The 54,789-nt window shown below is 63.7% G+C and carries 57 protein-coding genes and 1 pseudogene (1 of these 58 only partly in view); 38 read left to right on the top strand and 20 right to left on the bottom strand.

The genetic code is table 11. The annotated features are described in order from the left end of the window. Both AC1DYC_RS25905 and pyrE read left to right on the top strand, forming a co-directional pair. A protein-coding gene (locus AC1DYC_RS25905; protein WP_477402274.1) for a RelA/SpoT family protein crosses the window boundary here: on the top strand, positions 1–197 show its 3' end. The gene continues 2,035 nt to the left of window position 1, outside the view; the window shows 197 of its 2,232 coding nt (coding positions 2,036–2,232); the start codon falls outside the window, past its left edge; the stop codon is at positions 195–197. A gap of 25 nt (positions 198–222) precedes the next feature. Continuing rightward, positions 223–801 (top strand): orotate phosphoribosyltransferase, encoded by a 579-nt coding sequence (pyrE, locus tag AC1DYC_RS25900; RefSeq protein WP_477410599.1) that lies wholly within the window; start codon positions 223–225, stop codon positions 799–801. Between the two features lie 47 nt (positions 802–848). Here the strand turns inward: pyrE and AC1DYC_RS25895 are convergent, their stop codons facing one another. Both AC1DYC_RS25895 and AC1DYC_RS25890 read right to left on the bottom strand, forming a co-directional pair. Continuing rightward, a complete protein-coding gene (locus AC1DYC_RS25895) occupies positions 849–1,250 on the bottom strand; it encodes a type II toxin-antitoxin system HicB family antitoxin (RefSeq protein WP_477410598.1) in 402 nt (133 codons plus the stop codon). A 5-nt stretch (positions 1,251–1,255) separates the two neighbouring features. Then, entirely contained in the window at positions 1,256–1,444 is a 189-nt protein-coding gene (locus AC1DYC_RS25890; RefSeq protein ID WP_142867699.1) for a type II toxin-antitoxin system HicA family toxin, read from the bottom strand. A 122-nt stretch (positions 1,445–1,566) separates the two neighbouring features. Between AC1DYC_RS25890 and AC1DYC_RS25885 the strand changes: the two genes are divergently transcribed. From AC1DYC_RS25885 to AC1DYC_RS25845, 9 genes and pseudogenes are all read left to right on the top strand, one after another. Beyond that, complete coding sequence (locus AC1DYC_RS25885; protein WP_477410597.1) at positions 1,567–1,947, top strand: VOC family protein; 381 nt, start codon at positions 1,567–1,569, stop codon at positions 1,945–1,947. A 263-nt stretch (positions 1,948–2,210) separates the two neighbouring features. Beyond that, complete coding sequence (locus tag AC1DYC_RS25880; protein ID WP_477410596.1) at positions 2,211–2,795, top strand: DUF2062 domain-containing protein; 585 nt, start codon at positions 2,211–2,213, stop codon at positions 2,793–2,795. Beyond that, the gene (acpS, locus tag AC1DYC_RS25875; RefSeq protein WP_477410595.1) at positions 2,792–3,205 is read left to right on the top strand and encodes a holo-ACP synthase; all 414 of its coding nucleotides are present in this window, start codon (positions 2,792–2,794) and stop codon (positions 3,203–3,205) included. Before AC1DYC_RS25880 ends, acpS begins: the two co-directional genes overlap by 4 nt. A 95-nt stretch (positions 3,206–3,300) precedes the next feature. Then, positions 3,301–4,050 (top strand): signal peptidase I, encoded by a 750-nt coding sequence (gene lepB, locus AC1DYC_RS25870; protein WP_477308540.1) that lies wholly within the window; start codon positions 3,301–3,303, stop codon positions 4,048–4,050. After that, positions 4,050–4,766 carry a ribonuclease III gene (rnc, locus tag AC1DYC_RS25865; RefSeq protein ID WP_477410594.1) on the top strand — a complete coding sequence of 239 codons (717 nt, stop codon included), beginning with the start codon at positions 4,050–4,052 and terminating at the stop codon, positions 4,764–4,766. The genes lepB and rnc overlap by 1 nt, the downstream gene beginning before the upstream one ends. Further along, complete coding sequence (gene era / locus AC1DYC_RS25860; RefSeq protein WP_477402269.1) at positions 4,763–5,695, top strand: GTPase Era; 933 nt, start codon at positions 4,763–4,765, stop codon at positions 5,693–5,695. The genes rnc and era overlap by 4 nt, the downstream gene beginning before the upstream one ends. A gap of 45 nt (positions 5,696–5,740) precedes the next feature. After that, positions 5,741–6,633, top strand: a pseudogene (locus AC1DYC_RS25855) (aminoglycoside phosphotransferase family protein). 103 nt (positions 6,634–6,736) lie between these two features. After that, positions 6,737–7,513: a DNA repair protein RecO gene (gene recO, locus AC1DYC_RS25850; protein ID WP_477410593.1), complete on the top strand. Its 777-nt coding sequence runs from the start codon at positions 6,737–6,739 to the stop codon at positions 7,511–7,513. 7 nt (positions 7,514–7,520) lie between these two features. After that, positions 7,521–8,039, top strand: coding sequence for a PaaI family thioesterase (locus AC1DYC_RS25845; protein ID WP_477410592.1), 519 nt, complete (start codon positions 7,521–7,523; stop codon positions 8,037–8,039). A 26-nt stretch (positions 8,040–8,065) separates the two neighbouring features. On the opposite strand, the gene AC1DYC_RS25840 is transcribed toward AC1DYC_RS25845, so the two are convergent. Beyond that, entirely contained in the window at positions 8,066–8,530 is a 465-nt protein-coding gene (locus AC1DYC_RS25840; RefSeq protein ID WP_477410591.1) for an NUDIX hydrolase, read from the bottom strand. Between the two features lie 245 nt (positions 8,531–8,775). Here AC1DYC_RS25840 and AC1DYC_RS25835 point away from each other — a divergent pair, with 245 nt between their 5' ends. The 6 genes from AC1DYC_RS25835 (at position 8,776) to AC1DYC_RS25810 (ending at position 16,063) form a co-directional block, all read left to right on the top strand. After that, positions 8,776–11,535 (top strand): DUF2339 domain-containing protein, encoded by a 2,760-nt coding sequence (locus tag AC1DYC_RS25835; protein WP_477410590.1) that lies wholly within the window; start codon positions 8,776–8,778, stop codon positions 11,533–11,535. 155 nt (positions 11,536–11,690) lie between these two features. Further along, complete coding sequence (locus AC1DYC_RS25830; RefSeq protein WP_112560736.1) at positions 11,691–12,209, top strand: RNA polymerase sigma factor; 519 nt, start codon at positions 11,691–11,693, stop codon at positions 12,207–12,209. Continuing rightward, positions 12,206–12,997 carry an anti-sigma factor family protein gene (locus tag AC1DYC_RS25825; RefSeq protein ID WP_477410589.1) on the top strand — a complete coding sequence of 264 codons (792 nt, stop codon included), beginning with the start codon at positions 12,206–12,208 and terminating at the stop codon, positions 12,995–12,997. Before AC1DYC_RS25830 ends, AC1DYC_RS25825 begins: the two co-directional genes overlap by 4 nt. A 206-nt stretch (positions 12,998–13,203) precedes the next feature. After that, complete coding sequence (locus AC1DYC_RS25820) at positions 13,204–14,301, top strand: peptidase C39 family protein (protein ID WP_477410588.1); 1,098 nt, start codon at positions 13,204–13,206, stop codon at positions 14,299–14,301. Positions 14,302–14,306: 5 nt separating this feature from the next. Continuing rightward, the gene (locus tag AC1DYC_RS25815) at positions 14,307–15,770 is read left to right on the top strand and encodes a RimK family protein (protein WP_477285849.1); all 1,464 of its coding nucleotides are present in this window, start codon (positions 14,307–14,309) and stop codon (positions 15,768–15,770) included. A gap of 20 nt (positions 15,771–15,790) precedes the next feature. Next, the gene (locus tag AC1DYC_RS25810; RefSeq protein WP_477410587.1) at positions 15,791–16,063 is read left to right on the top strand and encodes a DUF3303 domain-containing protein; all 273 of its coding nucleotides are present in this window, start codon (positions 15,791–15,793) and stop codon (positions 16,061–16,063) included. Positions 16,064–16,105: 42 nt separating this feature from the next. On the opposite strand, the gene AC1DYC_RS25805 is transcribed toward AC1DYC_RS25810, so the two are convergent. Then, a complete protein-coding gene (locus AC1DYC_RS25805; RefSeq protein ID WP_477410586.1) occupies positions 16,106–17,005 on the bottom strand; it encodes a LysR substrate-binding domain-containing protein in 900 nt (299 codons plus the stop codon). An 85-nt stretch (positions 17,006–17,090) separates the two neighbouring features. Here AC1DYC_RS25805 and AC1DYC_RS25800 point away from each other — a divergent pair, with 85 nt between their 5' ends. After that, positions 17,091–18,008 (top strand): fatty acid desaturase family protein, encoded by a 918-nt coding sequence (locus tag AC1DYC_RS25800; protein WP_477410585.1) that lies wholly within the window; start codon positions 17,091–17,093, stop codon positions 18,006–18,008. A 6-nt stretch (positions 18,009–18,014) separates the two neighbouring features. Here AC1DYC_RS25800 and AC1DYC_RS25795 read toward each other — a convergent pair whose 3' ends face one another. Then, positions 18,015–19,190, bottom strand: coding sequence for an amidohydrolase (locus tag AC1DYC_RS25795; protein WP_477410583.1), 1,176 nt, complete (start codon positions 19,188–19,190; stop codon positions 18,015–18,017). 91 nt (positions 19,191–19,281) lie between these two features. Between AC1DYC_RS25795 and AC1DYC_RS25790 the strand changes: the two genes are divergently transcribed. Beyond that, positions 19,282–20,133 carry an AraC family transcriptional regulator gene (locus AC1DYC_RS25790; protein WP_477410582.1) on the top strand — a complete coding sequence of 284 codons (852 nt, stop codon included), beginning with the start codon at positions 19,282–19,284 and terminating at the stop codon, positions 20,131–20,133. On the opposite strand, the gene AC1DYC_RS25785 is transcribed toward AC1DYC_RS25790, so the two are convergent. The 3 genes from AC1DYC_RS25785 to ygfZ form a co-directional block, all read right to left on the bottom strand. Beyond that, on the bottom strand, positions 20,102–22,240 hold the full coding sequence (locus AC1DYC_RS25785; protein ID WP_477308570.1) for a putative bifunctional diguanylate cyclase/phosphodiesterase: 2,139 nt from the start codon (positions 22,238–22,240) through the stop codon (positions 20,102–20,104). The two genes, AC1DYC_RS25790 and AC1DYC_RS25785, sit on opposite strands and share 32 nt — an antisense overlap. A 66-nt stretch (positions 22,241–22,306) precedes the next feature. Further along, positions 22,307–22,945, bottom strand: a complete 639-nt coding sequence (locus tag AC1DYC_RS25780; RefSeq protein WP_477410581.1) for a YfbR-like 5'-deoxynucleotidase — start codon at positions 22,943–22,945, stop codon at positions 22,307–22,309. After that, the gene (gene ygfZ / locus AC1DYC_RS25775; RefSeq protein ID WP_477410580.1) at positions 22,945–23,799 is read right to left on the bottom strand and encodes a CAF17-like 4Fe-4S cluster assembly/insertion protein YgfZ; all 855 of its coding nucleotides are present in this window, start codon (positions 23,797–23,799) and stop codon (positions 22,945–22,947) included. Before ygfZ ends, AC1DYC_RS25780 begins: the two co-directional genes overlap by 1 nt. 82 nt (positions 23,800–23,881) lie before the next feature. On the opposite strand from ygfZ, the gene AC1DYC_RS25770 reads away from it, so the two are divergent. Continuing rightward, on the top strand, positions 23,882–25,213 hold the full coding sequence (locus tag AC1DYC_RS25770) for a dihydroorotase (RefSeq protein WP_477410579.1): 1,332 nt from the start codon (positions 23,882–23,884) through the stop codon (positions 25,211–25,213). 15 nt (positions 25,214–25,228) lie between these two features. Here the strand turns inward: AC1DYC_RS25770 and AC1DYC_RS25765 are convergent, their stop codons facing one another. From AC1DYC_RS25765 to AC1DYC_RS25750, 4 genes are all read right to left on the bottom strand, one after another. Next, a complete protein-coding gene (locus AC1DYC_RS25765; RefSeq protein ID WP_477410578.1) occupies positions 25,229–26,032 on the bottom strand; it encodes a hypothetical protein in 804 nt (267 codons plus the stop codon). Positions 26,033–26,197: 165 nt separating this feature from the next. Then, positions 26,198–26,455: a hypothetical protein gene (locus AC1DYC_RS25760; RefSeq protein ID WP_023673564.1), complete on the bottom strand. Its 258-nt coding sequence runs from the start codon at positions 26,453–26,455 to the stop codon at positions 26,198–26,200. Between the two features lie 333 nt (positions 26,456–26,788). Beyond that, on the bottom strand, positions 26,789–27,160 hold the full coding sequence (locus AC1DYC_RS25755; RefSeq protein WP_477308582.1) for a TIGR02301 family protein: 372 nt from the start codon (positions 27,158–27,160) through the stop codon (positions 26,789–26,791). A gap of 49 nt (positions 27,161–27,209) precedes the next feature. After that, positions 27,210–27,635, bottom strand: coding sequence for an NUDIX hydrolase (locus AC1DYC_RS25750; RefSeq protein WP_477308584.1), 426 nt, complete (start codon positions 27,633–27,635; stop codon positions 27,210–27,212). Positions 27,636–27,761: 126 nt separating this feature from the next. Here AC1DYC_RS25750 and AC1DYC_RS25745 point away from each other — a divergent pair, with 126 nt between their 5' ends. Next, positions 27,762–28,526 (top strand): SOS response-associated peptidase, encoded by a 765-nt coding sequence (locus tag AC1DYC_RS25745; protein WP_477410577.1) that lies wholly within the window; start codon positions 27,762–27,764, stop codon positions 28,524–28,526. Positions 28,527–28,664: 138 nt separating this feature from the next. Here AC1DYC_RS25745 and AC1DYC_RS25740 read toward each other — a convergent pair whose 3' ends face one another. Further along, positions 28,665–28,820, bottom strand: a complete 156-nt coding sequence (locus AC1DYC_RS25740) for a hypothetical protein (RefSeq protein WP_112560752.1) — start codon at positions 28,818–28,820, stop codon at positions 28,665–28,667. Between the two features lie 392 nt (positions 28,821–29,212). On the opposite strand from AC1DYC_RS25740, the gene cysS reads away from it, so the two are divergent. From cysS to AC1DYC_RS25700, 8 genes are all read left to right on the top strand, one after another. Beyond that, entirely contained in the window at positions 29,213–30,646 is a 1,434-nt protein-coding gene (gene cysS / locus AC1DYC_RS25735) for a cysteine--tRNA ligase (protein WP_477410576.1), read from the top strand. Next, positions 30,643–31,029 carry a VOC family protein gene (locus AC1DYC_RS25730; RefSeq protein WP_477410575.1) on the top strand — a complete coding sequence of 129 codons (387 nt, stop codon included), beginning with the start codon at positions 30,643–30,645 and terminating at the stop codon, positions 31,027–31,029. Before cysS ends, AC1DYC_RS25730 begins: the two co-directional genes overlap by 4 nt. A 22-nt stretch (positions 31,030–31,051) precedes the next feature. Further along, entirely contained in the window at positions 31,052–31,543 is a 492-nt protein-coding gene (locus AC1DYC_RS25725) for a GFA family protein (RefSeq protein WP_477410574.1), read from the top strand. Then, positions 31,540–32,016 carry a GFA family protein gene (locus tag AC1DYC_RS25720; RefSeq protein ID WP_477285889.1) on the top strand — a complete coding sequence of 159 codons (477 nt, stop codon included), beginning with the start codon at positions 31,540–31,542 and terminating at the stop codon, positions 32,014–32,016. Before AC1DYC_RS25725 ends, AC1DYC_RS25720 begins: the two co-directional genes overlap by 4 nt. Before the next feature lie 8 nt (positions 32,017–32,024). Continuing rightward, entirely contained in the window at positions 32,025–32,984 is a 960-nt protein-coding gene (gene pip / locus AC1DYC_RS25715) for a prolyl aminopeptidase (protein WP_477410573.1), read from the top strand. A 46-nt stretch (positions 32,985–33,030) separates the two neighbouring features. Next, positions 33,031–34,647, top strand: a complete 1,617-nt coding sequence (gene cimA, locus AC1DYC_RS25710; protein WP_477410572.1) for a citramalate synthase — start codon at positions 33,031–33,033, stop codon at positions 34,645–34,647. A gap of 313 nt (positions 34,648–34,960) precedes the next feature. Further along, the gene (gene rarD / locus AC1DYC_RS25705; RefSeq protein WP_477410571.1) at positions 34,961–35,890 is read left to right on the top strand and encodes an EamA family transporter RarD; all 930 of its coding nucleotides are present in this window, start codon (positions 34,961–34,963) and stop codon (positions 35,888–35,890) included. A gap of 10 nt (positions 35,891–35,900) precedes the next feature. Further along, complete coding sequence (locus AC1DYC_RS25700) at positions 35,901–36,587, top strand: glutathione S-transferase family protein (protein WP_477410570.1); 687 nt, start codon at positions 35,901–35,903, stop codon at positions 36,585–36,587. A gap of 71 nt (positions 36,588–36,658) precedes the next feature. On the opposite strand, the gene AC1DYC_RS25695 is transcribed toward AC1DYC_RS25700, so the two are convergent. The 3 genes from AC1DYC_RS25695 to AC1DYC_RS25685 form a co-directional block, all read right to left on the bottom strand. After that, positions 36,659–37,657 (bottom strand): transporter, encoded by a 999-nt coding sequence (locus AC1DYC_RS25695; RefSeq protein WP_477410569.1) that lies wholly within the window; start codon positions 37,655–37,657, stop codon positions 36,659–36,661. 130 nt (positions 37,658–37,787) lie between these two features. Next, the gene (locus AC1DYC_RS25690; protein WP_477410568.1) at positions 37,788–38,894 is read right to left on the bottom strand and encodes a GNAT family N-acetyltransferase; all 1,107 of its coding nucleotides are present in this window, start codon (positions 38,892–38,894) and stop codon (positions 37,788–37,790) included. Between the two features lie 40 nt (positions 38,895–38,934). After that, positions 38,935–40,611 carry a c-type cytochrome gene (locus AC1DYC_RS25685; RefSeq protein WP_477410567.1) on the bottom strand — a complete coding sequence of 559 codons (1,677 nt, stop codon included), beginning with the start codon at positions 40,609–40,611 and terminating at the stop codon, positions 38,935–38,937. A gap of 523 nt (positions 40,612–41,134) precedes the next feature. On the opposite strand from AC1DYC_RS25685, the gene AC1DYC_RS25680 reads away from it, so the two are divergent. Then, a complete protein-coding gene (locus AC1DYC_RS25680; RefSeq protein WP_477410566.1) occupies positions 41,135–42,244 on the top strand; it encodes a trypsin-like serine peptidase in 1,110 nt (369 codons plus the stop codon). Positions 42,245–42,248: 4 nt separating this feature from the next. After that, a complete protein-coding gene (locus AC1DYC_RS25675) occupies positions 42,249–44,381 on the top strand; it encodes a trypsin-like serine peptidase (protein WP_477410565.1) in 2,133 nt (710 codons plus the stop codon). Between the two features lie 112 nt (positions 44,382–44,493). On the opposite strand, the gene AC1DYC_RS25670 is transcribed toward AC1DYC_RS25675, so the two are convergent. Further along, positions 44,494–44,784, bottom strand: coding sequence for a muconolactone Delta-isomerase family protein (locus AC1DYC_RS25670; protein WP_112624347.1), 291 nt, complete (start codon positions 44,782–44,784; stop codon positions 44,494–44,496). A gap of 111 nt (positions 44,785–44,895) precedes the next feature. Here AC1DYC_RS25670 and AC1DYC_RS25665 point away from each other — a divergent pair, with 111 nt between their 5' ends. Next, positions 44,896–45,780 carry a LysR substrate-binding domain-containing protein gene (locus AC1DYC_RS25665; protein WP_477410564.1) on the top strand — a complete coding sequence of 295 codons (885 nt, stop codon included), beginning with the start codon at positions 44,896–44,898 and terminating at the stop codon, positions 45,778–45,780. A gap of 94 nt (positions 45,781–45,874) precedes the next feature. On the opposite strand, the gene AC1DYC_RS25660 is transcribed toward AC1DYC_RS25665, so the two are convergent. Beyond that, positions 45,875–46,486 carry an LOG family protein gene (locus tag AC1DYC_RS25660; protein ID WP_477410563.1) on the bottom strand — a complete coding sequence of 204 codons (612 nt, stop codon included), beginning with the start codon at positions 46,484–46,486 and terminating at the stop codon, positions 45,875–45,877. A gap of 125 nt (positions 46,487–46,611) precedes the next feature. On the opposite strand from AC1DYC_RS25660, the gene AC1DYC_RS25655 reads away from it, so the two are divergent. From AC1DYC_RS25655 to AC1DYC_RS25640, 4 genes are all read left to right on the top strand, one after another. Further along, complete coding sequence (locus tag AC1DYC_RS25655; RefSeq protein WP_477410562.1) at positions 46,612–48,249, top strand: LysM peptidoglycan-binding domain-containing protein; 1,638 nt, start codon at positions 46,612–46,614, stop codon at positions 48,247–48,249. 228 nt (positions 48,250–48,477) lie between these two features. Beyond that, on the top strand, positions 48,478–48,813 hold the full coding sequence (locus AC1DYC_RS25650; RefSeq protein ID WP_477410561.1) for an ArsR/SmtB family transcription factor: 336 nt from the start codon (positions 48,478–48,480) through the stop codon (positions 48,811–48,813). A 23-nt stretch (positions 48,814–48,836) separates the two neighbouring features. Then, positions 48,837–50,717, top strand: a complete 1,881-nt coding sequence (locus AC1DYC_RS25645) for an ABCB family ABC transporter ATP-binding protein/permease (protein ID WP_477410560.1) — start codon at positions 48,837–48,839, stop codon at positions 50,715–50,717. 265 nt (positions 50,718–50,982) lie between these two features. Then, positions 50,983–51,330, top strand: a complete 348-nt coding sequence (locus tag AC1DYC_RS25640) for an antibiotic biosynthesis monooxygenase (protein WP_477410559.1) — start codon at positions 50,983–50,985, stop codon at positions 51,328–51,330. Here the strand turns inward: AC1DYC_RS25640 and AC1DYC_RS25635 are convergent. Next, the gene (locus AC1DYC_RS25635) at positions 51,309–52,181 is read right to left on the bottom strand and encodes an SMP-30/gluconolactonase/LRE family protein (protein WP_477410558.1); all 873 of its coding nucleotides are present in this window, start codon (positions 52,179–52,181) and stop codon (positions 51,309–51,311) included. The two genes, AC1DYC_RS25640 and AC1DYC_RS25635, sit on opposite strands and share 22 nt — an antisense overlap. Positions 52,182–52,272: 91 nt before the next feature. Then, a complete protein-coding gene (locus AC1DYC_RS25630; RefSeq protein ID WP_477410557.1) occupies positions 52,273–52,962 on the bottom strand; it encodes a lysozyme inhibitor LprI family protein in 690 nt (229 codons plus the stop codon). Positions 52,963–53,216: 254 nt separating this feature from the next. On the opposite strand from AC1DYC_RS25630, the gene AC1DYC_RS25625 reads away from it, so the two are divergent. Beyond that, positions 53,217–53,915: a phosphatidylserine decarboxylase gene (locus AC1DYC_RS25625; RefSeq protein WP_477410556.1), complete on the top strand. Its 699-nt coding sequence runs from the start codon at positions 53,217–53,219 to the stop codon at positions 53,913–53,915. Positions 53,916–53,918: 3 nt separating this feature from the next. After that, complete coding sequence (locus AC1DYC_RS25620) at positions 53,919–54,734, top strand: CDP-alcohol phosphatidyltransferase family protein (protein WP_477288171.1); 816 nt, start codon at positions 53,919–53,921, stop codon at positions 54,732–54,734. Positions 54,735–54,789: the final 55 nt, after the last annotated feature.

Below are 54,789 nucleotides of genomic sequence, written 5' to 3'. Positions count from 1 at the left end.
GGTCGTTGGCCGACATCGCCCAGGTGGTTGCCTCGAACGATGCCAACATCCATACGCTGTCGATGGTGCGCACCGCGCCTGACTTCACCGAAATGCTGATCGATCTCGAAGTCTGGGATCTGAAGCACCTCAACCGGCTGCTGTCGCAGCTCAAGGACAATTCGAGCGTCAGCGATGCGCGGCGCGTCAACGGCTAACCACTAGTTTGCGGGGCAGGGCAGGATGAACACGGACGAAGTGCTGGGCATTTTTCGCGAGGCGGGAGCCGTCCTCGAGGGGCATTTCATCCTGACGTCGGGCCTGCGCAGTCCGGTCTTCCTGCAGAAGGCGCGCGTGTTCATGCATGCCGACAAGACCGAGCGCCTGTGCAAGGCGCTGGCCGAAAGGATCCGCAAGGCGGTGCCCGGCAAGATAGATTATGTCGTCGGCCCGGCGATCGGCGGTCTCATCCCGGCCTATGAGACCTCGCGCCATCTCGGCGTGCCGGCAATCTGGGTCGAGCGCGAAGGCGGCGAGTTCCGGCTGCGCCGCTTCGAGATCGCGCCGGGATCGCGCGTCGTCATCGTCGAGGACATCGTCACCACCGGCCTTTCGATTCGCGAAACCATCGACTGCCTGCGCGAACTCGGCGCAGAAGTAGTAGCCGCCGCTTGCATCATCGACCGCTCGGCCGGCAAGACCAATGTCGGCGTGCCGCTGATCGCGCTCGCCGAATATGAGGTGCCGGCCTATCCCGCCGATCGGCTGCCGCCGGAACTTGCCGCCATACCTGCGATCAAACCTGGCAGCCGCAACATCTGAGGGAATGCATCTCGCCCAACAGTGCGCTGGGCCTTCCGCAATGAAAGTCAGGCAGCCTCTTGCTGCATTGCCTTCTCCGCCGCCTTGGCGAGAAAACCAGATCGCGTATAGCCGTGAGCCTCAGCAAACGCATCGATCCGTTGAAGAACATCAGCCGGTAGGGTGACGTTTACTCGCACCGCCTTTTTAGCGTCGGTTTTCACCCCAACCAGAATAGCTACGCCATCGCGATTGATCGCTGATGCCATAATCTCAGCCAGAGACGAGGGCTCCGGAATAGCCTCTCCGTCCTCAATGAGCCCTTCGATATGGAAGGCAAGGGCTTCTTCGGCCATGCCTCGGGCGTCGTCCAAGTCTTCACCCGCCGTAACCAGGCCGGGAAAATCAGGAAAGGAGACGCCAAAGTCGCTTTCGGCATCCTTATGGATAAGTCCGATATACTGCTGCATGGTTCTCACCTCAGTTTCAGTCCGGATTGTTTTTCGATGCTGCGCAGGGTGCCGATGGGTATGTCTCGTTTGGGGTGTGGTACGGTGACCCGCCCCGGTTTGTCGTGGTGCTTGAATTGAGCATGACTGCCTTTTCGAGCAACTTCAAACCAACCGTCAGCAACCAACTTTACAATCACATCGGCGCTCTTCATGTGTGTATAAATACACACCCATGCCGCATGATGTCAATGAAAACCGGTCTGGTAGAAGATGAAGGTCGTTCGAAAGTGTGCGGTGGTTTTTGGAGCAACGACATGCATAAGGGAAAAACACCATGATCGCCGGCATCGATCATTTCGTGCTGACGGTCCGCTCGGTGGAGGATAGCTGCGCCTTCTACCAACGCGTGCTTGGCCTGAAACGTCTCGACGAGCCGGCGCGGCCGACGGCGCTGTTGTTCGGGTCGCAGAAGATCAACCTGCATGAAGTCGGCCGCACTTTTGAGCCGAAAGCCAGGACGCCGACGCCCGGGTCCGGCGATTTCTGTCTGGTTGCCGCAAGGCCGCTTGCCGAGATCTGTGCAAGTCTCGAAGCCAATGGCGTGGTGATAGAAGTCGGTCCGGTCGAACGCACCGGCGCCCGCGGCCCGATGATGTCGGTTTATTTCCGCGACCCGGACAGCAATCTGGTCGAAGTCAGCGAATATCGGGAGTAGTTTATCTGCCTCGGCGTCGTCTTCACGGGCGGGCCTTGTCGTCGTCATCGAAACGCTTACCTGACGTTGTCCTCAGTTTTGCCCCAATAGCGCTCTTGTTACGCGTCTGCGGCAGACCATCGCGGCGGCGTTTCGTTGTTCCGCGGCAGGGCAGTCGCTATATCAAAGTCGTTGTTGCCTTTCTGCGCCCTCAAAGCGCAAGATAGACCTATCACGTCCGGCCTGGGATGGTTGGGGCGTTGCTGAACGGGAATTGAAACAGAGTGCTTTTTCGACGCCGCAAGCCGGATGGCCTGTTGGAGCGGGTGCGTACCTATCTGTGGCCGCGCCGCTCGTTTTCTCGTTCGTTGCAGTATTTCTCCAAGCGCATCCTCAGGCTGAAGGCCACCCCGCACGCAGTGGCGGCCGGCGTTGCGGCCGGCGTGTTCGCCTCCTTCTTCCCGCTCGGCTTCCATTTCGCCGTCGCTGCTGTGCTCTGCTGGATAATCGCCGGCAATCTGGTGGCCGCCGCCCTCGGCGCGGTATTCTTCGGCAATCCGCTGACTTTCCCCCTGCTGTGGGGGGCGTCCTGGGAAGTCGGCAAGCTGATCCTGCATGAACGCCTGCCCAAGAACGGACCGCCTGCGCATCTCGGCGAGATGATGCACACGCTGTCGTTTGCAAAACTGTGGCACCCGGTGCTCGAACCGATGCTGATCGGCGCCGTTCCGCTCGGGCTGGTCTTCGGCCTCATCTTCTACGGCATCACCCGCTGGGGCATGACCGTCTTTCGCGAGCAGCGCCGCAAGCGCATGGCCGAACGGGCACACAAGGCCGGGCACGGCGGACGGGAAGTCCCTGCGGAATGATCATCGGCATCGGCAGCGACCTGATCGATATCAGACGCATCGAAAAGTCGCTGGAACGGCATGGCCAGCGTTTCATTCAGCGCATCTACACCGAGGTCGAGCAGGCCCGCTCGGAGGGCCGCGCGGGCCGTGCAGCCTCCTACGCCAAGCGCTTCGCCGCCAAGGAGGCCTGCGCCAAGGCGCTCGGCACCGGCCTGGCGCAAGGCGTGTTCTGGCGCGACATGGGTGTCGTCAACCTGCCCAGCGGCGCGCCGACCATGGCGCTGACCGGCGGGGCGGCCGCGCGATTGGCCAAAATCCTGCCGCAAGGACACAAAGCGGCGATCTACCTCACAATCACCGATGATTTCCCGCTTGCTCAAGCCTTTGTGATCATCGAAGCGTTGCCCGCCGAACAAGCGCCACATTGATTGCATCTGACGACCGGCGATTATATCTAACGCCGGCATGACGTTGCCCAGCGCGCGCCGAGACTCTATACCATCCGAGCACAATCGAGGACGACATGAGCGTGGCTGAAAAATCCGAGAAGAAATCCGGCGGGCTTGGCGAAATCGTCAGCGTCATCATCCAGGCTTTGCTGCTGGCCATGGTCATCCGCACGCTGCTGTTCCAGCCCTTCTCGATCCCGTCGGGATCGATGCGGCCGACCTTGCTCGAAGGCGACTATCTGTTCGTCACCAAATGGTCCTATGGCTTCTCGCGCTATTCGCTGCCGTTCGGCCCCGACATCTTTTCGGGCCGCATCTGGGGCTCCGAACCGAAGCGCGGCGACGTGGTGGTGTTCAAGTTCCCGCCGAATCCGTCGCTCGACTACATCAAGCGCGTCGTCGGCCTTCCCGGTGATCGGATCCAGATGAAGGACGGTCAGCTGTTCATCAACGGCCAGGGTGTGCCGCGCGTGAAGACCGGCCAGATCGACAATCCGGACATCACGGAAAAGGATTATCCGATCGATGTCTACCGCGAAACGCTGCCCAACGGTGTCAGCTACGACACGCTCGACCTGAACCCGAATTCGATCGGCGACAACACCAACGAATTCGTCGTGCCGCCCGGCGACTATTTCATGATGGGCGATAACAGGGACAATTCTTCCGACAGCCGCTTTGACGTCGGCTATGTGCCGGCCGAGAACCTGGTCGGCCGCGCCAGCGTCGTCTTCTTCTCGATCGGCGGCAAGGCGAGCCCGCTCGAGATCTGGAAATGGCCGTCGCTGGTGCGTCTGTCGCGCATGTTCCATTTCGTAAATTGATGGCTTTGAAGCGCCCGACCGGTGAAACTCTGGCCGATCTGGTGAAAGCCAAGACCGGCCATTCCTTCCGGGATGTCCGTTTGCTCGAGACCGCGCTGACCCATTCCAGTGCGGTCAAGGCAAGCAGCAACAACCAGCGCCTCGAATTCCTCGGCGACCGCGTTCTCGGCCTGATCGTTGCCGACCTGCTGTTCGAAAAATTTCCCGAAGCGCCGGAAGGGGAAATCGCCCCTCGCTTCAATGCCCTGGTTGATGCGCGGACATGCTCCGAAATCGGCATTGAAATGCAGCTGGAAGATCTGGTCCGGGCCGACGCCGCCTTGAAGGCGCGCTCGCGCGGCTCGGGCGGAAACTATCTGGCCGATGCCGTCGAAGCGCTGATCGCGGCGGTCTACGTCGATGGCGGCCTCGATGCGGCCAGGCAATTCGTCCTGCGCTACTGGGAGCCGCGCTCGCAAAAGGTGGTGGCAAAGCCGCCCAATCCGAAATCCGACCTGCAGGAATGGATCGCCAAGAGCAGCGACACCAGGCCCGAATACGCGATCGAAAAACGCGAAGGACCCGAGCATCAGCCGGTCTTTACGGTGTCCGTGAAGGTCAGCGGCTTTGCCCCGGCAAGCGGCATGGGCGGCTCTCGCCGCGCCGCCGAAGAAGCGGCGGCATCGGCATTTCTGGTGCGCGAAGGCATCTGGGCCAACCAAGGGAGTGCGGCATGACCGCCAGCGAAGACTTGCCCTCGGCAGCGGAAGCTCCCGTCACTCATTCCGGCTTCGTCGCCTTGATCGGCGCGCCCAATGCCGGCAAGTCGACGCTGGTCAACCAACTCGTCGGCGCCAAAGTGTCGATCGTCACCCACAAGGTGCAGACCACCCGCGCCATCGTGCGCGGCATCGCCACGCATGACAATGCGCAGATCGTCTTCGTCGATACGCCCGGCATCTTCAAGCCGAAGCGCCGGCTCGACACCGCGATGGTGACCACGGCCTGGGGCGGCGCCAAGGACGCCGATATCGTGCTTTTGCTGATCGATGCCGAGCGCGGCATTAGGGGTGACGCCGACGCCATCCTTGAGCGGCTGAAGGATGTCCGCCAGCCGATGGTGCTGATCCTCAACAAGGTCGACCGGGTCAAGCACGAGGCGCTGCTGGCCTTGGCCGCGGCAGCGAACGAAAAAGTGCCGTTCAAGCGCACTTTCATGGTTTCGGCGCTGACCGGCTCCGGCTGCAAGGATCTGCTCGACTACCTCGCGCAAGCGCTGCCGGCCGGCCCGTGGTACTACCCGGAAGACCAGATTTCCGATCTGCCGATGCGCCAGCTGGCGGCTGAGATCACCCGCGAAAAGCTGTATCTGAGGCTGCATCAGGAACTGCCTTACTCCTCCCATATCGAGACCGAGAAATGGGAAGAGAAGCCGGACGGTTCGGTGCGCATCGACCAGACCATCTATGTCGAGCGCGACAGCCAGAAGAAGATCGTGCTCGGCCACAAGGGCGAAACGATCCGCGCCATTGGCCAGTCGGCGCGCATGGAGATCGCCGGCATTTTGGAGCAGAAGGTGCACCTGTTCCTGTTCGTCAAGGTGCGCGAGAACTGGGGCGACGACCCTGAGCGCTACCGCGAGATGGGGCTGGAGTTTCCCCATTGAGTTTCGTCGTCTAGAACTGCCGCCCCCGCAGTTTGAGATGACGATATGAGTGACCCAAAACCGACCATCGATACCAATCTCGTGCGTCGGTTGATCATCACGCAGTTCCCGCAATGGCGGCATCTGCCGGTGAGCCCGGTGGCATCAGGCGGCTGGGACAACCGCACCTTCCATCTCGGCGATGAGATGACCGTGCGCCTGCCAAGTGCGGCACCCTATGCGCTGCAGGTCGAAAAGAGCAGCGCTGGTTGCCGAGGTTTGCGCCGCTTCTGCCGCTGCCCATCCCGGTGCCGCTGGCGATGGGCGAGCCGGCGGAAGGTTATCCCTGGCATTGGTCCGTGTACCGCTGGATCGAAGGTGAAACGGCAAAGACTGCCGAAATCGCCGATATCAGGCAGTTCGCGGTCGATCTCGCCGATTTCCTCATTGCGCTCAGGCGAATCGATTCGGCGGGCGAGCCGGCCGCCGGCCAGCACAATTTCTTCCGCGGTGGACCGCTGAGCGTGTATGACAACCAGACAAGGGAAGCACTGCAGGCGCTGCAGGGGCAGATCGACACACAGGCGGCCACCGCTGTCTGGGACGCGGCCCTCGCCGCCACGTGGCATGGCTCACCCGTCTGGTTCCACGGCGACGTCGCCTGGGGCAACCTTCTGGTCCAAAACGGTCGCCTGAGCGCCGTCATCGACTTCGGCACGTCAGGTGTCGGCGATCCGTCCTGTGACCTGGCGATTACCTGGACGTTCTTCGACGGCGAAGGCCGGGAAGCGTTTCGCGCCGCCATCGACGTCGACGACGCGACCTGGGCGCGCGGTCGCGGCTGGACGCTGTGGAAGGCGCTGATCACCGTTGCCGGGCACGACGCCAACCAGGCCGAGGCGGAACGATCTCGGCGCGTCATCGATGACGTGCTGGCCGATTACAGGAAATTCGCATGACGGTGGTATTTCGACTACGCGTCGGCCGCCTAATGTCAGCACAGATCGCGCGCCGCGAGCCAAAATCTTGATTTCGCCACGCAACCGGTGACAAGCTCGCGCCATGGAATGGCGCGACGAGGGAATCATTCTCGGCACCCGCAAGCATGGCGAAACCAGCGCCATCCTCGAGGTGATGACGCGCGCGCATGGCCGCCATCTCGGCCTGGTGCGCGGCGGCCGCTCGCGCAAGCAGCAGCCGGTGCTGCAGCCCGGCAACCGCGTCGACCTGTTGTGGCGGGCCCGCCTCGACGAGCATCTCGGCACCTTCCAGGCCGAGGCGATCGAGATGAACGCGGCCCGGCTGATGGACAGTGCGGTGGCCGTCTACGGCTTGCAGACCATGGCCGCGCATCTGAGGCTCCTGCCGGAGCGCGACGCCCATGGCGGCCTCTACGAGACGCTGGCCGTGATGATCGCCCATCTCGACGATGCGGATGCCGCCGGTGAATTGGTGGCGCGCTTCGAACTTCTCATCCTCGACGAACTCGGCTTCGGCCTCGATCTCAGCCAATGCGCGGCGACCGGCACTCGACAGGATCTGGCCTACGTTTCGCCGAAATCCGGCCGTGCGGTGTCGCGCCAGGCCGGTGCGCCGTGGCGCGACAAGATGCTGGCGCTGCCGGCCTTCCTGCAGCGCGGCTCCGGCCTGCGTGCCGACCAGGCGGCACTTGAGGAAGCCTTCCGGCTGACCGGCTTCTTCTTCACCCGCCATGTCTACGAGCCGCGCGGCATCGAACAGCCCGACGCCCGTGCCGGCTTCCTCGCTGCCCTGCGCAAACATCATTCGGGCGGCAAGGCCGCCGCAACGGCAGGTGCCCTCCCAGAAATCACGACGTGAGAATCATATGAGCGAAGTCGAACTCTACCCCGGCCGGGTGTCGCCGCTTGGCCTTGGCACCATTCCGCTTGGCGATCTCCTCGAATACAGCGGCATCGACCTTTTGCAGCGTATCATCGATGGCAAATATCCGGCCCCGCCGATCTCCTTCCATCTGAATTTTACCCTGACCGAAGTGTCGGAGGGGCGTGCGGTGTTTCGCGGCGTGCCGAGCGAGCGCCATCTCAATCCGTTGGGTGGCGTGCATGGCGGCTGGGCGGCAACGCTGCTGGACTCGGCACTGGCCTGCGCGGTGCAGACGCTGCTCGACAAAGGCGAGGCCTACACGACGGCCGAGTTCAAGGTGAATTTCACGCGGCCGATCACGCCGAAGACCGGCGAAGTGGTCTGCGAGGGCAAGATCGTCCACAAGGGCCGCACGCTGGCGGTGTCGGAAGCGACGCTGAAGGATGCGCAGGGCAAATTGCTCGCCTTTGGCACCGAGACTTGCTCGATCTTTCCAGCCGCCAACCTGACGGCGCGCTGAGGCTCGTCATCCGGACGACGTAGCGCTCAGCCGGTTTTGCGCCGCGCCATGAAATCATCGAGGATGGCGCGCTGGCCGTTGAGGATCTTCAGGCTGGCTTCAGGCAATGAAAACCAGCGAGCTCTGTCGACTTCGGGAAATTCCTTCATCGCGCCAGACCTTGGTGGCCACTCCATGCTGAACATGTTGCTTTTGACGGCATCGGCGTCGAGGTCGGCTTCGACGCTCCAGGCGATGACGATCTTGCCGCCGGCTTGCCGATAGCTGCCGACAGGCTCGAAATCGCCTTCGATGGCAATGCCGAGCTCCTCTCCGGCCTCGCGCCGGGCTGCCGCCAGCTCATCCTCGTTGTCTTCGACGAGACCCTTGGGGATAGACCACGCGCCTTCATCCTTCCTTGCCCAGAACGGACCGCCGGGATGGACGAGCAGAAACTCGAGAATGCCGGCCTTTGTCCGGTGGATCAGCAGTCCCGCGCTTCTCTTCGGCATTGGATTTCCTTGTAGCTCATCTGAGGATAGCATGGCTTCCTGGCAAGTAGCGGTGGCGCCATTCCTGACCATCCGGGATGATGGGTGAGGATAACGACTGTAGACCGCTGGAATTTGCCGGCGAAACATGCTCGATGATTTATCTCCGGTCACCATTGCGGTGGCGTGACTTGATTGGCTGTCCGGGCTGGCCGTGTGGCCGCCGCAATTGTCAGTGAAAACTGGCCTGGTTTGGGGGAACCGCCATGTTTGAGAGCCTGATTGGCGCTGTCGTCGTTGTCGTGCTTTTCGTCATCGTCTTGCGTCAGCAGGGCCGCATCGGCCTGATCGAGCGCGAACTCGGCGCGCTGCGCAGCCTGGTTCTGTCCGGCGTGCATTCGGCACCACCCGTGGCCAAACCGGTCGAAGAGGCCGCAAACGACAGTGTACCAGCGCCCGCTGAGGCAACTGCAGCAGTTGGCGATGTAGCTCCGCCAACAGTAGCCGAAACGGCGCAGGCGCCGGCCGCCGAAGCCGAAGCGGTCACCAGCGAGCCCGTGCCAGAACTGTCAGCCGCAGCCAAGGCGGCGTTGACCGGATCCGCGCCGGCTGCTGCAGCAAAAGCCGCCCGCCAGTCCGAAGTCGAAACCGCGCTCGGCACCCGCTGGGCGGTCTGGGTCGGCGGCATCGCGCTGGCCTTGGGCGGCCTGTTCCTGATCCGCTACACCATCGAGGCCGGCATTTTCGGCCCGGAAGTGCGGCTTGCCCTGGCGGCATTGCTCGGCCTGGTGCTGGTAGGCGGCGGCGAGTTCATCCGCCGCACCGGCTTCAAGGTCCCGGTGGAAGGCGTGGCTGGCGCCTATATCCCGGCGATCCTGACGGCCGCAGGCGCCTTCATCCTGTTCGGTACGGTCTATGCCGCCCATGCCGTTTACGGTTTCGTCGGCCCGGCCTTTGCCTTCACCGTGCTCGGCGCCATCGGCGTGGCGACCATCGCCGCCGCTCTCGTCCATGGCCAGGCCTTGGCCGGCATCGGCCTCGTCGGCTCCATGGCAACGCCCGCCCTTGTGTCCTCGCAGGCGCCAAATCCATGGGCGCTGTTCGTCTATCTCGCCATCGTGCTTGCCGCCACCGCGGCGATCGCCCGCATGCGCGACTGGAAATTCCTGATCGCGGCGGCCTTCTTCGGCACCGGCGCCTGGACCATCGCCTACATGATGGCTGCGCCCGGCACCGACCTTGCCGTGATCCTGTTCATCGACGCGGTGACGCTGGCCGTGCTTGCCTTTGTCTGGCTGGGCAGTCATGGCGGCGAAGCGGAAACCGCAAAGAACGGCTTCGACTGGCCTTCGATCGTGCCTGGCGTTTTCGTCGCGTTTTCGGCGCTCGGCCTGTCCGTCGACACGACACTGGTCGCCGAAGGCGGCGCCTTGCCGGGCGCGGCCGTCCTCGTTGCCCTTGTCGCCACCGCACTCTACCGGCCGCGCGCTTTGCCGCTGCTTCATGCCGCCGGTGTGGTAAGCGTGATGATCTATCTCGGCATCATTCCGCCCGCCACCATCGGCTCGGACATATCCCAGGGAAACATAGGCTTTGACGGCATGCCGGTGGCGGCCGGAAACCCCTGGACGCTGCACATCGGCATCGGCCTTGGCCTGGTCTTCATCGGCGCCGGTTTCTGGGCCGCCCGCCGCTTCGCCGCGACCGCGCAGGTTCGCGCGGCATGCTGGGCGGCATGGGGCGTCGCCGCACCTCTGGTCATCCTTTCGACGCTGTGGCTCGCCTATGGCAATCTCGACCGCGACCTGGCCTATGCCGCGGTCGCTGCCCTTCTGGTCGTCGTCTTCGCTGCCGGGGGCGAATGGATCGCGCGCGCCGAACAGCCGCCGCTCAAGGGCGGCATCGCCGTCTCCTTCGCGCTTTGCGGTTCGGCCCTGGCCGGCCTCCTGATGCTGCATATGGCCTTCAGCTCCGGCTGGACCACGCTGCTGGCCGGCGTTGCCGCCATCGTGCCGGCGTTGGCGACGCGCTGGCGCTCCTATCCGGTGCTCGGCTGGATTTCGGTCGGCGCGGTCGTCGCGGTGCTCGGCCGCGTTGCCTTCGATCCGACCATCGTCGGCGCCGGAGCGCTGACGACGACGCCGGTGTTCAACTGGCTGCTGCCGGGATACGGCGTGCCGGCGCTGGCCTTCGGCTTCGCCGCCTGGCAACTCGCCCGCACAACCAATGGCCGGCCGCGCCTTGCCATGGAGGCGGGGGCAGCGCTTTTCGCGCTGCTCACCATCGCCATGCTGGTGCGCCACGCCATGCATGGCGGCATCATCGACACCGGCACCGTCACGCTCGCCGAACAGGCGATCTATACGCTGATCGCCATCGGCGCCGGCGCCATATTGGTGGCCAGCGACATGCGCTCGCCAAGCTCGGTGCTGCGCTACGGCTCGATGGCCGCCGGCGTGGTCTCGGTCGCCTTCATCGTCTTCCAGCATTTCCTGGTGCTGAACCCGCTGTTTACCGACGAATCGACCGGCCAGATCCCGGTGTTCAACCTCTTGTTCCTGGCCTACCTGCTGCCGGCCATCGCCGCCGGCGGGCTGGCGCTCTATGCCAGGTACAAGCGGCCGCCATGGTATGCGCAGATGCTGGCGGTGGTCGCGGCACTGCTTGTCTTCGCCTATGCCACGCTGTCGGTCAGGCGCGTGTTCAAGGGCGAGTTCATAGGCCTGTGGAGCGGTCTCGGCCAGCTCGAGACCTACACCTATTCGGCGCTGTGGCTGGTCATCGGCGTCGTGCTGCTCACCGCCGGCGTCTGGCTGAAATCGCAGGTGCTGCGTATCGCTTCGGCGGCGCTGATCGCGATTGCCGTGGTGAAAGTCTTCCTGTTCGACATGTCGGAGCTGGAAGGCGTGCTCAGGGCGCTGTCCTTCATCGGCCTCGGCGCGGTGCTGATCGGCATCGGCCTGTTCTACCAGCGGCTGCTGACGCGGGCGGCGAGGGAAGTGGATAAAGACAAGCAAGAACAATAAGATTTCCATTTAACCAGGAATAAATCGGTCAGCGGTGTCGTTATCTCATTGCTTGGGTGACCGGGGCGGCGGACCGCTTCGCGCTGGCCGCTTGCGCCGCGCCGGGAAGGCGCGTTCAATCGGGTTAAACAAGGGCGACCTCAGAACCAGCGGTCATGGACGAAAAGAAGGCAGCAATCCTTGGTGAAATACCGCGCCTGCGCCGCTACGCACGCTCGCTTCTGCGCGACCGCGATTCCGCCGACGATCTCGTCCAGGATTGCCTCGAACGGGCGCTCTTGCGGCTCGAGAGCTGGCAGACAGGAGAAAGCCCCCGGAGGTGGCTGTTTACGATCATGCATCATTTGTTCATCGATCAGATGCGCAAGGTGAACCGGCGCGGTGAGGCGGCGATCCTTCCGCTCGACGCAAACGAGGCGCAGGCAGTGCCCGCCGAGCAGGCGGAAAATGCCGCCTCGCGCGAGATCATCGACGCGTTGCAGGCGATCAGCCCCGACCGCCGCGCCGCCCTTGTCATGGTCGCCATCGAAGGATTTTCCTATGCTGAGGCCGCCAACATTCTCGGCGTACCGGCCGGCACGCTGATGTCGCGCATAGCGCGCGGGCGTGAAGAGCTGCGCAGCCTGCTCGACGACACGGCGCGCCGCCGCTCGATAAGGATCGTCGAGAAATGACCCGCCGCGATTTTTCCGAACGCGACATCCACATGGCCCTGGACGGCGAGCTGCCGGGCGACGAGCGCGCCGCCTATGACGCCTGGATCGACGCCAATCCCGAAATGAAGGCGAAAAGCGCCCGCTACACCGCCGACCGCGCCGCACTGCGCGCCGCCTTTGCTGGCGTGCTTGACGAGCCGGTGCCGGCGCTGTTCAAGCAGATCGTACTCGGCGAAGGCGCGACCAAAGTGGCGGCGCGGCACTCGCGCTGGTGGCTTGCAGCCGCGGCCGCCGCAGTGCTCGTCGTTGGCGGTCTTGGCGGCTATTTTGCCGGCATCGACGGTCTTGGCAGGCAAGACGGCGCCGAAGACCAGCTGGCCGAGGAGGCGATCGCCGCCCATGTCATCTATGCCGCCGAACAACGCCATGCGGTGGAAGTGCCGGCCAGCGACAAGGATCATCTGCAGACCTGGCTGTCCAACCGCGTCGGCCTGAAACTGGTAGCGCCGGACCTGGTGGCGGAGGGCTTCCAGCTGGTTGGCGGCCGGTTGCTGCCTGCCGGCCAGGGCAAGGCCGCGATGCTGCTTTACGAGGACGCCAAGGGCCAGCGCATCTCCCTGTTCGTGACCGCCGATTCGGCAGCCAAGTCCAAGGGCACCTACATGGCCGACGCCGACGGTCCCGAGGCGGTCTACTGGCTGGACAAGGGCTATGCCTGCGCCGTCGTCGGCTCGCTGCCGCGTGAGCAGCTGGCTGCGGTCGCCAAGCGCGCCTACGGTCAGCTTCTGGCGGGTCTCGCCAGTTGAGCGCATTCCGTTTTCGGGTCATGCGCCGGGGCGGCGCCGCACTTCGCGGTGCCGCCGCCACCGGCCGCCACTCGCAACGGAACTGTCACAATTCGGCCCTATTCAAGGTGCGATAGCGCTTGGCTGTACATCGGCGTTTCAGCTGATGTTTGCGACGTGTTCGACCGGGGCTTTCCTCCCACTCAATCGAGGTTTTCTGAACCCGCATGCCTGCCGAGATTCGCAAGGCCCGCGCGTCCGACGTCGATGACCTCACCGCCATCGAGAAGGCGGTTTTTTCCAGTGACCGCATTTCCCGGCGCTCGTTCCGCCTGTTGATCGAACGCGAGACCGCCGAGATGCTGGTCGCCGAAAGCGACGGCCGCGTCGCCGGCTACGCCGTGGTGCTGTTTCGCAAGGGCAGCGGCGTCGCCCGGCTCTATTCGCTTGCCACCGGCCCATTTTTCGGCGGCCGTGGCGTTGGCCGCATGCTGCTTGCAGCGGCTGAAGAGGCCGCCTTCGAGCACGACCGCATGATGCTGCGCCTCGAAGTGCGCGAGGACAACCTTCGCGCCATCGGCATCTATGAGCAGAGCGGCTACCGCAAGATCGGCCGCGAACCTGGCTATTACGAGGATGGCGCCACCGCGCTGCGCTACGAAAAGACCTTGCGCGGCGACATTCCGGTCGCCACCAAGGTGCCGTTCTACCAGCAGACCTGTGAGTTCACCTGCGGCCCGTGCTGCCTGATGATGGCGATGGCCAATTTCGATTCCGGCTTCGTGCCCGATCCGGTCATGGAAATCCGCCTCTGGCGCGAGGCGACGACGGTTTTCATGATGTCCGGCCCGGGCGGCTGCGAGCCGTTCGGCCTTGCGGTGGCCGGCCACGAAAACGGGCTGGAGGCGGAAATCTTTGTTTCCTTCTACGGCGCGCTGTTCCTGCAGTCGGTGCGCAGCGAGGACAAGCGCCGGGTGATGGAACTTGCCCAGGTCGACTTTCGCCGCCGCGCGGAACAATACGGCATCCCGGTGAATTATCGTCCGTTCGGCATCGACGACATCCGTGGCGCCCTGGCTCAGGGAAAACTGGTGCTGGTGCTGATCAGCGGCTTCCTGATGTTCGGCAAGAAGGTGCCGCATTGGGTGCTGGCCATCGGCGATGACGGCGACCACATCCTCATCCACGATCCCTGGGTCGAGGACGAAAGACAGGAGACCATCCTCGATGCCGCCAACATTCCCGTCCCCCACGGCATCTTCATGAACATGGCGCAATTCGGCCGCGACGGACTGCGTGCTGCCATCACTCTTGGGAAACGCTGATAACAATGACCTGGGTCATCCTCACCGGCCGGCAGAACGATCTCGACCAGGCCGCGACGCCACACAAGATCATCACCAACCGTGATTACCTTGCGCATCCGGCGCTGTTTCGCGGCCAGCAGCCGAAGGTCATCAACCTGTCGAACAATTACGCCTACCAGAGCCGTGGCTACTATGCCTCTCTGCTCGCCGGTTCGCGCGGCCACAAGGTCATCCCGACGGTCGAGACGATGATCGACCTGTCGGAGCGCAAGCTCTACGAGCACGCGCTGCCGGAACTGGAACTGGCGCTCAACAAATGCCGCAAGGATCTCGGCGGCGTCTTTCCGCAAAAAGTCTGCATCTTCTTCGGCATCGGCCCGTCGAAGATATGGGACCGTTTCGCCAAGCTGTTGTTCGACTGGTTCCGCGCCCCGGCGCTTGAGGTCCACATCAAGGACAGTGCCGAATGGGCCTCGATCCGCAAGATCGGCTTCCTGCCGCTGGCCAGGATGACCGAGGAGGAAGAAGCGTTCTTCGTGCAGGCGCTGGAGACCTACACCAACCGCGAATGGCGTGACACCAAGGGCCGCACGCCGGCGCGCTACACCTTCGCCACGCTGGTCGATCCGCATGAGGAACTGCCGCCGTCGGAGATTTCCTCGCTGCGCTACTGGGCCAAGATCGCCGAAAAGATGGGCGTCGAAATCGAGCCGATCACCAGGAAGGACTTGGCCAAGCTCGCCAACTACGACGCGCTGTTCATTCGCGAGACCACTTCGATCTCCAACCATACCTACCGCTTCGCCCGCCGTGCCCAGCAGGAAGGCATGCCTGTCATCGACGACCCGCTGTCGATGATCCGCTGCACCAACAAGGTCTATCTCAACGAGTTGATGGCCTACAACAAGGTACCGGTGCCGCCGACGGTGATGATTGCCGGCACCTCTGACCTTGAACTGGCGGCGCAGACGCTGGGCTTCCCGCTGGTGCTGAAGATCCCGGATTCATCGTTTTCGCGCGGCGTCAAGAAATGCGGCAACTTCGAGGAGCTGAAGACACTCGCCACCGAGTGGCTAGAGGATTCCGATCTTCTGATCGCGCAGAAATTCATCCCGACCGAATATGACTGGCGCGTCGGCGTGCTCGGCGGCCAGCCGCTGTTTGCCGTGCACTATCTGATGGCCAAAAAGCACTGGCAGATCGTCAACCACAAGGCCAGCGGCAAGCCCGACCAGGGCGGCATCAAGACCTTCACGCTGAAAGAGACACCGCCGCATGTCGTCGAGACGGCGGTGAAGGCGGCTCGCTGCATCGGTGACGGGCTTTACGGCGTCGACCTCAAGGAAACCAAGGATGGCGTCTTCGTCATCGAGGTCAACGACAACCCCAATCTCGACCATGGCTGGGAGGATTCCGGCGAAAAGGACGAGGTCTGGGTGCGGCTGACGCAATGGTTCCTGGAGCGGCTCGACCGCCCCGGGCGGTAGTTCAAGGTGAGGGGGGACGTATGCAGTTCATCGTCATCGAGGATTTCACCGGCTGCGATCGCAAGGAGATCTATCGCCGCTTTCGCGACCGTGGCCGCCTGAAGCCGGACGAGCTTGTCGTGCACCACAGCTGGATCGCGGCGGATATGAGCCGCTGCTTCCTGCTGGTGGAGGCCGATGACGTCACGCTGCTGCAGCGCTGGGTCATCGAATGGGCTGACCTGGTGGAGTTCGAGATCATCCCCGTGGCGACGAACAAGGACATGGTCGCCGCATTGGCCAGCCATCTCTGAGCGCGGAGCATTCGCCGCCGATTTCTGAGCAGGGGCAAACAATCATTGAAGCGCCGGCGATTTGACCGTGCGCACGCACTCCTCGATCAGCCAGGCGCGAAACGCCGCCACCACGTCGCGCCTTGCGCTGCGCTCCGGCACAGTCAGGCAATAGGGCTGGCGCAGCCCGATCGATAAAGCGTTCGGCCGGACCAGCCGGCCGTCTTCCAGCGCCTGGGCGCAATAGATGCCTTGTGCAAGCGTCACGCCCAACCCTGAAATGGCCAGGTCGAGCGCTGCCCGCGACGAGTTCGCCGACAGGCCGCGTTGGACTGCCCGGCCGGGTTCGATGCTGGCCGCCTCGAACCAGTTGCGCCATGACGGGAATGACGCGCCGGTCGGTCCCCAATCGGTATGGATCAGCGGCAGACCGGCCAGGCTTTCCGATCTGGCGGCCAGTCCAGGCGCGCAGACGGGGTAGACGGCGTCCCTGACAATGTCCTCGGTCGGGTGTTCGCGATAGTGCGGTCCGAAGGACAGTCTGAGGTCGATCAGTTCGCGGTCGAACGGCACCGGGTCGTCATCGCCGCGCAGCGAGATGTCGACGGCGCCGTGACTGGCGACGAAGCCGGCGAGGCGTTCGGAAAGCCAGCCCATCGCCATCGACGGCGGCACCGATATGACAAGCCGCGGGCGGAAGGCATCGCCGCCGCGCGCGATGCTGCCGATCTCCTGGAAGGCCAAGGTCAGCCTCGGCAGCATCTCGACGCCGGCCTCGGTCAGCACGACACGGCGGTTGACGCGGTGGAACAGTTTGCGGCCCATCTGTTCCTCGACGGTGCGGATGAGCTGGCTGACGGCTGCCGCCGAGATCGACAGTTCTTCCGCCGCCGCGGCAAAGCTGCCCGAGCGCGCAGCGGCCTCGAAGGCTTGAAGTCCTCTCAGGGACGGAAGCGATGCCATGGTAATCCAATGGATAAGTTGAGCTTATCTATTTTGCAGAAATCCTCGTTTTTAGAAAGGTTTCTTGTTGGAGTAGCGTGGGGCCATGAACATATCCGCCCAGACCGAACCCAGAGACCATCGCGACGTCATCGCCTCGCTGACCAATGAAGAGCGCAGCCGGCTGACCGGCAAATCGGACGGGCCGGGCCTGGCCCAGCTCACCTTCCATCTTGGCGGGATCTTCGTTCTCGGCGCGCTGATCGCGGGCAAAGTGCCGTACTGGCCGGCGCTGATGCTGCCGCAAGGCATCCTCATCGTCTTCCTGTTCACGCTGCTGCATGAGACGGTGCACAGGACGGCCTTCGAGACGCAGTGGCTCAACGATGCTGTCGCCCGCTTCTGCAGCCTGGCGATCGCGCTGCCGGCCGACTGGTTCCGCTACTTCCATTTCGCCCATCATCGCTTCACCCAGGATCCCGAGAACGATCCCGAACTCGCCTTTCCGAAACCGGAGACGATGCGGCAATACATCGTCCACGTCTCCGGCCTGCCGGTCTGGCGGGGGCATTTGCAGACGCTCTACACCAATGCGACGGGCGGCTGCCGAGACACCTACGTGCCGCCAAAGGGCCTGCCCAAGGTGAAGGCCGAGGCCCGCGCCATGATCGCCTTCTATGTCGTGGTGGCGGCGCTCGCCCTCTGGTTCAAGGCAAGTGTGCTGCTCTATGTCTGGATCGTGCCGGCACTGCTCGGCCAACCATTCCTCAGGCTCTATCTGCTGGCCGAACATGGCCGCTGCCCGCTCGTTGCCAACATGCTGGAAAACACCCGCACCACGCTGACCAACTGGCTGGTGCGCAAGGTTGCCTGGAACATGCCCTACCACGCCGAGCACCACGCCTATCCCGGCGTGCCGTTCCATCAGTTGCCGGCATTCCACCAACTGATCGAGCGGCATCTCAAAGTGGTCGAGCCCGGCTATGTCAGCTTTCACGAAAAATACATCGAGACCATGCGCTGAGGGCGTTCAGCCTGTCTTCGCCAGCGTCTGCTCGACGAGGGTGACGAAATAGCGAAGCACGGTGGGAACGATGGCGTCGTTGAAGACATAGCGATCGCCATGCAGCCCTTCGCCCGGGCCGACCGCGCCGGTGCCGATCCACGCATAGCAGCCGCCGGCTTCGCGGACCATGTAGGCGAAATCCTCGCAGCCGAGGCTCGGGTTGAACGCGGTCTCGACCTGCTCGCTCCCGACGACGGCGGTGGCCGCCTGGACGGCTTGGGCTGTCGCGGCTGGTGTATTCACCAGCGGTGGGTAACCCTTCTTGTAGACGAGCTTGGCGGTCAGGGCATGCGCCGACGCAACCCCTTGCGCTATGTCGCCGATCAGTCTTTCGCAATGATCCGACAAAGCGGACTCGAAGAAGCGGCAGGTGCCTTGCAGCCAAACCTTGCCCGGCACGATGTTGCCGACATTGCCGCCATGGATCTGGGTGATCGAGACGACCAGCGCCGTCTGCGGGTCGACAGAGCGGCTGACGACGCGCTGCACGGCCTGAACGAAGGCGCCGGCTGCAAGGATGGGGTCGTCGCCAAGCTGCGGCATGGCGGCATGCGCGCCGGTTCCCTCGAAACTCAGTTCGAAAGTGTCGACGGCCGCCATCATCGCACCGGCACGGGCCGCGATCGTGCCAAGCGGCAGTCCTGGCCAGTTGTGGACGGCGTAGACGGCTTCCACCGGGAAGCGCTCGAAAAGCCCATCCTCGATCATCCGCATGCTGCCGCCTTCATTCTCCTCCGCCGGCTGGAAGATGAAGCAGACGGTGCCGTCGAAGGCTCTGCTGTCGGCGAGCAGCTTGGCGGCGCCCAGCAGCATCGCAGTGTGGCCGTCATGGCCGCAGGCATGCATCACGCCGTCCTTTTTTGAGGCGTAGGCCAATCCGGTCTTCTCCAGCACAGGCAAGGCATCGAGTTCGGCCCTGAGCCCGATCGCGCGTGTCCCCGGCCGTCCCCTGAGGACGCCGACAACGCCGGTACCGCCTATGCCTTCATGGATTTCGTCGAGCCCGAAGGCGCGCAGTCTGTCGGCAACAAAGCGCGCGGTCTCGTACTCGCCGAAGCCGAGCTCGGGATTGGCATGGATGTGGTGCCGCCATTCAACCACCTGCGGGGTGAGGGCGGCGACGGGGTCGTTGTACAGCATTGCGCTCTCCTTGCCGGCCGTCGTAAATTCGGCCTTGTCGATGCCAGCACCTAAAGGGTTTGCGCCGGCAGCGTCTTGAACAGGATTGACCGTGTCGGGAATTCAAGAGCCGCAGGAGACAACGCAGTTCTGGCGTCATCCGCGCTTTCGCGATCTTGGCATGCTCAAGGCGCGTTTCACGCGGCATCGCTACCAGTTGCACACGCACCCGACCTATGTCGTCGCCCTGATCACGCAAGGCTGCGAGCGTGTCCGCATCGGCAACGAGACCGTTGTCGCGCCCTCGGGCACGGTCCTCCTCGTCAATCCGGAGGTGTGGCACGACGGCGAAGCTGGCGCCGAGCAGGGTTGGGCCTATCGCACCTTCTATCCCTCGACCACACTCATGGGCGCGATCGCGGGAGAACTCGGGCAGGATCGCGCGCCACTGTTTTCGCAATCGATCGTCGATGATGCCGATCTCGTCCAGGCGGTGGCCGCCGCACACCAGGCCTCGACATCATCAGGCGATGCGACGAGTGCCGAGACATCCATGCTGATCGCCTTGCGCAAGCTCATCCTGCGCCACGGCGATTGGGGCGGCTGTCGGCGCGAGGCGGTCGAAAGCTTCGGATCGAAAAGCCGGCTCCGGGTCTATGAACAGGTCATCAAGGACCATCTAAACTCGGACCTCGATTTGCGGCGGCTGGCCGAAGTCGCAGGCGTGACGCGCTTTCAGGTTATCCGGGATTTCAGGAAGGTCCTGGGTCTTACCCCTGCGGCCTTCATCCGCGACCGCAGGCTGCGCCGCGCCAATGTCCTGATCCAGAGCGGTTCGGATCTCGCCGATGCAGCTTTTGCGGCCGGCTTCTCAGACCAGAGCCATCTGTCACGCACCTTCCGCGCGGCGCATGGGATGTCGCCGGGGATGTTCAGGCGGGCCGGGACGCTGCCCTCGACTTGAGCAGCCGAGCCATGTCGGCCGCCTTTGACGGCACGCCGATCAGAAAGCCCTGCGCCTCGACGCAGCCAGCCTTGCGCAATATTTCGAGCTGCGCTTCGGTCTCGACGCCTTCGGCGGTGACGGTGATGCCAAGTTCGGCGCCAAGCCCGATGATCGTGCGCACGATCGCCGCCGTATCCCGGTTGTCGATGTCATGGATGAAGGAGCGGTCGATCTTGATCTTGTCGACGGGGAACCGCCTGAGATAGCCAAGCGACGAATAGCCGGTGCCGAAATCGTCGAGGGCAATGCGGACGCCAAGTTCGCGCAGCTGCCTCAGCGTCTTCAGCACCGTCTTGCTCTCATCCATCAGCACGGTTTCGGTGATCTCCAGCTCAAGCCGCCTGGCCGGCACGCCGGAAACGGCCAGCGCCGAAATCACGCTGCGGGCAAAGTCGGCGCTTCTGATCTGCACGGCCGAGACGTTAACGGCGATGCGCATTTCGGGCGGCCAGCCGGCGGCCACGCTGCAGGCTTGTTTCAGCGCCCATTCGCCCAGCGGAACGATCAGTCCGCTGTCTTCGGCGGCGGCGATGAAATCGTCGGGCGCCACCAGGCCGCGTGTCGGCGAATTCCACCGCATCAATGCTTCGGCGCCGACGATTTCGCCCGACGCGATGTTGGTGATCGGCTGGAAGTCCAGGACGAATTCCTGCCGCTTCAGTGCCGTCTCGAGATCGGTTTCGAGCGCCCGGCGCTCCCGCACCAGGGCATCCATGCCGGGTTCGAAAAAGCGGTAGACGTTGCGGCCCTCGCTCTTGCCCCTGTAGAGCGCCATGTCGGCATTCTTCAACAGCGTGTCGGCGTCCTTGCCGTCACCGGGATACAGCGCGATGCCAAGGCTGATGCCGACATGCATGTCGCGTCCCTTGTCGCGAAACGGCTGGCTGACGACAGCGACGATGCGCTTTGCCAGTTGTTCCGCATCGGTGGCACCTTTGGGATTGAATTGCAGGATGGCGAACTCGTCGCCGCCGAGGCGGGCGACCACATCGGTGTCGCTGCGCAGGCTGTGCCGCAGCCGTTCGGCCACGCATTTCAGCAGCCAGTCGCCGGCCGGGTGTCCCCAGGTGTCGTTGACGGCCTTGAAGCGATCGAGGTCGAGCGAGAAGATCGCCAGCGGAGTAGCAGGGATTTCGCCAAGCGCCTGGTCGAGCCGTTCGCGGAACATCGACCGATTGGGCAGGTCGGTCAGCGTGTCGTAGTGGGCAAGGTGGCTCATGCGCTCTTCGGCGCGCCGGCGCTCGGTGATGTCTTCGAAGGTCGCCACCCAACCGCCGCCGGCAAGCGGCCGGCGCGCAATCAGCAGCGTCCGGCCGTCGGCAAGGCTGCGGTTGGTCGAACGCGTTTCGCCGGCCTGCAGGCTGGCCCTGGTCTTGGAGATCTCGCCGTCAATGTCGATCGACGGATAGATGCGCAGGCGCACCATCTGTTCGAGCAGGGCGCGATGGCTCATGCCGAGCGGGAAGTCGCTGGGCGTGACGTTGTAGAGGTCGAAGAAGCGCTGGTTGCGCACGATCAGCGTGCCGTCGGCGTCATACATCAGCAGGCCTTGCGACATGTTGGCCAAGGCCGCATCGAAGCGACGGTGCTGCTCCTTCAATTCCTGCTCGGCCCGTCTTTGCTCGGTGATGTCCTCATAGATCGACACCCAGCCGCCCAAGGCCAGCGGCCGGTGCGTGATGGAGATGATACGGCCGTCCGACAGGACTTCCTCATAGGTCGAGGCTTGCGCGCGCTCGATATAGGGCTTGCGGATGGCATAGAGGTCTGCGGCGCTCTGCGAGGCGACGCCGATGTCGACGCTGTGTTGGAGAATGTCCAGGAACGGGATGCCGGGCCGCACGATCTTCGCATCGAGGGAGAAGATGCTGAGATAGTTGCCGTTGCAGATGATCATCCGCTCGTCGGCATCGAACATGCACAGCCCATGCGACATGTTCTCGACGGCCGCCGAAAAGCGCTCGTTCTGGTGGCGCAATTCGTCGGCGATCTGCCGTGGCGCGGCGACGCCTCCGGCTCCCCGTCTGCGGACGGGCGAACCACCCTTGACGTGCGCAACGGACATGAGGCGTACCTGCTGGCCGTGATCGAACCCGGTACTGTGGTTACCGCTGGTTAATTTAGCGTATGTTCACTGCGCCGAATGCACAGCAACCGTTGCCTGGCGCTGCTTTTCGAGCGTCGCATAACGCTTGAGGAAGGCAGCCTGCGCCGAGGTCACCGAGCGCGGCGTGAAATCGAAACGGTCCGCATTGAAGCCGCGCGGCCGGCCGAAGAACTCGGTTGCCTCCGCGGTCGAAAAGCCGGCAAGCAGCGTCGCCTCATAGTAGGCAGCGATCTGGTCGGCGCGCTTGATCTCCTTGCGCAGGCCGACGCCGAGCTCCGGCGGCATCGAAAAGCGCTGGTGGATGGCCCGCTGCAGGCGCGTTTCGCAGTCCTTGTAGGAGCCGCCCATCACCGATTTGAACGGCGAGATCATGTCGCCGATGACATATTCCGGTGCGTCGTGCAGCAGCGCCGCCAGCCGCGCATTGGCTGTGGCGTCCGGTTGCAATTCGCCAAAAAGCGCCTCGACCAGCAGCGAATGCTGGGCAACTGAAAACGCGTGATCGCCGCGCGTCTGGCCGTTCCAGCGGGCGACGCGGGCAAGCCCGTGGGCGATGTCGGAAATCTCGATGTCGAGCGGCGAGGGGTCGAGCAGATCGAGCCGCCGACCCGACAGCATGCGCTGCCAGGCGCGCGGCGGCGCCCCGACCCGGTCGGCGGCCATCAGACTTCCTCCGCGCCGACGGCGTCCTTGGGAAAGCTGAACTTTGCCCAGGAGGGAATAGCAAGCGAAACAGCGACGTCACCCGCCAGGATCGGCTGGCCGGCATCGAGCGCCGCCTTGACCCGATCGATGCGGACAATGGCGAGACCGCTCGTGCCCTCGCTCGCGCCGAGCGTGCCGACCGGCCGCCCCGCAACCGTCAGCTCCGTGCTCGCCGCGGGCAAGGCATGGTCGGCCGAAACAATCAGCACGCGCCGCCTGGCGGTGCCGCGATGCTGCATGCGCGAGACCACTTCCTGGCCGACATAGCAGCCCTTCTTGAAGCCGACCCCGCCGGTCTCGTCGAGCAGCACGTCATGTGGGAAAGCATCGCCGAGCTGATAATCGGAACCGCTTTCGGCAATGCCGTTGGCGATGCGCAGGGTGTGCCACGCAGCCGGATCGCCGCCTTCGGGCGCAATGCCATAGCTGCGGTTGACACTCACCTGGCCGAAGCGCGTATCCAAAGTTGAATCAGTTTGTGAGGCGGTTGTATCAGCCCCCCATAAAACCGTCACAAGCGATTGATCCTGCTTGGCAATCTCGACCTTGGCGCGCAGCTTGTAAAGCGTCAGCCGGCGCAGGAAGTCGTCGGCGACATCAGCCCGGCATTCCAGCCGGAAGCCATTCTCGCCGGCGCGCGAGATCAGGAAATCGAACAGGATCTTGCCTTGCGGCGACAGCAGTGCGCCGGGCTTCGCCTCGCCGGCCGCCAGCGTATCGAGGTCGGTGGTGAGGATGTTCTGCAAGAAATGCTCGGCATCCTGGCCTGACACGGAAATGAGGGCGCGGTCTCTCAGCAGGGCAAAGGGCATGGGTGAAAAGCAGCCTGATCTTGCAAAACGGTCGGCCTTTACGTAAGCCGACGACACTCCCCCCGCAAGAGACCGAACGCCCATGGCAACCACCTACGATCTCATCCTGACAAGCGGCACGGTGGTCAACCATGACGGCGAGGGCGCACGCGATGTCGGCGTCAAGGACGGTCGCATCGCCGCGATAGGCGATCTCCGCCAGGCTTCGGCCGGCGAAACGATCGACTGTCGCGGCCTGCACATCCTGCCGGGCGTCGTCGACAGCCAGGTGCATTTCCGCGAGCCGGGGCTGGAGCACAAGGAAGATCTGGAGACAGGGTCACGTGCCGCCGTTCTGGGTGGCGTCACCGCCGTCTTCGAAATGCCCAACACCAACCCGCTGACCACCAGCGAGGCGGCCCTTGCCGACAAGATAAAGCGCGCCACCGGCCGCATGCATTGCGACTTCGCTTTCTGGGTTGGCGGCACCCGCGAGAACGCCGGCGACGTCGGCGAACTCGAGCGGCTGCCCGGCGCTGCCGGCATAAAAGTGTTCATGGGCTCGTCCACCGGCGACCTGCTGGTCGAGGACGACGAGGGCGTTGCTTCGATCCTGAGAAACACCCGCCGCCGCGCCGCCTTCCATTCCGAGGACGAGTTCCGACTGCGCGAGCGCCTTGGCCTGCGTGTCGAAGGCGACCCGTCATCGCATCCGGTCTGGCGCGACGAGATCGCTGCCTTGCGCTGCACCGAGCGGCTGGTGCGCATCGCGCGAAACACCCGCGCCCGAATCCATGTCCTGCACATCTCCACCGCGGAAGAGATCGTATTCCTCGAACAGAACAAGGATGTCGCCACCTGCGAGGCGACACCGCACCATTTGACGCTCGCGGCGGACGACTATGCCCGGCTCGGCACGCTGATCCAGATGAACCCGCCGGTGCGGGCGGCGCGCCATCGGGACGGCGTCTGGCACGGCATTGCGCAAGGCATTGTCGACGTGCTCGGCTCCGACCACGCCCCGCACACGCTGGCCGAGAAGGCAAAGCCCTATCCGGCCTCACCATCGGGCATGACCGGGGTGCAGACGCTGGTGCCGATCATGCTCGACCACGTCAATTCAGGCCGGCTGACCCTACAGCGTTTCGTCGACCTCTCCAGCCACGGCCCGCAGCGCATCTTCGGCATGGCCCGGAAAGGTCGCATCGCCGCAGGCTATGACGCCGATTTCACCATTGTCGACATGAAGCGCCGCGAGACCATCACCAACGCGCAGGCCGGCTCCAAGGCCGGCTGGACACCCTATGACGGCAAGGAAGTGACCGGCTGGCCGGTCGGCACCGTGGTGCGCGGCAGCCGCATCATGTGGGAGGGCGAGATCGTCACGCCGGGACAGGGCAGGGCAGTGGAATTTTCCGAGGCCCTGCCAAAATAGCCTGACGGCAAAAACTCAATCCCCGGCGACGAAAAACGTCCATTGCCCGTCGGGCGTGATGCCGACGCGGTAGAAGATGTAGGCGCCGAACTGCTTCATGTCGTCATAGTCGCCGGCAGTGACGATCTTGAACAGCTCAACCCGCTGTTTGGCGTCGAGCTTGTCCAGCGGCAAAGCGAAGAAGTACGGCCAGACATAGAGCTCCTGCGGCGTGCCGACGTCGACATGGACATAGCCGGCATTGAGCACCTCTTCCATGATGGCGAGGATTTCCTGGCCTTCCTTGTCGCCTGAAAGCCCCTTCAGGAAGGCGATCGGGTCGCCCTCGATCTCGCCCAGCGACAATTGGGTCATGGTGTCGCCCGTGCCGATCAGTGGCCGCAGCTTCTCGATGTCGCCGCTGACGCAGGCCTCGACCATCAGGGCGTGCATGCGCCTGACCGGCTCCGGCAATTTGGCGAGGTCGTAGACGACTTCGGGTATCGGCGCTTCGGGATCGGCGCGCGGGTTGGCCACGCCGCCATCGTCGGTCGGCCCTTCCGGCTCGCTCTGTTCAGGCTCTGTGGGCGATTCCGGCTGCCTGGCCGCCGGCGGCGTCGTGCCGGGCAGATCGGGCATGGGCACGGAATTTTCGGATGGCGTCGTCTCACCATTGGCTGGCGGCGCAGCAGGGGCCGGAAGCTCCTCGCGCTTGATCTCGCTCAGCGCGTAGGCAGGGCTGTTGGTCAGGACAAGTACCAGCGGAACCGCGGCGCAGGAAGCGGCAAGCCAGATGCTGAGGACCAGTCCGCGAGGCTGGCCTGACATCGAAAAATTCACCGCTTGCCTCTCCTTGCGCCTGCACCCCTTCAGGTTGCTGGCATGATGCCCAAACGGCGCGTCCTCGTCAAAGAACAATGGCGCCAGGCGCCGCTATGCGTCCAAGGGACGCGCGCCGCTCCAATTCCGGACGGAAAACCGTTTCGCACTTTTCCTGGAATTGCTCTAGTGCCGGAACCGCTCCGGCTCGAAAGCGCCGGCGATCACCTTTTCACGCATGCGATCGAGCAGGGCAAGGGCCGAGGTCTCGCCATTGGCGCGCAGCATCTCGCCGAACGCCGTTTCAAGTGCTGCCTCGGCGATGATTTCCGGCTCAATGCCGGCCGACAGACCTTCCGCCCAGGCCTCGCTATGGCTTTCCACCGCGGTCAGGCGCTTTTCTTCCCTGACCAGCGCGTCGATGTCGTTGACGCCATGTTCCATTGCGATGTCCACCCTTTTCAAGCGGCGGTCCGACAGGTCGGATCCGGCTTGGGCTGTCCCTATCTCCACGCAGGCTAAGTAAGTATTTGTAAATACGACATTTTGTTGATCGTCTTTGACAAACTTCATCGCCTGCGTTCGGTCCGGTTCAAACTTAGCCGATTAGACCGGTGAGCGGGATGAAAACCTTCAGTTTGAGTTAATTCCACATCCGCGCGCTAACGTTTCGTTAATACTGTTGCGAAAGTGCAACACCAAGATTGCACCAACGTGCCGTGGATACAAGGCGGGGGTGCTCGAAAAGGTGTTGGCTATAACGCGGTCTGGCGTCGGTCAGTTGCCGTAGCGCGAGGCGATATCGCGCGTCAGCGTCTCGCCTTCCTTCATGTAGCGGCTGATGGCTTCGGTCGCCGACGGCGTGCACTGCGTGTAGGTGCCGCCGAAGGAACGGTAGCCGCGATTGAAGCTGGCGATGAAGCGGGCGCGCCGCTCGGGATCGGGATTTTCCGAATCGATCAGCTTTTCCATCTCGGTGCGCCACTGGTCGCCCTTTTCGCCGCACAGATTGCGCAGGAAGTGCAGCGACCCCAGCACCTCGGCCAGCCGCATCAGCCCGGGCTCGAATGGCGACTCGGCGGCCAGCGCCGGCTGCACGGCGGTGCTGGCGGCGAGGCATGCGGCGAGGAAGAGCGCGGCGCGGTTCATAAGTCTATCTGGCGAAACAATTTGTCGCCTGCAAGGCGATTCTCTGGGTTCAGATGCCGGGACCGCTTGAGCCCAGAAGCTCCTCAGCGACCTCAAACACGTCGCCCGCGAGCGGCATGTCGGTCATTTCGTCCAGCGTATAGAAGGCGGCGGTCTCGGCGTCGTCGCTGGCTGTCGCCTCGCCGCCGGCATAGACAGCGCCAAACACCGTGAGGAGATAGTCGACCGGGTGATTCTCGCCGCTGCCGTCGATGTGGATGTCCCGAAGCGGACGATAGTCTATCGCCCGCAACCCGGTCTCCTCCAGCAATTCGCGCACCGCTGCTTGCACAAGCGTTTCGCCAGGCTCGACCTTGCCACCGGGAAAGGCATAGACCCCTTGCGACGGCGGCCGCGCCCTCTTGACCAACAACACCGTCCTGCCGCGCACGACGGCAACGGAGACTGCGGGAAGTGTCTTGCGCTGCTCGTTCATCGATCTCGATTCGCCCGTGCGAGGCCAGACCCTTGTGGACCACCTGACGGTATTGAGCTTTAGCGGTTGCGCAAGACCGGTTCCATCGCCACTTTCGCGATCGGATCATTTCATCGAGCTTGCTTTATGTGCGGACGCTTTGCCCTGACGGCTACGCCGGACGAGACCGCTGCCTTGCTCGGCCTGGCGGAGTTGGAGGGTTTTCCGGCTCGCTACAACATCGCGCCGACGCAGCCGGTGCTGATGGCGCTGTCGGGGGCGCCGCGCATGCCGGGCTCGAATTTTCCCGATCGTCAGGCGATTCTGGTGCGCTGGGGTCTGATCCCCACCTGGGTCAAGGACACCAGGGAATTTCCGCTGCTGTTCAATGCGCGCTCGGAAGGGGCGGCGGAGAAGGCCTCGTTCAAAGCCGCCATGCGCCATCGTCGTGCGCTGGTTCCGGCCTCCGGCTTCTATGAGTGGCAGCAATCCGGTAGCGGCAAGAAGGGCCAGCCCTACTGGATACGGCCGAGGCATGGCGGGCTTGTCGCCTTTGCCGGGCTGGTCGAAACCTATGCCGAGCCAGGTGGTTCGGAGATGGATACTGGCGCTATCCTTACCGTCAACGCCAATGCCGGCATCGCCCATATCCATGACCGCATGCCGGTGGTGATCGCGCCGGAGGATTTCGCTCGCTGGCTGGACTGCCGCACGCTCGAGCCGCGCGACGTGGCCGATCTGCTCAGGCCCCCACAGCCCGATTTCTTCGAGGCAATTCCGGTCTCCGACCTCGTCAACAAGGTCGCCAACACCGGGCCAGAGATACAGGACAGGGGCGTCGTCGGGCCTGAGCCCGAGAAGGTCAGGCGCCAGAAGCCCGGCGCGGACGACAGTCAGATGACGTTGTTCTAGAGCACGATCCCGAGCAGCCAGTCTTCGGGAAGAACCTGCTCAAATTAGGAAGGGCTGTCGTTTTTTCAGGCGCGCTTGGGCGCCTCAGCCTTCCATGCCGGCACGCGCCTTGTCGGCGGCCGGCGACCCGATGCCAATTCAGGCAGCGCGGGGCGAGGTGATTTTCGGCGCCGGCTTCTTCTTCTTGGCGGTATGCAGAAGGGCGGCGACGATGGCGGCCGGGCCGATCGCTCGGTAGTGGTTGGCGAGCGCCGGTTGCTTGGCGCGGCTCGATTCCTGCTTGGTTCGTGACATCAATCTCTTCCCTGGTAACATTTCCGTGTCTGCGTTTGCCGGCCGAATCTGACCGAATCGTGACCTATGGTGGACTAGCCGGCGAATGTTTCATGACTGTGCCGACATGTTTAATAAAATGTTTCACTGGCTCATGACCGGTGATCCAGCGACGCTTTTGCCGGAAGTTGCGACTTGACGGCAACACCGGCCAAGGCGATAAAGCCGCCCATGAAAACGTTTTTCGCCATTTGTGGCATTTGCATTATTGGCTAGCCTCGCGCTGGTCCGGACGTTTTCGCCTCATCTTTCCCCAGAGTGGACAAACGCCCCGGCCAGCAGGCTGGAGCCCGATTTGTGCCTTGGCACGAGGGACGGCTCCACCCAGAATTTAACGGACCGGAAGGGCACGCATGTCTGACGCATCGAAGGGTCTCAGCCTCTACAACACGCTAACGCGGGCGAAGGACGCGTTCGTCCCGATCGACGCTGGGAATGTGCGCATGTATGTCTGCGGCCCGACCGTCTACGACTTTGCCCATATCGGCAATGCGCGGCCGGCGATCGTCTTCGACGTGCTGTTCCGTTTGCTGCGTCACCTCTACGGCGAGGCTGATGTCACGTATGTGCGCAACATCACAGATGTCGACGACAAGATTAACGCCCGCGCGCTGCGTGATTTCGGCGCCGAGATTGCGTCCGGAAAACTGACGCTCAACGAGGCGATCCGCCGCGTCACCGAAAAGACCGCCGACCAGTACCATAGGGATGTGGCCGCACTCGGCTGCTTGCCGCCGACGGTCGAGCCGCGCGCCACCGAGTTCGTTGCGCGCCGCGCCGACGGCAAGGCCGACATGATCACCCTCATCGAGCGCCTGATCGAGCGTGGCCATGCCTATGTCGCGGCCGGCGAGGTCTTGTTCGACACCGCCTCGATGCCGGATTACGGCGAGCTGTCGAAGCGCAATCTCGACGAGCAGCAGGCGGGCTCCCGCGTTGCCGTCGACGCGCACAAGAAGAACCCCGGCGATTTCGTGCTGTGGAAATTGTCGTCACCGGAAGAGCCCGGCTGGGACAGCCCCTGGGGCAGGGGCCGTCCGGGCTGGCACATCGAGTGCTCGGCCATGTCGGCCGCCTATCTCGGCGACGTCTTCGACATCCACGGCGGCGGCCTCGACCTGATCTTCCCGCATCATGAAAACGAGATCGCGCAGTCCCGCTGCGCCCACGGCACCGACGTCATGGCCAATGTCTGGATGCACAACGGCTTCCTGCAGGTCGAAGGCCAGAAAATGTCGAAGAGCCTCGGCAATTTCTACGCCATTGCCGAGTTGCTGGAGACCGAGACCTTCGGCGGCCGCAAATGGCCTGGCGAGGTGCTGCGGCTGGCGATGCTGATGACGCATTACCGCGAGCCGATCGACTTTTCCGTGCGCAAGCTGGAAGAGGCTGAGAACACGCTGCGCAAATGGAAACGCGCAGCCGATCTCGCACCGGCCGCGGGGCAAGTGCCGGCCGAAATCGTGGCGGCGCTGTCGGACGACCTTGCCACCTACGCCGCCTTCCAGCAGCTCACACAGCTTGCCGGCGAGGCAGCGGAAGGCAACGAAGCCGCAACCTCGCTGAAGGCATCGCTGCTGTTCCTCGGCTTCGATACCGGCGCGGCTGACGTGGACGAGGCTGCGGTCGCCAAAACCATCGCCAGGCGCCTGGAACTGATCGCCGCGAAGAACTGGGCCGAGGCTGATCGCGTGCGCGACGAACTGCTGGCGCAAGGCGTGCAGCTGAAGGACGGCAAGGATCCTGTCACCGGCGAAAGAATCACCACCTGGGAGGTAAAAAGATGATCGACCATCTTGGCATCAACGTCGCCGATTTCGACGCTTCGAAGGCCTTTTACGATCAGGCGATGGCGCCGCTTGGCGCTTCGCTGATCTACATGGTGCCGCTGGAATACACCGGTGGCGCCAAGGTCGGCGGTTATGGCCGCGACCGGCCGGTGTTCTGGCTGCAGGCCGGCACCGATGAACCACGGACCCATCAGCATGTCGCCTTCACCGCGCGCAGCCGCGCCGAGGTCGATGCCTTTCATGCCGCCGCCCTTGCCGCCGGCGGCAGGGACAATGGCAGGCCGGGCCTGCGGCCGCATTATCACCCGAACTATTACGGCGCCTTTGTCTTCGATCCCGACGGCAACAATGTCGAGGCCGTCTGCCATGGCCCGGAATGAACATGAAACGGAGTGAGACGCGATGAGCCTCGATAACCGGCCCATCTACACCGGCGGCTGCCAATGCGGCGCGGTGCGCTTCCGCGTCGAAGGTACATTGGGCGACGCCTCGATCTGCCATTGCCGCATGTGCCAGAAAGCGTTCGGCGCCTTCTACGCGCCGCTGGTTTCGGTGCGTGGCGCCAAGCTCGACTGGACGCGCGGCGAGCCGAAATATTTCGCCTCGTCCAGCCATGTCGATCGCGGCTTTTGCGCCAATTGCGGGACGCCGCTGACCTTTACCGCGCCCGATGGCGTCGGCCTCGCCATCGGGGCGTTCGACAATCCGGCAGAAATCGTGCCGGTAGCCCAGTGGGGCACCGAGGCAAAGCTGCCCTATGTCGACACCCTTCCGCAATTGCCGGGCGAGGACACGATGGCCGACATGTCGTCGGCTCCCTATCTCGCCGAACTCGTCTCCTACCAGCATCCCGACCACGACACCGAACAATGGCCGCCAGAGGAAAAATCATGACCGATGATATCAGAACCGGCGGCTGCCAGTGCGGCGCCGTGCGCTTCCGCATCAAGGGCAAGCTCGGCCGCCCGTCGATCTGCCATTGCCGCATGTGCCAGAAGCAGTTCGGCTCTTTCTTCGGCGCACTGGTGACGGTGCCTAGGGATGGCGTGGAATGGGTGCGCGAGGAGCCGACCTACTTCCAGTCGTCGGTCAACATCGATCGCGGCTTTTGCGCCCGCTGCGGCACGCCGCTGACCTACCGCCAGCCCGGCGCGCTGGAGATCGCCATCGGCGCTTTCGACGACCGCTCGGATCTGGCGCCGCAGATCCAGGTCAACTACGCGGTACGGCTGCCCTGGGTCGAGACCATCTTCGACCAGCCCATCCACCAGGATCCGGATTTTTACACCCGCCAGGAACAGATCATCTCCTTCCAGCATCCCGACCACGAAACCACGGACTGGCCGGCACACGGCCTGCAGATATGAGCAATGAAATGAGCAGTGAACTTCGCACCCTCTATCCCGAGATCGAACCCTTCGCGTCCGGCATGCTCGATGTCGGCGACGGTCACCAGATCTATTGGGAACGCTCCGGCACCAAGGGCGCCAAGCCTGCCGTCTTCCTGCATGGCGGTCCCGGCGGCGGCTTCTCGCCAAAGCATCGGCGGCTGTTCGACCCGAAACTCTACGACGTCATCCTGTTCGACCAGCGCGGCTGCGGGAAATCGACACCCAACGCTTCGCTCGAGGCCAACACCACCTGGCATCTGGTCGCCGACATCGAACGCTTGCGCGAAATGTGCGGCTTCGACAAATGGCTGGTGTTCGGCGGCTCCTGGGGCTCGACCTTGGCGCTCGCCTATGCCGAGACGCATCCGAAGCGCGCCAGCGAGCTTGTTGTGCGCGGCATCTACACGCTCACCCGCGCCGAGCTCGAATGGTATTATCAGTTCGGCGTCTCCGAAATGTTCCCCGAGAAGTGGGAGCGTTTCCAGGCACCGATCCCCGAAGCCGAGCGCGGCGACATGATGGCCGCCTACCGCAAGCGGCTGGTCGGCTCCGACCGCAAGGCGCAGATGGAAGCCGCCCTTGCCTGGAGCCTGTGGGAAGGCGAGACGATCACCTTGCTGCCGGAGCCGGAGACCAGCGACAAGTTCGGCGAGGACGATTTCGCCATCGCCTTTGCCCGCATCGAGAACCACTATTTCGTCCACGCTGGCTGGCTGGAGGAAGGGCAATTGCTGCGCGATGCGCACAAGCTCGCGGATACTCCCGGAACCATCGTCCACGGCCGCTATGACATGCCGTGCCCGGCGCGCTACGCGTGGGCCCTGCACAAGGCCTGGCCGAAGGCGGATTTCCACCTCATCGAAGGCGCCGGCCATTCCTATTCGGAGCCGGGGATACTCGATCAGCTGATCAGGGCAACGGACAAGTTCGCGGGAAAGAAATGACATCGGCCTTCGGGCCAGAGGAGGGTGCGCAGGCACCCGCGCAGCCATGACAAAGCAACGCCTCTATCTCTTCGACACCACATTGCGCGACGGCCAGCAGACGCCGGGCATCGACTTTTCCGTCGAGGACAAGATCGCGATTGCCAAGCTGCTCGACGAGTTCGGCATGGACTATGTCGAAGGCGGCTATCCCGGCGCCAACCCGACCGACACCGCCTTCTTCCAGCAGAAGCGCACGGCGAAGGCAAAGTTCGTCGCCTTCGGCATGACCAAGCGGGCAGGGGTGTCGGCGTCCAACGATCCCGGGCTGGCGTCGCTGGTGCAGTCGAAGTCGGACGCCATCTGCTTTGTCGCCAAGAGCTGGGACTATCACGTCCGTGTCGCGCTCGGCTGCACCAACGAGGAGAACCTCGAGTCCATCAAGGCTTCCGTCGAAGCGGCGACCACCGCCGGCAAGGAAGCGATGGTCGATTGCGAGCATTTCTTCGACGGCTTCAAGGCCAATCCGGATTACGCGCTGGCCTGCGCCAGGACAGCCTACGATGCCGGCACGCGTTGGGTGGTGCTGTGCGACACCAATGGCGGCACGCAGCCCTCGGAAGTGCGCACCATCGTCGGCAAGGTCATCGCTTCAGGCATTCCGGGCGATCATCTCGGCATCCATGCTCATGACGATACCGGCCAGGCGGTGGCCAATTCGCTCGCCGCCGTCGAGGCCGGTGTGCGCCAGATCCAAGGCACGCTGAACGGTATTGGTGAACGCTGCGGCAACGCCAATCTGGTCTCGATCGTGCCGACGCTGGCGCTGAAGCCGGCCTTTGCCGATCGTTTTGAAACGGGCATCTCGGCCGAGGCGCTGACCGGCATTTCGCGTCTTTCCCGCGCCTTCGACGAATTGCTCAACCGCGCCCCGGAGCCGCAGGCGCCCTATGTCGGCGCTTCCGCCTTCGCCACCAAGGCCGGCATCCATGCCTCGGCACTGGCCAAGGAGCCGGCGACCTACGAACATGTGCCGCCCGAGGCTATCGGCAACCGCCGCCGTGTCATGGTCTCCGACCAGGGCGGCAAGGCCAATTTCCTCGCCGAGCTGAAGCGGCGCGGCATCGATGTGCCGAAGGACGATCATCGGCTCGACGCGCTGATCTCCGTGGTCAAGGAACGCGAGGCCGAAGGCTATGCCTATGAAGGTGCCGATGCCTCTTTCGAGCTCTTGGCGCGCAAGATGCTGCACGGGCTGCCGGAGTTCTTCAACGTCACCTCGTTCCGCTGCATGGTCGAGCGCCGCTTCGATGCCAATGGCCAGCTGAAGACGGTCTCCGAGGCAATCGTCAAGGTGATGGTCGAGGGCGAGGAGAAGATGTCGGTGGCCGAAGGCCACGGCCCGGTCAACGCGCTCGACATCGCGCTGCGCAAGGATCTCGGCAAGTTCCAGGGCGAGATCGCCGACATGGAGCTGGCCGACTTCAAGGTGCGTATCCTCAATGGCGGCACCGAGGCGATCACCCGCGTGCTGATCGAGTCGCATGACGGCACGGGCGCTCGCTGGTGGACGGTCGGCGTGTCGGAAAACATCATCGACGCCTCCTTCCAGGCGCTGATGGATTCCATCGTCTACAAATTGATGAAGAACCGCGAGATGGCTGGGCTGGTGGCGGCGGAGTGACACCGCCGCCCTTTCCTCGCCCCCGCGCAGCGGGGGAGAGGTGGCCCGGCGAAGCCGGGACGGAGAGGGGGGACGACCTCCGCGAAGCCAGAGCCGGTGAAGGCAGGGCGCGGAAACGGCCCCTGTCATCAACCTTAGCATCAGCTCGCAGCCGCGGCGCTGCCCCTCTCCGTCCCGGCTTCGCCGGGCCACCTCTCCCCACTTCGTGGGGCGAGGAACTTGCGCCTCACCCTTCACCCATCAGAAAAAATCCATTGATCCATCAGCAATTTGGTATGGTTTTGAGCACCGCGCTGGGCCATAGCCTTGGCCCATGGTCAGCGAAACAACCCAGTCCGATGCCGACGCCAAAGCCCGCAGCGGCTTCCTGTTGGCGCTCGGCGCCTATCTGTTGTGGGGGCTGTTGCCCTTCTACATGAAGGCGGTCGCGCATCTGCCGCTGATCGAGGTGATCGCACACCGCATCGTCTGGTCGGTGCCGATCGCCGCTTGCGTGTTGGTCTGGGCCGGCCGGACTGCCGATTTCAAGGCGGCGATCCGCTCGCCGCGCAGCATCGGCATGGCGGCGCTGACGGCGACGCTGATTTCGATCAACTGGGCCATCTATGTCTGGGCGATCTCGGTCGACCGCACCGTCGAGACCGCGCTCGGCTACTACATCAACCCGCTGGTCGTCATCGTTGTCGGTGCGCTGGTGCTCGGCGACAAACTCGACCGGCTGCAGATCGCGGCGGTAGTGCTGGCGGCGATTGCCGTTGCCGTGCTGACGGTCGATGCCGGCAAACTGCCCTGGGTGTCCCTGGCGCTGGCCTTTTCCTTCGCCGCCTACGGCTTCTTCCGCAAGACGCTGCCGATCGGCCCGAGCCAGGGTTTTTTGCTCGAAGTGCTTCTGCTGTCGGTGCCCGCACTTGGCTACATCATTTTCCTGATCGCCAACGGCCAGGACCATTTCATCTCCGGCAACGCCACCGATACGGCACTGCTCATCGGTTGCGGCCCGGTCACGTCCGTGCCGCTGCTTCTGTTCGCCTTCGGTGCCAAGCTTCTGCGCCTCTCCACCATCGGCATCATGCAATATATCGCGCCGACCATGGTGTTCCTGATCGCCGTGCTTGCTTTCGACGAGCCCTTCGGCACCACGCAGGCGATTGCCTTCGCGCTGATCTGGACGGCGCTGGCGATGTATTCCTGGTCGATGTTCCGTGGCCGTGAAATCCGCCCGGCGGTTTCGGCCGCGAAATAGGAAGACGTCCATGTACGTGCTGCACATTGCCAACAAGAACTATTCGTCATGGTCGCTGCGGCCATGGGTGCTGATGCGTACCCTCGACATTCCGTTCGAGGAGCGATTGACGCCGTTCCCGACCGGGCCCAGCTTCGATCTCTTCCGGTCGTTTTCGCCGAGCGGCCGCGTGCCTTGCCTGGTCGATGACGGTTGGGCTGTCTGGGATTCGCTTGCCATCGCCGAATATCTGGCGGAGCGCCATCATGGTGTGTGGCCGGCCGAAGCCAGGGCACGGTCCTGGGCGCGTTCGGCCGCCGCCGAAATGCATTCGGGCTTCACCGCCTTGCGCGGCGCATGCCCGATGAATTGCGGAATCAGCGTAGAACCGTTGCCGATGTCGGCTGCGCTCAGGCAGGATCTGTTCCGTTTGGGCGATCTGTGGAACGACGGCCTTGCCCGCTTCGGCGGACCGTTTCTGGCCGGCGGCCATTTCACCGCCGTCGACGCCTTCTTTGCCCCGGTGGCATTCCGCGTCCAGTCCTATGGGCTCACTTTCGAGGGTGCGGCCGCCGCCTATCCCGCGCAATTGCTTGGCCTGCCGGCAATGCAGGAATGGTATGCGGCTGGCCTTGCCGAGACCTGGCGGGAGCCGGACCATGAGGCGGAAGTCGCTGCCGCCGGCACCGTCATCGAGGATCTTCGCGCCACGGCGTGATGAATTCCAGGAAAAGTGTGTAGCGGTTTTCCGTCCGGAATTACGTGAAAGCAAAGAGATTGGCCGGGCGGCTACATCCGCCCGAGCCGCCTGACGAACAGATAGGTCGCTGCCGCGATCACCACCGAAACCGCGGTCACCACCCAGAACCCCATCGACGTGTTGACCAGCGGCAGGCCGCCGACATTCATGCCGAACAGGCCCGAAATGATGGTCATCGGCAATAGCACCGCCGTCATGACCGACAGCACATAGAGCAGCTGGTTCGACTGCATCGTCAGCTTGGCCATCAATTCGTCCTGCAGCAGCCTGGTGCGCGCCTGCAGCTGTTCGCCGTCGTGGTAGAGCGTGTGCGCCCGGTGCGACAGCCTTGTCGCCATGTCGTTGATCGGGTCAGGCAGTTCGTTGCGATGCGAATGGTCGAGATGGCGGAACAGGTTTGTCAGCGTCGCCATCTGCCGATGGATCATCACGAGCTGACGGCGCGCCTCGACCAGCGACTGCCGCTCGCTGTGCCAGGCATCGCGCACGATACGGTCCTCGATGCCGTCCAGCGTATGGCCAAGGCCATGGAGCTCGGCCGCCATGCCGTCGAGCGACTGGCCCATGACCGCCTCGATCAGGTCGGCCGGTGAGCGGAATTTGCGCGAACCGCTCTCGACCGTCTTGCGCACGAGATCGACCGATTCCAGCGGCTGCTTGCGCGCGCCGATCAGCATTTTTTCGTTGAGGGCGAAACGGAAATGGCCGAGTCCGCGTGCCTCCGCCGAATAGTCGTGGCGCAGGTCCGGCAGGTCGCCATAGAGCCAATCGTCCTCAAGATCGATATGGCAGCCCTGGCTGGCGCCGAGGAAGGCTTCGCGAACCGGCGCAGGCAAAGCCTGCTCGGCGGCGATCTCGCGTCGGGCGCGCAGGTCGGACAGCTGGTAGCTGCGCCATGTCCATTGCGCCTCAGCCGCGTCCTTGGTGCGCAGGCCGTCAGCGGTGAAATGGTAGATGAAGAACAGCCCGTGCTCGTCGGGCAGGTAAGGCGACAGGGGAGTGCCTTCCGCGTTGAGAGCGATGTTCACGGCTCGCCTCGCCAGATACAGATTTCGACCACGCCGCGCGCGGATGCCGGCAAGCTATTCCTAACACGGGCGCGCCGGGTTTCGTGTGACAGTTTCTTGACAGCCGATCACAGTCTGTCGATCAGCGACGCTACAAAGCCTTGCGGAACAGATGCAGGCGATGCAGCGGCCTGGCATTGGACTTCTGCTTCTGGGCGAGGCTGGCCTTGTTGCTGTCGCCTATCCAGGTGTTGCCCAGCGTCTCATAGCCGGCGGCCTTGAGCGCCAGCACGACGCGGCGCAGCACCACCGGGTTCACGCCCTGGCCCTGCAGATCGGGTCTGACGCCGGAAAAGATCAGCACGGCGCGTTTGCAGGTGAATTTGTGCATCAGGAAATGCCAGGGCGTCGTCAGCCCGATCCTCGACCGCGTCTTGCGCAGGAACGGGTTGAGGTCCGGGATGCAGATGATGCAGGCGGCCGGCTCGCCGCGATAATTGAGCACGGCCGAAATGCGCGGATCCATCACCCACTTCATGTCGCGCGCCTGGAAGTGGAATTCTTCGTGGCTCACTGGCACAAACATAGGATTCTGGGCGAAGGAGGCGTTGAGGATCAGCCGCGCGTCCTCCATGCGTTGCGGCACCAAGGCCCGCGTCAACGGCGCAAAGGCAAAGTCGGGGTTGTCGAGGATCGCCTGCTGCTTCGGACCGATCTCGGGCGGGGCGGCCCCCTTGAGATCGAGCTCGAACGTCGTCATCGGAAATTCCGGGCGGTAGCCGTTTTCCTCCAAGAGCCGCGCAATATGCGGCGGGCTGTAGATCAGGTCGGTGTAAGGCGCCTTGTCGAACGCGCTGGTCTGGACGCCGATCTGCTGCATCGCCGTCAGGTTGAAATTGCCCATGATCTCGGCGTGGCCACGCCGCCGTCCCCAATCCTCGGCCGCCTTGAGCAGAAGCCCGGCCGCCTCTGCGTCGTCGGCGCAGTCGAAATAGCCGAAATAGCAGCGGTTCCAGCCATACTGAGTATTGGATGCGCCGTGCACATGCGCGGTGATCCGGCCGATCGGACGTCCGTCGCGAAATGCGGTGAAGTAGGTGATCTCGTCGTCCCTGCTGAACAGCGGATTTTCCGTCGCCGACAGGAAACGCTTCAGATCGCCCTTCATCGGCGAGACATAGAGCGAGCTCTCGCCATAGGCCTCGAACGGAGCTGCGAAGAAGGATTCGAAGTCGCGCTCCTTGAGTGTCACCGGCATGGCATTTGTCTCCCTGGCCGGTGTGCTCGCATCGCGCGCCTCACAGCAGCTTCAAATATTCGAGCAGCGCCGCCTTGTCGTCTTCCCCAAGCGGCGCGAACTCGGTCTCATGGCCGCCATTGCCGAGGCCGAACGCCGTCGTGTCGATCTCGGCGGGAATGGACCAGGGCGTGTAGTCTGCGGGCTGAGACCAGCCGCCTGTGCCGTCGTCGACGCCGGCGATGCCAACCTTGTCGAGATCGAGCCGGTGGCCGCCGACGCTGAAGCGCTTGGGCCGCTGGCCCGGGTGCATCAGGTGCCAGAGCGTCGGCACGCTGCCATTGTGGAAATAGGGCGCGCTGGACCACAGCCCGGTCAGCGGCGGCGCCGTGTAGGTGGTCACGGTGCGGGCGTCGATGTAGCGGCCATAGAGCGACCCGTTCACCGCATCGGCGACCGCTTTGCCCAAGAGTTTGTGCCGTTGCGGATCGGTGCCGATCTCGCCTTCCCAGTTCGGGAAGCTGATCAGATGCGGGCGCTCAATGTCCTGGCCGTAGGCGCCGTGACACGAGGCGCAGTGCTGGGCAAAGACAGCCTGGCCGCGCGGCAGCAGCGATCTGTCGATGCGGCCGGGAAATGGCTGTGGTGTGTACTGGCTCATCCAGCCGGTAATGTCGAAAGCGTGGCCGATCGAGGTCTCCGCAACTTCGGGGGTGACGCCCATGCTGGGAACGGTGAAATAGGAAATGATCGCCGCCAGTTCCCGACGATGTTCGGGCGTGATGTCTTCGGCGTGGATTGTCCTGTTATGGTCGACGCCGGGGATGGCGTAGTTGCCGCAATTGAGGAATTTGCTGCGCCACAGCCGCGAGCCGAGATCGGGCACCGAATTGAAAACGCTCTCGGGCACGAGCTTGCCTTCAGGGATCAAGCCGAGCCGGCTCCTGAGCGAATCCAGCCCATTGGTGGCGCCGGCCAGCGACGCCCGAAACGGCAGCAGCCGGCCGATCGAAGCCTGGCGTTCGGCAAGGGTCTTGGCCAGCTGCGGAACGACGAAATAGCGCAGCGTCATCCGCTCACGCCACTGGGTCTCGGGATAAAGACGCTGCACGGCATTCATAAGCAGGTCCGGCTTGTTTCCGAAGGCGCTGAATGCGGTGTAGAGCGCCTGCGTATAGGCCTCCAGGTTGATCGAGCTGTTCGGCGCGCCGAGCCAGACCCGGCCGGTGTCGGGATTGCCGGAGGCATCGTACATGACGCTGGAGTGGCAGGCCGGACAGCCGACATTGCCGATCGTCGCGCCGATCGGAGGCAGCGACCGGCCGCCAAAGCCGATATTCTGCCCAAGCGGCGTCTCGAAACTGGGCGGCGGCAAATGCGACGGCCAGTTGCCGATGGTTTTGGGGGTGTGGAAGCCGAATTGACGATAGAGCGCCGCGAGGTCCACCTCGGCGAGGCGATCGAGCTTGCCGTCGACGGAGCTGAGCGCCAGCGCCGCCGTCGCAAGCTTCCAGGGCGACGCCGAGACTTTCAGCGTGTCCGACGTCAGGGCCGAGAAATCCCCAAAAGCGAAATAGGCAACGCCGCGATCCGTCTCGCTCTTCAGCGACGGCACAAGCGCCTGATAGCGGTCGGAGGTCGCGGCAAACGAGGTGAGCGCAGGCAGCGCCACCACGACGGCTCCAGCCGCGACGGCAAGCAGTGCTGCAGCAATCAGCAGGAAACGAGTGCGTCGCAAAGACCAACCGCTCAAAGTCGCATCGCACGCCAGACGCGTACAATATCCCGGAAGCATTATTGCCCGTCATTCCTTAACAGGCGCTGGAGCAGCTCGGTTAATAGCTGTCGAAAAAGGCAGGAATTTTGGCGATGGCCCTTCGATGCGGGTATCCGGATGGCGGATGCGGGGTCTTCCATTTGGCGAGATGTATCATCGGTGGCAGCCAACGGCGCCGATGCCGCCAGTCGAACTTGTTTGTGATCCGGATTGAGGCAAACGACACTATGCCGTGACATTCATCATCGCGGCCTTGCCGCGTTCCCAGCAGGCGTGAATCTTTTCATATTAAGAGCATACTTACACGACTAGACAAAAGGTACTCTTGGGCGTGTATTGCGTTAGGGGAATAAAGAGCTTTTAGCTTGGGGGAGAGGCAGTGGCTGCTTGGTTCGAAGACCTTCCGTTGGACTTCGCTCGGGATGAGACGAGGACCGCGGCCCAGTTGGTTGCAACCGCATTCCCTTCGAGTGCTGAACTTCAGATGTTCGCCGACAGCATCGGACTGGATGGTGGGGCAATCAACTTCGCCCAGACGCCAAGGCTGATTGTCGCGAGCCTGCTGAAACAGGCTCGCCTTTCGGACCGCATGCCATCGTTGATCAGCGAACTGCTGAAAGATCCAGCCCTTGCTGCCCTTCACCCAGCGCTCCTGAACTTGATCAAGGGATACGAAGGGTCGCTTGCCGCGGCAGCACTACGAAAAAAGCCTTCATTGGCCACTTTGGCGTTGCTGCCATCGAGCGTCGATATTTGGAGCAGCGACGAGGCTTCAGCCAAACCTTTGGCATCGCCCGGCCTTGAGAAGATCGTCAACGCTGCCGCTGGGTTTGCCAATCCCGCGGAGTTCAGGACACGCCTGGCTGAAGCCGAGGTGCGAACCGCGCGCATAGACATAGGGGGGCACGCCAAAGGCACCGGATTCCTCGTAGGCGACAGCCTGCTGTTGACAAACTACCACGTCGTGGAAAAGGGGGTTGTGGGCGGCGTCGCTGTCTTCGACAACAGTATTTCGCCGCTCGGCGTTCAGAATGCCGGACGGTCGGTAAGCTTCGCGGCAGATTGGTTGGTCGCCAGCAGCCAGCATGCAGCCGTAAGTGCGGAGGTTGGTCCGGACGGGCCGCCGCCCGGAACTTGGGACTTCGCCCTCGTGCGGCTTTCGGAGCCAGTTGCTGCGCAGGCCATCGGGCCGGATCCGAAAGCGGCCGGTGCGGATCGGCGTGGGCGCTACCAGTTGGACGGCAATACATATCTCTTTGATCCGGCGGAACCGGTGTTCATCGTCGGCCATCCCGACGGGCGTCCGGTGCAGTTTTCATACGCCAGCCCCTCCAGTGCAAAGCTTACCAAGAACTCGAATCGCGTGCGTTATGGCACCAATACCGAGGGGGGATCGTCGGGCTCGCCGGTGTTCAACCGCGACTGGCGGGTTGTCGCCTTGCATCATGCCGCCGGACCAACGAACAAGCCCGGTGACTTCAACCTTAAAGAGAAGAATTTCAACCAGGGCATTCCCCTCAACGGCCTTGTCGGGGAACTCAAGCGTCAACTTGCCGACAAGCCGGCGGCGCTGAAAGAACTCGGATTGGAATAGGCCGATGTCGATCATTCTGCCCTTCGGCCGTCCGGCCGTCGATATCGTCGGCGGCTCGTTTGAAGCGCCCAACATGCCATGGGCCTTGTTGGGCGAGCCGGCAAACAGAACCCGGCTGGAAAGCGCAATAGCCGCCGTGGGTCGCGTCGACATCGTCGGACATCCCGCCATAAAGTGGAGTGGCACTGCCTTCGTCGTCGGCCCCGATCTGCTGATGACCAAGGCTTTGAGCGGCTTGGCAATAGTAGAGGAGAACGGGGTCTATTCATTCGAGAAGGGCATGTCGGCGTTCGTCGATTTTGGCCATGAGCGCGAGTCGTCGAACGCTCCAAGGGCAAAGATCGAGGATATCTTGTATGTGGACCCTATCAGTGGAATTGAACTTGTAAGGGCAAAGCTACCGCCCGGCATCTCACCGTTGAAACTTTCGCTCGAAGGGTTCGAATCGCTGCAAAACCGTCAGGTGGCCGTTATCGGCTACCCGGCATGGGACCCTCGCTCGGAGCCAGCTCAACTGCAGCAACTGTTTCGCGGCATTGTTGACGTCAAGCGGCTGCTTCCCGGTCGTATTTTGGGGCACGAGGCCTATAAATGGCGTGGTGCCGGCTCGTCGGACGTACTGATTCACGATTGCACGACCACGGGCGGCTGTGGCGGCGCACCGCTTGTCGACATTGTTTCGGGCACGGTTGTTGGAATTCATTTCGCCGGCGTGTTCCTCTCAAAGAACTATGCCATCCCGGCTGCAGCGCTTGACCTGGATCCGCGCTTTGCCCAATCCGGCGTCCTGTTCGCAGCCAAGCAAGCAACGCCGGGGCCGCATGACCCGCCTTCCTCTGATTCAAATCATGCCGGGCTTGAAACATCAGTGCCGAGCCTCTCGGAACCCATGACTGCCGCCAGAGCCGCAATGGCAAAGCTGGCCGCAGGCGGCACCATTGACGAACAATCGATTGACGACCTTGAGGCGATCATCGTGCCTGACCGTAGCAGGTCGCTTCAACCTGCCCAAACCGCCACGCTTGAGGCGATCATATTTGGAGCCGGCAGACCGGCTCTGCCTGCCCAATCCTGGTTGAGCGCGGCCGACGGCGAGTGGAAGGATGTCCTGAAAAGTTACGAGCCGCGAATCGACCTTGCATTACGATCGGTAGGCAAACTGCTCACCGACGTCGATCAGGACGATTGGCGAGGGACGGCGTTTCTGGTTGGTGAGAGATTGGCCCTGACGGCGTCTTTCGGACTCACCGGATTTGTCGATGGCACAGGAACGCACGCAACCCTCAAACCGGGCGCGAAGGTGGCGATCGACTTCAGCGACGCGCTGGGTCGGGAGCCAAAGTCCGCGCTTGCAGCCGTAGTTGGCGTCAAGTTCCTTCATCCTTTCTTCAGTCTCGCTTTGCTTGAGGTCGAACGGCCGCCCAAGGGGACCGGCGCTTTGAACCTTGCAGCACAATTACCCTCCCAACTGGCCGGCCGCCCGGTCGCATTGCTGTCCTTTGCCGCGACGGAACAGTCGGGCGGATTGCTCGTCCAGCCCGGCAAAGCGCTTCAGATCGGCCAGATACCGGGCTCGGCGGGTGTTCCGGCTTTGATACACGATTGCACATCCGCCGCGGGCTCTGCCGGCGGACCGGTGATCGACCTCGGCACCGGCTATGCGATCGGCGTCCATACGCATAGATCAGAAGTGGGCTCCGGCATGGCACAAGCCGTATGGGAGTTTGCCCGCGACCCCTACGTCTGGGAGTACGCAATTGGCCTGCGTCCAGACCCGCGGCCTTCATGGTTGGGCAATTGGGACGCCGGTCTGCTGCCCACCATCGCGCAACCGGCACCGCCGAAGCCGGAGGCTCCAGTCAAGCGTTGGACAGTTGACGATGTGCCGATAGTTTGGAGCCTTCCCGAGCCCGTTCAGCTCGAGAAGTTGCTTTTGGTGATTCCGCCGCAAATGGCTCTGTATGCCGCTGAAACCGCGGGCTTGCAGCTTGGCAGCCTGAATGCCAATGCCGAACCAAAGATCCTTTGGCGAGCGATATTGAACCAGTGTTCTCTTGCGGGCGTCCTGCGGCGCATGCTTGAGGAGATCGCAAACGACTATGCGGGGCTGGCGCCGAAATTGCGCGCATTTCTGTGAGCAGCAAGCGGCTGGCGGCGGGCGAGCACCGCCAAATTGAGCTCACTGAACCAGAATACGCGTGTCGCGCTGCATAGGGTAGCGTCGCGATAACCGACGTTGCGCGGACGTCTCAGCGCTTGGGCCCAAACCCGGGGTAGGGCGCGAGCGGCACCACTGCGGCGATGTCCATCATGCCGGCCTTGACCAGCGGCAGAGTGGCGAGATGGCCGCGCACGTCGGCGTCGCTGCCGGCTTCGAACATCATGCCGCTGCCCGGAATGTCGCCGCGGTTCCACACCTGGCGCACCGCACCCTCGGCATAGAGCGTACGGCGCTGTTCGGCCTCGCCGGGCAAAAGGGGCGCGAAGTCGGCGTCGCTGAACTTTTCGGTGTTGCGGGTGAGAAGGGCAAAGAACTGCATGGCGGTCTCCTATGGTTGCGATGCTCAAATTATTGCTGCCGCTGGCCAGACTGTCCAAGACTGAGTAGGCTAAAGTTGAGACCCAATGGGACTTAAAGCCTTGGAGAAAGAATGTTCGACCTGCGCCAGCTCCGCTATTTCGTCACTGTCGCCGAAGCAGGCACTGTCGGCCGTGCCGCCGAACTCCTGCATATCTCGCAGTCGCCGCTCAGCCGCCAGATCATGCAGCTCGAGGCGCAGCTTGGCGTCACCCTGTTCGAGCGGGCGAAGCAGCGCGTTCACCTCAATGCCGAGGGGCAGGCCTTTCTTGCCGAGGCGAGGGCGCTTCTCGCGGGCGCCGGTCGACTGGAGGCGCTCGGCCGTGACCTTGCAGCCGGCACCGCCGGCCGCCTTGCCATAGGCTACGTCGAGGGCGCGGTGCATGCCGGGCTGGTCGGCCGGATGCTGCGGCAATTCCGCAGCGACCGGCCGCGGCTGCATCTTAGCCTGATGAGCCTGCGCTCGGCCGCCCAGCTCGAGGGGCTGCGCCAACGTACGCTCGATCTCGGCTTGGTCTATTCGCCGCCGCCGGCCAACTATCCTGAAATTGCCTCGACGTTGGTCCGGCGGGAGCCGCTGGTTTTGGCGATACCCGAGGGCGATGCGCTTACCGCCGTTGCCGACATCCGCCCGCATCATCTCGACGGCCGCACCTGGATCACCGTGGTGCGCCAGCCCGCCGACTCCAACCGCGGCCAGTTCCTCGCCGCCTGCATCGAGGCCGGTTTCATGCCCGACATCGCCTACGAGACGGCGGATCCCCTGACATCGCTCGGCCTGGTCAGCGCCGGGCTCGGCCTGGCGACGGTGCAGGCAAGCCTGCAAAGCGCCGCACCGTCAGGGATCGTGTTCCGCGACCTGCCGTGGTTCAAACGCAACGTCTCGATCCATCTGGCCTGGCGGCGGCAGGACAAGCGGGCGGTGATTGCGGAGTTGAGGGGGGCAGTAGGGCAGTAGGCAGTAGGCAGTAGGCAGTAGGCAGTAGGCAGTAGGGGTGGCGCTCGCGGCACCTCACACAACGCCTACTGCCCAATCCCTACTGCCTAACCCATCACATCTTATCAATCACCGACTGCACACCCTCGGTCGGCGCATCGACCGACGAGCCCGCCACCATGATGGCGGCGACGATGGCTTCGGGGTCTTCGATCACCAGGGGTTTGACCCGCTGCGCGGTGTGGATGAAGCCTTCGCTCGACATATGGTCGATCAGCGCCAGCATCGGATTCCAGAACCCTTTGACGTTGGCAAAGACGATCGGCTTGCGGTGATGGCCGAGCTGGCCCCAGGTCATGACCTCGACGATCTCCTCGACCGTGCCGATGCCGCCCGGCAGCGCCACAAAGGCGTCGGATTTTTCGAACATCTTGTGCTTGCGCTCGTGCATGTTGTCGGTGATCAGCAACTCGTCGAGCCGGTCAAGCGCGGTTTCGGTCGCCTCCTTGTTGATGAGGAAGCGCGGAATAATGCCCGTTACCTTGCCGCCGGCCTTGAGCGCGCCTTCGGCGACGGCGCCCATAATGCCTTTGGTGCCGCCGCCATAGACCAGCCGCAGGCCGGATTTGGCGAGCGAGCGGCCGAGCAGGTGTCCGGCCTTGGCGTAGATTTCATCGCGGCCCGGAGACGAGCCGCAGTAGACGCAGACGGATCGAATCGTGTTCATGCGTGATTGGTGATTGGGTCTGAATGCGGGGTCAAGCCCCAGAGGCTGACAAGCCCGGGCTTTTTCTTGTCGGTTCCGGCAAAACACGCTAGACCGGCGTTAGGTGGCTAAGGGGCAGGGGAAATATGGCTGTTAATCCATTGAAGGCGTTTCTGTTCGCGGCGGGTGGGACCGTCGCGGTCATCGGAACCGCTTATATATCGGGCGCACTCGACCCGTATCTCAATCCCACGCCGCCGGCGGAGATTGCGTCGCTGACACCGCCGGCTGACAAGCCAGCCGATTCGGGGACCGAGGGAAGGCTGCCGCCAGCGCCTGCTGCACCCACCGATGCCAAGGCTGTGCCGGCACCGGCGCCCGCCGACGCGACGGCTCCCGCTACAGAAGCAGCCGCTCCGGCAACACCTGCCGCGCCCGCTGCTGCCCCGGCAACTCCAGCACCGGCCGCGGCCGGCCCGGTTGTGCCGAGCTTCGATGTTGTGCGCGTCGAAAGCAACGGCTCGATCGTCGTTGCCGGCAATGCCGCGCCCAATGCCAAGGTCGAGATCCTCAACGGCTCGACAGTGCTCGGCTCGACGGTCGCCGGTCCGGACGGTGCCTTTGTCATCGTTCTCGACGATCCGCTGAAGCCCGGCGACTATACGATTGCGCTGCGCTCGACGACCGGCGATGTGGTTACGCCTTCGGTGCAGACCGCCGTCGTTTCGGTTCCCAAGGACGCAGCCGGCCAGGTGCTGGCGATGGTCGAGGAGCCGGGCAAGCCGGCTGAACTGCTGACCGTTCCGGCGCCCGAGACCAAGCCTGCGGCGCCGGCCACCGGCGATCAGGCCGCGGCTCCGGCCGCCGAGGCGCCCGCCGCACCGGCACCTGCCGCCCCGGCCGAACCTGCGCCGGCCGCCCCGGCCGCCGTGGATGCCGCAGCAACTCCGGCGGCACCGGCCCCGGCAGCAACGCCGCCGGCTGCGGCAGTGGCCGAACCCAAGATCGTCGTCGAGGCGGTCGAGATCGACGGCAACAAGATCTTCGTTGCCGGTCTCGCCGATGCCGGCCGCAAGGTGCGCGCCTATGCCAACGATATCCTGCTCGGCGATGCCACGACTTCTCCCGACGGTCATTTCCTGGTCGAGGCGACGCGCGACATCCCGGTCGGCAGCTACACCATCCATGTCGACGGTCTCGATGCCGACGGCGTGAAGGTGGTGGCGCGTGCCGCCGTGCCGTTCGAGCGCGAACCGGGCGAAGCGGTCGCAGCTGTGGCGCCCGCAGAGACCAAGCCGGCCGACGCAAAACCTGCTGAACCGAAGCCGGCCGCACCGGCTGCTGCCGAAGCTCCGGCTGCGCCGGCCCCTGCAGCGCCGGCCACGGTCGCGGCTGCCCCGGCCGAGCCTGCACCGGCTCCTGCGGCCGAAGCGCCAGCCCCGGTGGTTGCCGAGGCCCCGGCAGCGCCCGCTACCGAGGCTCCGGCTGTCGTCGCGGCGGCAACACCCGACGTGCCCGAGACGGTGGCGCCGAAACTCGAACATGCCGACGGCGCCGTCATCATCCGCCGCAACGACACGCTGTGGCGGATCTCGCGGCGGGTCTATGGTCATGGCGTACGCTACTCGACCATTTATCTCGCCAACCAGGACCAGATCAGCGATCCCGACCGCATCTGGCCGGGACAGGTTTTCAAGGTTCCGGAAAAGTCGAAGGAAGGCGAAGCCGCCGACCTCAAGGCCATGGGCGAGCAAGCGACGACGGCGCCGGTGAAGGCGCAGTAAGTGATTGGCTAATCTCCCCCCTTGAGGGGGAGATGGCCGGCAGGCCAGAAGGGGTCGCCGCGCGTCAATCGCTGGCCTTCTCTTCGCTGCAAACGACGTCGCGTCAGGACGTACCGACCCCCTTTGTCGCCTTCGGCGACATCTCCCCCTCAAGGGGGGAGACTAGTCGCACTCTACCCATCGGGTTAGCTTGCCCTGCACCCGTTCATCGTCTATCGCCGATGAACGATGGCCCACTCCCTCTCTGAACAAGATCACGCAAACTGCGCACCGCCCGCCAGCCGCGCCGTCGCCGCTCGCTTCGCGGCGCTCTCGCACCCGGCGCGCATCGAGATCCTGAAACATTTGTCGGCCAGCAAGTCCTGCTGCTGCCGCGAGGTTGTCGACCATCTCGATCTGGCGCAGTCCACCGTTTCCCAGCATCTGAAGATCCTGGTCGAGGCCGGCCTGGTCCGCTTCCAGCCTGACCGCCAGCGCTCGCGCTATGAAGTCGACCGCGCAGCGCTCGCCGATGTTTCTGCATCGCTGACCGCGCTCGTCAATTCCTGCTGCTCCGGCCGCTGACTCCCACCCAAAAGGCAAGAAAAGTGGCAGAAAAAACCGTTTCCGACACCTCGACCTTCAGCACACTGCGCAATCTGTGGCCGTATATGTGGCCGGCCGATCGCGCTGATCTGAGAGCCCGCGTCACCTGGGCGACGCTGCTTCTGGTCGTCGCAAAGCTGACGCTGGTCGCCGGTCCGTACTTCTTCAAATGGGCAACCGATGCACTGGCCGGCGACGCCAAATCGCCGCCGCCTTTGCCGTCCTTCCTGCTGGCGCCGGTCATGCTGGTCGTCGCCTACAATGTCGTTCGGCTGGTGCAGCTCGGCTTCAACCAGCTGCGCGACGCGCTGTTTGCCCGCGTCGGCCAATATGCGGTGCGCCAGCTTGCTTTCCGCACCTTCGTCCACATGCATCAGCTGTCGCTGCGCTTTCACCTCGAGCGCCGCACCGGCGGCCTGTCGCGCATCATCGAGCGCGGCACCAAGGGCATCGAAACGATCGTGCGCTTCATCATGCTGAACACGGCGCCGACCATTCTCGAATTCGCGCTGACCACCGGCATCTTCGCGTACACCTATGGCTGGAAATATGTGGTCGTGGTTGCGGCCACCGTCTGGCTCTACGTCTGGTTCACGGTCCGCGCCAGCGACTGGCGCATCTCGATCCGCCGCGACATGAACGACAGCGACACCGACGCCAACACCAAGGCGATCGATTCGCTGCTCAATTTCGAGACCGTCAAATATTTCAACAACGAGGGCATGGAGGCCGAGCGCTTCGACCGTTCGATGGCGCGCTATGAGATGGCCGCGACCCGAATCTGGACCTCGCTCGGCTGGCTGAACTTCGGCCAGGGCATCATTTTCGGCCTCGGCACCGTCATCGTCATGTGCATGTCGGCGCTGGAGGTGCAGGCCGGCACGCAGAGCGTCGGCGATTTCGTCTTCATCAACGCCATGCTGGTGCAGCTTTCGGTGCCGCTCAATTTCATCGGCTTCATCTATCGCGAAATCCGCCAGGGGCTGACCGACATCGAGCAGATGTTCGACCTGCTCGACGTGCCGCAAGAAATCACCGACAAGCCCGATGCCAGGCCGCTCGCCGTCTCGGCCGGCAAGGTCGAGTTCCGCGACGTGCACTTTGCCTATGATCCCAACCGCAAGATCCTGAAGGGCGTGTCCTTCGAGGTGCCGGCCGGCAAGACGGTGGCCATTGTCGGCCCGTCGGGCGCCGGAAAATCGACCATTTCGCGGCTGCTGTTCCGCTTCTACGATGTCCAGGGCGGTCAGGTGCTGATCGACGGCCAGGATGTCCGTGACGTGACGCAGGAGAGCCTGCGCGGCGCGATCGGCATGGTGCCGCAGGACACCGTGCTGTTCAACGACACCATCGCCTACAACATCCGCTACGGCCGCGTCGGCGCCAGCGAGGCGGATGTCGAGAAGGCAGCCGAACTCGCCCAGATTGGCCCGTTCATCGCACGGTTGCCCGAGGGCTACCGCTCGATGGTCGGCGAGCGCGGGCTAAAACTGTCGGGCGGCGAAAAGCAGCGCGTGGCGATCGCCCGCACGATTTTGAAGGCGCCGCCGATCCTCATGCTCGACGAGGCGACCTCGGCGCTGGACAGTCACACCGAGCAGGAAATCCAGGCAGCCCTCGACCTGGTCAGCAAGGGCCGCACCACCATCGTCATCGCGCACCGGCTGTCGACGGTGATCACCGCCGACGAGATCATCGTGCTCAAGGACGGCCAGATCGCCGAACGCGGCACCCATGCCGAGCTGATGCGCAAACACGGCCTCTACGCCTCGATGTGGGACCGCCAGCGCGAGGCGACAGAAGCCGAGGAGAGGCTGCGGATTGCACGCGAGAGCGACGAGTTGGGGGTTATTGTGCGCAGGCGCACTTCGGAGGTGAGCTAGCGCGGCGCTTTCCCTTCTCCCCTTGTGGGAGAAGGTGTCGCCGCAGGCGACGGATGAGGGGTGTTCCAGGGAACGCCAACGCCTCACTCCGCTGGAACACCCCTCATCCGTCTCGGCGCTGTGCGCCGATCCACCTTCTCCCACAGGGGGAGAAGGGAAGAACGCGCCATGCGAAAATTCCCTCTTGACCTCAACCTAAGCTGAGATCGCAAACCCGTTCCTGAGCCACCGAACCCAAGTCGTTCAAGAACGGAGATAGATTGGAATGGACCAACTCAATCAACAGCTTGCCGATGCAGCCGTGTTCCGGGTCGACAAATTCGTCGTCCCCGCCCAGGCGCGCGAGGAAATCCTTCGCAAGGTCAGGGTGACGCATGAATTGCTGCGCGTGCAACGAGGCTTCGTGCAGGATTTCGTGCTCGAGCAATTTTCGGGGCCGGGCGAATTCAACCTCGTCACCATTGTCGAATGGGAGAACCAGGCGGCGGTGGACAATGTCGTGCCGATCGTCAAGGCGGCGCATGAAAGGGCGGGCTTCAACCCGCAGGAGACCATCGCCCGGCTGGGCGTGAAGGCCGACATCGCCAACTATCAGCGTCTGCCCGAACTGTAAGAGGGCCAGCCGACGCCAGGTGCAGGCGCTTCGACGCTCAGCACCTGGCCGCTGCGGGCATCGCTGACCATATGCTCGAAGCCGCGCCATTCGGCGGCGACGATGAACAGTGTCGTGCCGTCGGGTCCGCCCAGCATGCAGGCAAAGCAGCCGCGGTCGGCATTGACAGTCTGCAGGACCTCACCACCTTCGCGCACCCGCACGCAGCGCTTGTTGGGCACATCTGCATACCAGGCAGCCCCTTCGGCATCGAGGCAGATGCCGTCGGGAAAGCCGTCGAGATCGGCCCATACGCGGCGGTTGGCAAGGCTGCCGTCGGCAGCGATGTCGAAAGCGGTCAGCCGGTTGGCATGCGATTCCGCGACGATCAGCGTCTTGTTATCCGGCGTCACCGCCATGCCATTGGCAAAGGCGATGCTCTCGGCTACCTGCCGGATCGTGCCATCCGGCATGATCAGAGCGATGCTGCCCGGGCCGAAATGCTCTCCCGGCGCCGGCGCCGGTCCGCCGCCATTGACATAGATGTTGCCGCGCCCGTCGACGACGATCTCGTTCCACGGGCTTTTCGACAGCGATCGAAGATCGGCATGAGTGGCCAGCGTTCCATCCGCCTCCTGCCGCAGCAGCAGACCCTCGCGCCCCGAGATGACCAGCAGCCGCCCATCCGGCAGCCAGTCGATCGAATAGGGGAGGACGGCCGGTATTGTGAGCACGACCTCGCTCTTGCCGTCGGCCTCGACGGCGACAATCTCGCCGGTGCCCCAATTGCAGACCCAAAGGCGTCCGTCATGCCAGCGCGGCGACTCCCCGAAAGCGAGGCCGGCGGCAACGAGATGCGTTTGGTTCTGCATTGGAGGACACTCCTTGTTGGAGCGCCGTCATGGCAAAGGTCGGCGCCGTCTCACCAAGGACGGGCGAGCGGGTGTCTCCCCGACAGCAAGCCTAACGTTTTTCGCTCAGGAAGAACGTTCCGTCGGCATGGCCGTTGGCGCCGCAGGATGGCGGTTCGGATCTGTCATCCTTGCCGGTGCCGCTCTGCTCGACGACAAGCGCATCGCCGTCGCGGCGAACGGTGAAGACAAAGCCGGTCGGTTTGTCATTGTCGTCGGTGTCGACCAGCCGCAAGGTCTTGCCCTTCTCAACGGTGCCACCGATGTCGCACGCACCGCTTCCCGACACGGGGTTGGTGACAATCTCTGCCGAAATCTCGAGCTTGCCCGCGCCTGCGGCCTTGATTTCGACCGTGCCACGGACACTGCTCCATGTGCCGATCAAACCTGCATCCGACGGCTTGCGGATGCCGGCCAGGAAGGTCGCCCGGTCGCGCAGGAATTCGCCGAGGTCGAAAGTCTGCTGTTCCTTGGGTGTGTTTTCGTTGAAGCCGGCGATCTGGTCGCGATAGGCGATGAAATCGCTCTGGTCGTCCCGCAGCGCTTTGCCGGCATGAGCATCGAGCGTCTTTAGCACCGCGGCATAGGCCTTCGCCACATCGGCATCGGCTTGCCCCAGAACCGGGTCGGCGCAGATGGCCTTTTCCGCCACGCTGGCGGCTTTGGCGCAGTCGAAGGATGGCTTGCCCTGCGCCGCTGCGGGATCGCTCGTTGCCAAAAGGGCGGTCAAAACAGCAACCATCGCTGCCAATCGCGTGGCAGTGAGCGGCGCTTTCCCTGATTTCGGCATCATGGGCGGTCGGCCTTTTCGCCGCGCACTGAACCAGCGGTGGCTGGAATTCTGCCGGCAAAGCCGCCGACAGGCAAGCACGTCGCCGTTGCTGCCGGCTGTGGCCGACGCGGCCTTGCCCAATGTTGCGTTGCGACGACGGAGCCTTTCCGGTATTGAGGCCGGACCTGAAACAGGGACTGCCCCCATCCCATGAGCTCCATCCAATGAGCCTCGTCGACTCGGTCAAGAATGCCTTCGTTCCGATCCACCGCGAAGGCTATCCGTTCATTGCCGCCTTTGGCGCGGGCACGCTGTTCCTCGGCTATTTCTCCTCGGTGCTGTTCTGGATCGGCCTGATCCTGACCGCATGGTGCGTCTATTTCTTCCGCGATCCCGAGCGCATCACGCCGGTCGACGACCGGCTGGTGGTGAGCCCGGCCGACGGCATCATCTCAGCGGTCGGGCCGGCCGTGCCGCCGCGCGAACTTGGCCTCGGTTCCACCGAGATGACCCGCATCTCGGTGTTCATGAACGTCTTTTCCTGCCACGTGAACCGCGCCCCGGTGCGTGGCCGCATCACCAAAATCGAGCACCGGCCGGGCAAATTCCTCAATGCCGAACTCGACAAGGCAAGTTCGGAGAATGAGCGCAACGGGCTGGTCATCGACAGCCCCAACGGCACCGTCGCCGCCGTGCAGATCGCCGGCCTGGTGGCACGCCGCATCGTCTGCTGGGCCGAGACCGGCGGCTCGATCGCCATTGGCGAACGCTTTGGGCTGATCCGCTTCGGCTCGCGCGTCGACGTCTTCCTGCCCTCGACCGCCGTGCCGCGTGTCGCCGTCGGTCAGACGGCGGTCGGCGGCGAAACTGTGCTCGCCGAATTCGGCGGCATCGCCGCAACCCCGCTCGTCAGGATCTCGTAAGCGGTGGGCGCGCCGTTCAAAAAGTTCGAGGCTCACGGCAGCGGCGGCCCGCGCATCCGCGAAATCCCGATGCGCATGGTGCTGCCCAATCTGGTCACCGTGCTTGCCATCTGTGCCGGCCTGTCCGGTATCCGCTTCGGCTTCGAAGGCCGTTTCGAGCCGGCAGTGGTGATGGTGCTGCTCGCCGCCTTCCTCGACGGCATAGACGGGCGCCTGGCGCGCATGCTGAAGGCGACGTCCAAATTCGGCGCGCAGATGGATTCGCTGGCCGACATCGTCAACTTTGGCGTCGCCCCGGCGCTGGTGCTCTATGCCTTCCTGCTCGACCGCGCGGGATCGCCAGGCTGGATCGCGGTGCTGCTGTTTGCCATCGCCTGCGGCTTAAGACTGGCGCGCTTCAACGTGCTCGATGAAGACCACGATCGCCCGATCTGGCAGAGTGAGTATTTCGTCGGCGTGCCGGCGCCGGCAGGCGCCGTGCTGGTCATGCTGCCGCTTTATTTGTCGTTCCTGCGCGTTGGCGTTGAGCCCAGCCGTACCGCCGCCTTCGTCGCCAGCGGCTTCACCATCCTGGTCGCCTTCCTGTTGGTCAGCCGGCTGCCGGTCTACTCCGGCAAAAGCCTGAAAGTGCCGGGCGACAAGGTGTTGCCGATCATCCTTGCGGTGGTGCTCTACGTGCTGCTGCTGATGACCTATCCCTGGTACACGCTGACCGCCTCAGTCGCCGGCTATCTCATCTTCCTGCCGTTCAGCGTGCGCGCCTATTCGAAACGCGCCCTGCGCGAGGGTGAGAAGGTCCCGCCTTCGGATATCGGGTAGAGTCGCGCAGCCACGCTCGGTCGAGTTCCTTCACAACCCCCCTCTGTCCTGCCCC

This window comes from Mesorhizobium sp. P2_E7 (genome assembly GCF_056403855.1).
The sequence above is the reverse complement of the archived record's forward strand: the minus strand, read 5'-3'. Positions and strand labels throughout refer to the sequence as shown.

What these genes read in the sequence shown, in the direction of transcription:
- AC1DYC_RS25655 (WP_477410562.1), top strand. Translation starts at nt 46,612, where the DNA reads ATGGCTGTTAATCCATTGAAGGCGTTTCTGTTCGCGGCGGGTGGGACC.
- AC1DYC_RS25625 (WP_477410556.1), top strand. Translation starts at nt 53,217, where the DNA reads ATGAGCCTCGTCGACTCGGTCAAGAATGCCTTCGTTCCGATCCACCGC.
- AC1DYC_RS25665 (WP_477410564.1), top strand. Translation starts at nt 44,896, where the DNA reads ATGTTCGACCTGCGCCAGCTCCGCTATTTCGTCACTGTCGCCGAAGCA.
- AC1DYC_RS25660 (WP_477410563.1), bottom strand. Translation starts at nt 46,486, where the DNA reads ATGAACACGATTCGATCCGTCTGCGTCTACTGCGGCTCGTCTCCGGGC.
- AC1DYC_RS25830 (WP_112560736.1), top strand. Translation starts at nt 11,691, where the DNA reads ATGGACGAAAAGAAGGCAGCAATCCTTGGTGAAATACCGCGCCTGCGC.
- cysS (WP_477410576.1), top strand. Translation starts at nt 29,213, where the DNA reads ATGTCTGACGCATCGAAGGGTCTCAGCCTCTACAACACGCTAACGCGG.
- recO (WP_477410593.1), top strand. Translation starts at nt 6,737, where the DNA reads ATGGAATGGCGCGACGAGGGAATCATTCTCGGCACCCGCAAGCATGGC.
- AC1DYC_RS25690 (WP_477410568.1), bottom strand. Translation starts at nt 38,894, where the DNA reads ATGCCGGTGACACTCAAGGAGCGCGACTTCGAATCCTTCTTCGCAGCT.
- AC1DYC_RS25825 (WP_477410589.1), top strand. Translation starts at nt 12,206, where the DNA reads ATGACCCGCCGCGATTTTTCCGAACGCGACATCCACATGGCCCTGGAC.
- lepB (WP_477308540.1), top strand. Translation starts at nt 3,301, where the DNA reads ATGAGCGTGGCTGAAAAATCCGAGAAGAAATCCGGCGGGCTTGGCGAA.
- AC1DYC_RS25745 (WP_477410577.1), top strand. Translation starts at nt 27,762, where the DNA reads ATGTGCGGACGCTTTGCCCTGACGGCTACGCCGGACGAGACCGCTGCC.
- AC1DYC_RS25795 (WP_477410583.1), bottom strand. Translation starts at nt 19,190, where the DNA reads ATGCTGTACAACGACCCCGTCGCCGCCCTCACCCCGCAGGTGGTTGAA.
- AC1DYC_RS25840 (WP_477410591.1), bottom strand. Translation starts at nt 8,530, where the DNA reads ATGCCGAAGAGAAGCGCGGGACTGCTGATCCACCGGACAAAGGCCGGC.
- AC1DYC_RS25755 (WP_477308582.1), bottom strand. Translation starts at nt 27,160, where the DNA reads ATGAACCGCGCCGCGCTCTTCCTCGCCGCATGCCTCGCCGCCAGCACC.
- AC1DYC_RS25845 (WP_477410592.1), top strand. Translation starts at nt 7,521, where the DNA reads ATGAGCGAAGTCGAACTCTACCCCGGCCGGGTGTCGCCGCTTGGCCTT.
- pyrE (WP_477410599.1), top strand. Translation starts at nt 223, where the DNA reads ATGAACACGGACGAAGTGCTGGGCATTTTTCGCGAGGCGGGAGCCGTC.
- acpS (WP_477410595.1), top strand. Translation starts at nt 2,792, where the DNA reads ATGATCATCGGCATCGGCAGCGACCTGATCGATATCAGACGCATCGAA.
- AC1DYC_RS25630 (WP_477410557.1), bottom strand. Translation starts at nt 52,962, where the DNA reads ATGGTTGCTGTTTTGACCGCCCTTTTGGCAACGAGCGATCCCGCAGCG.
- rnc (WP_477410594.1), top strand. Translation starts at nt 4,050, where the DNA reads ATGGCTTTGAAGCGCCCGACCGGTGAAACTCTGGCCGATCTGGTGAAA.
- AC1DYC_RS25800 (WP_477410585.1), top strand. Translation starts at nt 17,091, where the DNA reads ATGAACATATCCGCCCAGACCGAACCCAGAGACCATCGCGACGTCATC.
- AC1DYC_RS25760 (WP_023673564.1), bottom strand. Translation starts at nt 26,455, where the DNA reads ATGGAACATGGCGTCAACGACATCGACGCGCTGGTCAGGGAAGAAAAG.
- AC1DYC_RS25720 (WP_477285889.1), top strand. Translation starts at nt 31,540, where the DNA reads ATGACCGATGATATCAGAACCGGCGGCTGCCAGTGCGGCGCCGTGCGC.
- AC1DYC_RS25650 (WP_477410561.1), top strand. Translation starts at nt 48,478, where the DNA reads ATGGCCCACTCCCTCTCTGAACAAGATCACGCAAACTGCGCACCGCCC.
- AC1DYC_RS25810 (WP_477410587.1), top strand. Translation starts at nt 15,791, where the DNA reads ATGCAGTTCATCGTCATCGAGGATTTCACCGGCTGCGATCGCAAGGAG.
- AC1DYC_RS25750 (WP_477308584.1), bottom strand. Translation starts at nt 27,635, where the DNA reads ATGAACGAGCAGCGCAAGACACTTCCCGCAGTCTCCGTTGCCGTCGTG.
- AC1DYC_RS25730 (WP_477410575.1), top strand. Translation starts at nt 30,643, where the DNA reads ATGATCGACCATCTTGGCATCAACGTCGCCGATTTCGACGCTTCGAAG.
- era (WP_477402269.1), top strand. Translation starts at nt 4,763, where the DNA reads ATGACCGCCAGCGAAGACTTGCCCTCGGCAGCGGAAGCTCCCGTCACT.
- AC1DYC_RS25835 (WP_477410590.1), top strand. Translation starts at nt 8,776, where the DNA reads ATGTTTGAGAGCCTGATTGGCGCTGTCGTCGTTGTCGTGCTTTTCGTC.
- AC1DYC_RS25770 (WP_477410579.1), top strand. Translation starts at nt 23,882, where the DNA reads ATGGCAACCACCTACGATCTCATCCTGACAAGCGGCACGGTGGTCAAC.
- AC1DYC_RS25670 (WP_112624347.1), bottom strand. Translation starts at nt 44,784, where the DNA reads ATGCAGTTCTTTGCCCTTCTCACCCGCAACACCGAAAAGTTCAGCGAC.
- AC1DYC_RS25895 (WP_477410598.1), bottom strand. Translation starts at nt 1,250, where the DNA reads ATGCAGCAGTATATCGGACTTATCCATAAGGATGCCGAAAGCGACTTT.
- AC1DYC_RS25740 (WP_112560752.1), bottom strand. Translation starts at nt 28,820, where the DNA reads ATGTCACGAACCAAGCAGGAATCGAGCCGCGCCAAGCAACCGGCGCTC.
- AC1DYC_RS25675 (WP_477410565.1), top strand. Translation starts at nt 42,249, where the DNA reads ATGTCGATCATTCTGCCCTTCGGCCGTCCGGCCGTCGATATCGTCGGC.
- AC1DYC_RS25725 (WP_477410574.1), top strand. Translation starts at nt 31,052, where the DNA reads ATGAGCCTCGATAACCGGCCCATCTACACCGGCGGCTGCCAATGCGGC.
- AC1DYC_RS25635 (WP_477410558.1), bottom strand. Translation starts at nt 52,181, where the DNA reads ATGCAGAACCAAACGCATCTCGTTGCCGCCGGCCTCGCTTTCGGGGAG.
- cimA (WP_477410572.1), top strand. Translation starts at nt 33,031, where the DNA reads ATGACAAAGCAACGCCTCTATCTCTTCGACACCACATTGCGCGACGGC.
- AC1DYC_RS25820 (WP_477410588.1), top strand. Translation starts at nt 13,204, where the DNA reads ATGCCTGCCGAGATTCGCAAGGCCCGCGCGTCCGACGTCGATGACCTC.
- AC1DYC_RS25785 (WP_477308570.1), bottom strand. Translation starts at nt 22,240, where the DNA reads ATGTCCGTTGCGCACGTCAAGGGTGGTTCGCCCGTCCGCAGACGGGGA.
- AC1DYC_RS25885 (WP_477410597.1), top strand. Translation starts at nt 1,567, where the DNA reads ATGATCGCCGGCATCGATCATTTCGTGCTGACGGTCCGCTCGGTGGAG.
- AC1DYC_RS25815 (WP_477285849.1), top strand. Translation starts at nt 14,307, where the DNA reads ATGACCTGGGTCATCCTCACCGGCCGGCAGAACGATCTCGACCAGGCC.
- AC1DYC_RS25780 (WP_477410581.1), bottom strand. Translation starts at nt 22,945, where the DNA reads ATGGCCGCCGACCGGGTCGGGGCGCCGCCGCGCGCCTGGCAGCGCATG.
- AC1DYC_RS25700 (WP_477410570.1), top strand. Translation starts at nt 35,901, where the DNA reads ATGTACGTGCTGCACATTGCCAACAAGAACTATTCGTCATGGTCGCTG.
- ygfZ (WP_477410580.1), bottom strand. Translation starts at nt 23,799, where the DNA reads ATGCCCTTTGCCCTGCTGAGAGACCGCGCCCTCATTTCCGTGTCAGGC.
- AC1DYC_RS25890 (WP_142867699.1), bottom strand. Translation starts at nt 1,444, where the DNA reads ATGAAGAGCGCCGATGTGATTGTAAAGTTGGTTGCTGACGGTTGGTTT.
- AC1DYC_RS25680 (WP_477410566.1), top strand. Translation starts at nt 41,135, where the DNA reads ATGTTCGCCGACAGCATCGGACTGGATGGTGGGGCAATCAACTTCGCC.
- pip (WP_477410573.1), top strand. Translation starts at nt 32,025, where the DNA reads ATGAGCAGTGAACTTCGCACCCTCTATCCCGAGATCGAACCCTTCGCG.
- rarD (WP_477410571.1), top strand. Translation starts at nt 34,961, where the DNA reads ATGGTCAGCGAAACAACCCAGTCCGATGCCGACGCCAAAGCCCGCAGC.
- AC1DYC_RS25640 (WP_477410559.1), top strand. Translation starts at nt 50,983, where the DNA reads ATGGACCAACTCAATCAACAGCTTGCCGATGCAGCCGTGTTCCGGGTC.
- AC1DYC_RS25805 (WP_477410586.1), bottom strand. Translation starts at nt 17,005, where the DNA reads ATGGCATCGCTTCCGTCCCTGAGAGGACTTCAAGCCTTCGAGGCCGCT.